A 56,344-nucleotide genomic window follows, 5' to 3' on the forward strand; every position below is an offset into this window, starting at 1 on the left:
CGTTTGCCTCGCTGGTGACGTGGACGATCTGCATCGCGAAAATGGTGGAGCTGTCGCTTGCGCGGCGCAATCTCGGCACGGCGCTGAGGGAGATCAGCGAATCGCGGTCGCTGGCGGAGGCGCAAATGGCGCTCGGCGCAAGGGACGGCGTGCTGGCGTCATTGCTGGCTTCGGCGATGCACGAGGCGCGGCTCTCGGCCGGCATTTCCAGCGACGCCGGCATCAAGGAGAGAGCGGCGTCGAGCTTCGCCGAAATCGTCCGCGCTGAATCCCGGCGGGTTCGGCTCGGCATGGGGCTGCTTGCGACCATCGGCGCGACATCGCCTTTCGTCGGCCTGTTCGGCACCGTGTGGGGCATCATGAACAGCTTCATCGGGATTTCGAAGGCGCAGACCACCAACCTCGCGGTGGTGGCGCCTGGCATCGCCGAAGCCCTGCTCGCGACTGCGCTGGGTCTCGTCGCGGCGATTCCGGCCGTCATCATTTACAATCACTTCGCACGGGTGACGAAAGGCTATATCGAACTCGTCAGCCGGGCGTCGGGATCGGCCGGCCGGTTGCTGTCGCGCGATCTGGACCGCACCCATGGCGGGGCCATCAGTTCGCGCGCGGCGGAGTAGATCAATGGGCGCATCGATTGCAGAAGGCGGCTTCGACGACGACGAGGATTACGCTGAAGCGCACGATATCAATGTCACGCCGTTCATCGACGTCATTCTGGTTCTTCTGATCATCTTCATGGTGGCCGCGCCGCTGTCGACCGTCGATCTTCCGGTCAACCTGCCGACGTCGAGCGCGACACCGCAGAAGAAGCCCGACAAGCCGACCTATGTCAGCATCAAGGCCGACCTTGCCGTCGCCATCGGCGAGACGATGGTCAAGCGGGTCGATCTGGTGCGGACGTTGGACAGCACGCCGAACATGACCAAGGACAGTTTCATCTTCCTGCGCGCGGATCGTGCGGTGCCTTACGGCGACCTGATGGACGTGCTGGAGATCCTGCGCGCGGGCGGCTTCACCAAAATCAAGCTGGTCGCGCTCGAGGGGGTTCCGGACGCCCAATCGGTTCCTGCCGCGGCTAACGCAAAGCCCTGAACCATGTCTGAGATCGTCGTAGAGCCAGCGCCGTCCCGCGTCTTTGGGTTTTGTCAGCGGCCGCCGCGCTTGCCATCCACCTCGGCTGCGTGGCGCTGGCGGTAGCCCAGATGCAAACGGATGAGTCGGCCGAGGATCTTGGCGCGCCGGCGATCGAGATCGGACTCGATCTATCCTCGCCGCGCCGCGAGGCGACCGACCTTCCGCCCGGGCCAGACACCGACGCGTCGACGGCCTCGCCCGCGCTTGCCGAACAGAAGGCGGTCGAGAAGGAAACCGATCTGCCCAAGGACACGCCGACGGAGACCGATGATCCGGACCGGATCGTCACCGAGAACGAGTCAAAAAAGCCGGTCGAAGAGGACCCTGAGAAGGCGGAGAAGCAGACCTCGGCCTCGCAGGAATCGGCGGCTTCTGAAGCAACCGCGATGCCGAGCGTTGAAAACGCACAGGAATCGGAGCGTTCGGTGGCGCCGCAGCAAGGCACCGGCGCCAGCGCGCGCCGAATCCGGGCCACCTGGCAGAAAGAACTGGTCGCCCACCTCGACAAGCACAAGCGTTATCCGCCGGAGCACACCCAGAAGAACGCCAAGATTCTCATTAACTTCGTGCTCGATCGCCTCGGCCATGTCGTGTCGGTGAATATTGTGAAGGGATCGGGCGATCCCGTCTTCGACCAGGCCGCACTCGCCATGGTGCACCGCTCAGACCCTGTGCCCCCGCCGCCGCCGCTGATCGCGGACGAAGGATTGAGCTTTACGCTGCCGGTCGTCTTCAGGGTCAAGGGCAAGGGATGACGATCGCGAGCCTCATCCCAAGTTCGGCGTAGGCGAGGATTCAGAGACAGTACCAGCGCTCATGTCTCGTTTAGAGGCGCACATAAATCCTTTGCCAGCTATATTGTCTACGCACCACCTTGTTCAAATCCCCTACGTAACTGCCCGAGCTCAACCGACAGCTTCGTCGTGTGAACTCCTTACAAGATCCACACCCTGCTCACCGACAACGGTATCCAGTTCCGCTATCCGCCGCGCTACGCCAACGGGCCGGCCGCGCGATATATGCGCTGCCGCGAGAACGCTTGAACCGAACGATCAAGGAAGCAACCGTCAAGCGTTTTCACGACGACAGTCACGACCAGTCGCGCCGGCGCCTTCGGGATTTCATCGACGCCGACAACTTCGGCCGAAGGCTCAAGACGCTGAAGGGCCTTACCCCTTACGAGTTCATCTGCAAACAAGGGACTTCAGAACCGGACCGATTCATCATCAATCCAATCCATCAAATGCCGGGATTGAACATCTAGCGCTGACCGGCGCAGCGGGAACGCCCCATCAAGGGCATCCCAAGTTCAGACAGCGTGAGCCGGCGGGCCCGCTGAGCTTGGATGGTCAACGCCTCGCGCCAACCCGTGGCTAAACTTCCATACCCGCCGACTCTCTAAGCTCTACATCACCAAGCATAGGGCTGGTAGCAGCCGTTCCACTGGTACCCGCCCCACCCCCAACAACCGTTATAGCCCCCATAAGGATAGCCCCATCCCCAACCACCATACGGATAGCCCCATCCCCAGCCAATTAACCCGGCCGCAACAGGAAAGCCCCATCCCCAGCCGCGCCGCCATCCCCAGCGTCCTCCTCCGGCCCGCCATCCCCAGCGTCCACCTCCCCAGCGTCCACCTCTCCAGTGTCCACCTCCCCAGCCCGCGCGCCTGAACCCGCCGCCGGCGAACCCGCCTCTAAAACCTCCGGGCATTCCAGCTCTGAATCCACCACCGCCGAATCCGCCTCTAAAACCTCCAGGCATTCCAGCCCTGAATCCACCACCGCCGAATCCGCCGCCCCGGAAACCACCGCCGCCAAATCCGCCGCCACCCCTAAAGCCTCCTCCTCTCTGTGCCACCGCCTCATTCGGGGCTAGCGCGAGAGTCGATGCGACGATTGCCACGCCACTCAGGATGGCCAACACTTTTTTTCGCATTGCAAACTCCTACAGATTTGGCGTCTCGCATTGACATCGGGCCGGACTTCGACTGCGGCAGATCAATCCAATGGCCCAGCGCGACGCCCAGGACAAACACTCGACGCGTGCAGTCACATATCTTCCGGCCGCCCCAATAACGTTGGCATTGCGTTCTCGTTCCGGGAGGGTGCGGGATACGCCCTGGTCTGGGCGACTTCCGCTCGGCCCAAGACCTCGCGCAAGGACCTTCCGGTGCGCCAGTCAAGGGCGCGGATCGCCCAAAAGCACGCAACCTCCGGCCCCCCCAGCCTGCCAGATCATCATCACCATCATGGCCCCGGGGAGCGTCGACAGCCGACGCAGGCGCGGGCGCGGGCGCGGGCGCGGGGTTCGCGAAGTTGGCCGACGTACCCTACAACCGACCGCCCGCCTTGGGGGCGGGCATCCGTTGACCTAAGTTTCCGGTCGCCGAACGAGCAGCGAAAGAAGGCTCGAAGGGCGGAGCATTGAAACGATCAAGACAGCAAGCACGTTCGGAAATAGATGCAATTGAGCGACGCTACGGCGGCGAATCCTACCACCAGCCCCCTTGCATCGGGAAGAACTGACCGCCGCCCCTGCGCGTATTGCTCGGTCGGGGAATAGGACTGCGCTGAAAAAAGAAGCCGAAGCCGTCGTCTGCCTGCGGGCTACCGTTGCTCCAGCCGCCGTCGTCCGCCACGAGGACCTGGCTCGGCTTGCGCGTGATGAAGCCGCCCTGCGGCTGGTCGCTCAGCACTGCAACAAACTCCGTGCGATAGTTGGTCTCTTTGCTCAGCGGCTCGTCGGAGACGACGATCGAGGATCGCGGCAATGCGGCCGGCGCGATGCGATCGAGGACTTCCTTCGGGATGGTGATGCGGTCGAGCGCGTTTTTGGCGTCATCCCCGTTCTCGATCGTGACAGCGGTCCAGCGCAAACTCCCATCGTTCCGCGCCACCGCCGTGAACACATGCGTGCCGAGTGGTTTGCCGGGATCGCGGATCGTGACCGGGACCTCGATCGTCGCGTCGAACACCTCGCCACCTCCGTCCGGTGCCGGCTTATGTGTATTGCGCCGAACGTAAAGCATTTGCGTCGCGCGGCTGATGTAGATCGAGAACGGCTCGATCGCGAGCTTCGCATCGAGCGCCGCCTTGGCGATGTCGCCTTTTTTTGTCTGCGCCGTCCTGGCCGCTTCCTTTGCGATGCTGGCTGCGTCGAGCTTTGATTTCGCGTCGGCCTTGGCTGTTTCTAACAGGGTGTCCAGCTCCGCCGCTTTGGCAACGGCCTTTTGCTTACGGTCCTCGGCCTTTGCCCTGGCTTGATCGGTCTTGGCCGCGGCCAGCGCCCTGTCGGCGGATAGGAGCGCGGCGCCGGCCCGGGCTTTGGATCGCTCCAGCTTGCGTAGAGACGCTGCGAGCGGTGCAGACTCGCGGGCTGCCGCGGCCGCGGTCTTTTTGGCCTCATCGGCCGCCTTGGCAGCCTCCGCGGCTTCGCGGGCGAGCCTCTCGGCATTCGCCGGAGCATTTGCGACGATGTCCGCGTTCGGCACGATGAGCGATAGCGTCGGATGAGAAAAATTGACCGGAGCCGCATCGACAGGCGAGATGATCACGCGCATTCCGATCCGCGTCTTGTCGAACAGCTTCTCCGCAAAGCCATAGGGCATTCGCACGCAGCCGTGTGAGGCCGCATGGCCGGGCAGTGGCCCGCCATGCAATGCGAGGCCGTTCCATGTGATGCGCAGCATGTTCGGCATCCAGGCATCGTCATACATGGTCGAGTGGTGGTCCTTGTCCTTCTCGACGATGGCGAAAACGCCGGCCGGCGTCTCGCGTCCCTTGATGCCGGTCGATACCGGCGCGCGCAGGATCCAGCCCTCGGCGTCATAGAACGTGACCTGCTGGCTCTTGATCGATACGATTGCCATGATCGGCTCGCCTGCCTCGCGCGGCGCCGTCGTTTCAGCGGGTTGCGCGCGGCGCGCCTGTTTCGCTGCGGCTTCGGCAATCGGTGAGATCAACGTGGCGATCGCCGCGAACATCACAACGGCCGAACGCCCCCAATGGCTCATTGCGACGGCAGATCGCGCCAACTTTAATCGATTCACAATTCCATCCCCCGTCGCAGCATGTGTTTGCGGCCTTGACCAACCTCACGCACATATCCGACTCGTAAGGAACAAGCATGGTCGCAGGTGAAATTGGCACAAAACGGACAGCAAGCGTTCGCCTTCAGTTGCGCACAGGCAACACGTCGGAGAAAAAGGACGCGGTCCGCCCGGTTACGCCATTGCGCGGCTATTTTTTTGCCGGAACAATCATCGCGTCCACATCCTCGGCTATGTAATTCCGTTCCGATGAGGCTGGCCCGATGAACCCGCAACAACTTTCAACGCTCACGCCCGCGTTGCTATGGGTGGTTTTCGCGACGGGAATTTTCGGTCTGCTTGCGACCGGATCAGGGACACAGCAGACCACGGGCGCGGCGCCCTCCATCAGCATCAGCATGCCCCTTCCCCCCGCTCCGCCGGCGTTGGCGACGGCGTCGCAGCCGAGTTCTATGTCTCGTCGCGATCTGAGTCAAAATGATCTGCAAGCCTCTTCGGCATCTCATGCGACATCTCATGAAGCGAAGACCGAACTGTCGGTCGCGGATGTTGCTCACGCACCGATGCCGTCCACCGAACCCGCGCCTGTGCAAATCGCAAGCGCGGACCCGTCCGATATCGAACCTGTCGATGCCAACAAGGCCACGAAGCCCATCGAGATTGTCGGCGAGTGCGAAGTCGTGGACATCTGCATCGATCGATATTTGTGGGCGCTTTATCAACGGACTCCCAAGGAGGACACCATTAAAAAGCTTGAGCGGAGGCAGGTCATCGTCAAGCGGAAGGTAAAGGGTAAGAGAAAGACGGTGACCGTTTCCAAAGCTTTCACCAAGCTTGTCGATCAGGATTTCGGATGGAAGGATCCCAAGGCGGCGGAACGCGCCGGCATGTCGATGATGGACTATGTGATCGGCGGCATGGACCGAGTTTTCAGGCTGAAATTGTTTCGCATGCTTCATGCGGCGGAGGCGGCGGGCCTTTCGCCCGGCATCACCAGCGGATTTCGTGACGACTACCGTCAGTCGATCGCAAGCGGCCTCAAGGCGGCGAGCAACCGGTCGTATCATGGCGGCAGCTTGCGCGGCGGCTACGGCCATGGGCTCGCGGCCGATGTCGTGAGTGTCGAGGGCAGGACGCGCAACCAGCGACATGCGTCCTCGGAAAAGTTTTGGAAGTGGATCGACGCGCACGGAAAGGAATTCGGAATCGGACGCCCCTATCTCGACAGGGATCCACCCCATGTCGCACCGATCGACGGTGAGGAATATGCGAAGCATAATCGCGGCTCCAAGCAAGCGGCATCGGGCGCAAAGAAGACCGCCCTGAAAAGAAAAGCGAATCGCGTGGCCACGCGCGATCACCTGCTCCATGCCAAGCGCCCGAGAACCGCAGCCGTCTCAGCCCGAAAGCGAGTTGAGTAGCGGGATCCGGTATCAGACTTGCAGATAAAATCCGCATGCGTGGCGGCGGGTATCCCGCATGGGACGGAAAACCGGGGACGTTGAGCTGACGAGCCGCGGGGATCTTTGACTCAACCGGCTCCGTTCTCGTGAATTATTCCTTGGGTCTTGCGCCGCCCCGCGCAAAGCGCTTGCGGATACGTGACAGCAATCCGTCGCAGACGTCGCGATAGGCCTGCATACGCTGCTCGCGGCTGCCCTCGATGCTGGTGGCGTCCGGCGTCGGCCAGTATTCCACATCGGCTGCGATTGTCCGCGTCAGTTCCAGCGCCTTGTGATGGGCTTCCGGTGACAGCGTGATGATGAGATCGAAGTTGAGACCTTCCCAGTCCTCGACTTCTTCGAACGTCATCGGCCGGTGCTTCGAAATGTCCTGACCCAATTCCGCCATCACCGCAACGGCGAACGGATCGAGCTCGCCGGTGCGAACGCCTGCGGACCTCACATACAGCGTTCGCGGAAACATATGCTGCAACAGGCTCGCCGCCATCGGCGAGCGCACGCTGTTATGCGCGCAGGCGAACAGCACCGACTGGGGATTATCCACGCGCGCAGGCGCGGCCATGCGCTCAGGCCGCTTTCGTTTCGCGCGCGCGCTCCGCGCAGCCATCCCGCATGCACCGCGACAGCGACAGACGGTCCACCATTCGGATCATGCGCTATCCCTTCCAGTGCAGAACGGAGATCAGCGTGAACAGGCGCCGCGCGGTGTCGAAGTCGACGCGGACCTTGCCGTTCAGCCGCTCTTGCAGCGTGCGCGAACCTTCATCGTGGATGCCGCGCCGGCCCATGTCGATCGCCTCGATCTTGTCGGGCGTCGCGGTCCGGATCGCCTGATAGTAGCTGTCGCAGATCATGAAGTAATCTTTCACGATCCGCCGGAACGGAGTCAGCGACAACAGGTGTGTCACAACCGGCGCGCCGTCTTCGCGCCTGATATCGAACATCAGGCGGTTGCCGGTGATCGCGATGTGCAGCGTGAACGGACCGCCTTCCGCGCCTTCCGGTGCGAACAGATTCTTCTCGACGAGATCGTAGATCGCGATCGCCCGCTCGTGTTCGATATCCGGTCCCGAGCGCCCGATCGAATCCTCGTCGAGCGTGACCGCCACGATACGGTTGCGAGAATCATCCTTGGCCGGGACCTTTTTCATTGCGGATTGAGGCGGACTCCGACCGAGCGGGCATGGGCGTCGAGACCCTCGGCCTTGCCCAGCGTCATAGCCGCCGGCCCCAGCGCCCGTAACTGGTCCGGCCCGCATTTCAGGATCGATGTCCGCTTCATGAAGTCAAGCACGCCAAGGCCCGACGAGAATCGCGCCGAGCGCGCCGTCGGCAGGACGTGATTGGAGCCGCCGACGTAATCGCCGATCGCTTCCGGCGTATGCGGCCCGAGAAAGATCGCGCCGGCATTGCGGATCCGCGCCGCGAGGCTTTCGGGATCGGCGGTCATGATCTCCAGATGTTCCGCCGCGATCGAATCCGCCAGCGCCACCGCTTCATCGAGGCTCTTCACCAGAATGACGGCGCCGAAGTCCGCCCATGAAGCGCGCGCGATCTCGGCCCTCGGCAGGGTTGCGAGTTGCGCCTCCACCGCGCGCTCGACATCGGCGGCGAGCGCCTCGCTGTCGGTGATCAGGATCGACTGCGCGTTGGCGTCGTGTTCGGCCTGCGCCAGCAGATCGGCGGCGATCCAGTTCGCATTGCCGGTATCGTCGGCGATGACGAGCACTTCCGAAGGACCGGCGATCATGTCGATGCCGACCTTGCCGAATACCTGACGCTTGGCGGCGGCGACATAGGCATTGCCGGGCCCGACGATCTTGGCCACCGGCGCAATGGTCGCGGTGCCGTAGGCAAGAGCAGCGACCGCCTGGGCGCCGCCGACGCGATAGATTTCGGAAACGCCGCCAAGCCGCGCCGCGGCCAGCACCAGGGGATTGATCCTGCCCTCCGGCGAGGGCACCACCATGACCACGCGCGCCACGCCGGCGACATTGGCCGGCACCGCGTTCATCAGCACCGACGACGGATAGGCCGCCGAGCCGCCGGGCACGTAAAGTCCGACCGCCTCGATCGCGGTCCAGCGCGCGCCGAGTTCGACGCCGAGGGCGTCGGTGAAACGGTCGTCCTTCGGCAGTTGGCGGCGGTGAAAAATCTCGATCCGGTCGCGCGCCAGTTTCAGCGCGTCCAGCGTCGCTGCGTCGCACGCTTCCACCGCGGCGTCGATCTCGGCGGCCGTGAAGCGCAGTCCCGCGGCATCAACCGCAAGCCGGTCGAATTTGTGCGTCGCCTCGATCAGCGCCGCATCACCCCGCGCCGCCACGTCGCCGACGATGGCGCGGGTGGCAGCCTCGATATCGGCCGCGACCTCGCGCTTGGTCGCGAGAAACGCCTTGAAGCGCGAGGCGAAATCGGCGTTGCGGCTATCGATGCGGATCGGCATGGGAATGGTTCCGGCAGGTGTGGAACGAAGTCACGGGTCACAAGGAGACCGGCTCAGGGACACGGGCTCAATGGCGCGGCCTCAAATCGCCGTCAACCCTTTGAGACAACTCACGTCTGATTCAGTCGCGCGGATCACCGTTCGCTGATCCGTTCGATGAAGGCGCCGCACGACGATAGTTTTTTCTCAAGATGCTCGAAGCCGCGGTCGAGATGATAGACACGATTGACGATGGTCTCGCCTTCGGCGGCGAGTCCCGCAATCACCAGCGACACCGACGCTCGCAAATCCGTCGCCATCACCGGCGCGCCGCGCAGCGTTTCGATGCCATCGATGGTGGCGGTTTCACCGTCCAGATGAATGCGCGCACCGAACCGCGCCAGCTCCTGCACGTGCATGAAGCGGTTTTCGAAGATCGTCTCGGTGATGTGGGACGCCCCCTTGGCGCGCGTCATCAACGCCATGAATTGCGCCTGAAGGTCGGTCGGAAATCCGGGAAACGGCGCGGTGGAAACCGTGACCGGATTGATGCCGGCGCCGTTGCGCGCGACGCGAATGCCCTCGTTGTTCGGCGTGATGACAGCGCCCGCCTCGGTCAGCACGTCGAGCGCCGCCTGCAACAGCTCCGGCCGCGCGCCGCGCAGCAGCACCTCGCCGCCGGTCATCGCCACCGCCATCGCATAAGTGCCGGTCTCGATCCGGTCGGGCAGCACGGTGTGGCGTGCGCCGCCGAGCCCGCCGACGCCCTCGATGAGGATCCGCGGCGTGCCCGCCCCGGAAATGCGTGCGCCCATTTTATTGAGACAGTCGGCGACGTCGGCGATCTCCGGCTCGCAGGCCGCGTTGGTGATGATCGTGGTGCCTTTCGCCAGCGTCGCCGCCATCAATGCGACGTGGGTACCGCTGACGGTCACCTTTGGAAATTCCACTTCGGCGCCGGTCAGGCCGCCGGGCGCGCTGGCAATCACATAGCCGCCATCGATGGCAATCCTGGCGCCCAGCTTTTCCAGCGCCATGATCAGGAGATCGACCGGACGGGTGCCGATGGCGCAGCCGCCGGGCAGCGACACCCTCGCCTCACGCATCCGCGCAAGGAGCGGTGCGATCACCCAGAAGCTTGCCCGCATCCTCGAGACCAGTTCGTACGGAGCGGTGGTATCGATGATGTTGGCGGCCGAAATGTGCAGGGTCTGGCCCTGATATTCGTGATCGCCGGAACGCTTGCCCGCCGACATGATGTCGACGCCGTGGTTGCCGAGGATGCGCTGCAACTGCGCGACGTCGGCGAGCCGCGGCACATTGTCGAGAATCAGCGTCTCCTCGGTCAGCAGCGCAGCGATCATCAAAGGCAGCGCCGCGTTCTTTGCGCCGGAAATCGGAATGGTGCCGTTGAGCCTGTTGCCGCCGACAATGCGAATGCGATCCATACCAATTCCCGTTTTCTGTTGAAATACTTAAGACAAATCACCCCGCGCCCGAAAGCATCACGATCAGGGCGTGGTGAGGAGCTTACAGCCTGCCGGCGGGACGCGCGCAAGCCGCGTTCCGTCCGGGCCTGCCGCGCCGCGGAGGGCGAGTGGCTTCGTCGTCATTCATCCCGATGGTCCGGTTCAATGTCTTCCGTGGAAGCGGCTTGATCGGCTCGTCCGCGGGCTTGCGATTTACGCCGTTTGAGATTTTCGCGCAGCGCCGCCCTCAGCCGCATCCGGCGTCCTCCGTTCTCCGCGTCGCGGCCGGTGTCGCGTTTGTCGATCATGGTCATTTCCGTCCGGGGGTCCGGATACGCCCGCTCCGCGATCCGAGGGGAGCCGGCACCTCGATCTCAATAGACATGCGACGCGGCGGCCGCAACACAGCCTTCCCCGGCGCGATTCGTCCGCGTTGAAAAGCGAATCGCTGGCCGGCGCACCCGATTCCGGGTGATGCCGCCCCGGGAAGGGGCCTCAACTTGCGCGCCTTCCAGCCTTGTGGCAAGGATCGGCCGCCGTGCGAGTCCCTTGAAGGACGATTTTCCCGCGTTACGGCTTGCTGCCGTAGCTCAGTGGTAGAGCACTCCATTGGTAATGGAGAGGTCGACAGTTCAATCCTGTCCGGCAGCACCATTTTCCTGAAGAGCATTTCCCTGAAGAGCACGAACGACCCGGCACCGCGAACCGCAAAGGCGATTCGCATGGTTGCGGATCGAGATTCGCCGTGAAAAACGTCAACGCGTGATCAAAATTGGCGTGAAGGGGGGAAAATTAAGGCCCCATTTGGTTTTTATTAGGGCGGCATTAAGCATACAAAGTTCCCTGCCACTTCAACGGATTGCGAACGTTTCAACGGATTGCGAACGTTTCAGAGTGTGGCGTCTCAGTGACAGCTTTTTTCAGCAAATCGATTTAGGGTCCAAATGACGGGGCCGACCAACGGCTGCTCGGAACACGAATTTCCTGGAGAACGAAATGAAAAAGATTCTGCTCGCTTCTGTAGCCATTGTCGGCTTGGCCGCGATCGCACCGGCACAGGCCGCTGATCTCGCGGCGCGCCCCTACACCAAAGCTCCGCCCTATGCGCCGCCCGCGCCGATCTATAACTGGACCGGTTTCTATCTCGGTGGTCACATCGGTGGTGCCTTCGGCGGCGCGAATAACATCTTCGCACCCGGTGTTGCCTTCAACAACAACGACGGCGTGTTCATGGGCGGTGTGCAGGTCGGCTACGACACGCAGTTCTCGCCGAACTGGGTGTTCGGCTTGGAGGCCAACTACAGCTTCCTCGACACCGGAAGCTTCTTTGCTAACCGTGGCCTCGGCTCGGTGACCGGCCGGCTCGGATACACTTGGGGTCCGGCGCTGCTGTACGTCAAGGGCGGCTACGGCTGGGCTGATTCGCGCTTCACCAACGGCTTCGGAGGCAACGGCGGACGCGACGGCTATACCGTGGGTGGCGGCCTGGAATACCTGTTCACCCAGAATTGGTCTGGCAAGGTCGAGTACCAGTACTACGATCTCGGCACTGTGAACCTGGTCGCCCCCGTTGTTGCTAACTTCCGCAACGACCAGCACACCGTCAAGGTCGGCCTGAACTACCGCTTCAACTGGGGTGCTCCGGTTGCCCCGATGGCGCCGGGATACTGATAACTTCCGAACCTCACGGTTCTGAAATAGAGAAAGGCCGGCATCAAGTGCCGGCCTTTCTTGCTTTAGAGTATTATCGCTTCTGATTGAATCAGAAGCGAAGCTCTAGATTGTTATTTTGACGCGTTTTCTTCACGCGAACCGGTTTCCACTTCGCTCGAAAACGCTATAGCGGCTTGACATCATTCGCGATTCGCTCCCGCACATGGTATCTGTGCCCGAGCGGCAGACCGGTTCAAAGACCGATTCGGCATGATGTGACACACGGGAATCGCGCGCCATGGACTCAGTTTCGGTTTCGTTCGACAGTAGCCCCGATTCGATCGCGCGGCCCCGCCACGACTGGACGCGGCCTGAAGCCGAGACACTCTATGATCTCCCGTTCCCGGATCTGCTCTTTCAGGCGCAGACCATCCATCGCCGCCATTTCGATCCCAACCGCGTCGAGACCGCGAGTCTGCTCAGCATCAAGACCGGCGGCTGCCCGGAAGATTGCGGATACTGTGCGCAAAGCGCGCATTACGATGCAGGGGTGAAAGCCACCAAGCTGATGGACAGGGACGCGGTCCTTGAAACCGCCCGGCGGGCCAAGGAGGCCGGCGCCGGCCGGTTCTGCATGGCGGCGGCCTGGCGTCATCCGAAGGACAGGGATCTCGACCGGGTCTGCGACATGATCGGCGCCGTCAAGGCGCTCGGCATGGAGACCTGCGCGACGCTGGGAATGCTGACGCCCGAGCAGGCCCGGCGGTTGCAGCAGGCCGGCCTCGATTTCTACAACCACAATGTCGATACCTCGCCCGAATTCTACGGCAAGATCATCACCACCCGCACGATGCAGGATCGCATCGACACGCTCGCCCATGCACGCGAGGCCGGGCTGAAGGTCTGCTGCGGCGGCATCATCGGCATGGGAGAGCAGGTCGGCGACCGCCTCGGCATGCTGCTGCTGCTGGCGAATCTGCCGGCGCATCCCGAAAGCGTTCCCATCAACCTGTGGAACGAGGTCCGGGCGGTGCCGGTCAACGACACAGCCGAGCGACCGGATCCGATCGCGCTGGTCCGCATGATCGCGGTCGCGCGGATCATGATGCCGAAGAGCGTGGTGCGGCTGTCGGCGGGCCGGCAATACATGACCGATGAACTGCAAGCTTTGTGCTTCGTGGCCGGCGCCAACTCCATTTTCATTGGCGACCTTCTCCTCACCACGAAGAATCCGCAGACCGTGCGCGACGCGGCGTTGCTCGACCGCCTCGGCATGACGTCGCCGCTGGACGGTGCGAAGGCGCCCGCCACCTCGCTGATCTGATCGGGAACCGCCGGTCGTGGAGTAACACGCGGTTGTCCGCTCGCCGCCATGGCGCGAATGGACGCCCGGTTGCAGGGTTGCCCGACCGGAGCCGTCTCCCCGAAGCGGGTCATTACATCCCCGGTCAAGCCCGGGGACACGCTCCGCCTCGAAAACGCCATAGGGACCATTTGTGCCAGAGCAAAAATTAATGGCGATTTTTAACCCTCAAGCCGGCGCTTTTGCGGATTCCGGCTCGACAGCGCCGCTGGAAAAGCTCTAAAAAGGGTTTGATCGGTCCGGCGTCCCGGGCTTTCATCCGGATGTAGTCATGGATTATAGCAAGTTCTTCAGTAACGCGCTGGATCGCCTTCATGACGAGCGGCGCTACCGTGTTTTCGCGGATCTCGAGCGCATCGCCGGCCGGTTCCCTTACGCCACCCTGCATACTCCCAAAGGGCCGCGCAACGTCATCATCTGGTGTTCCAACGACTATCTCGGCATGGGTCAGCATCCGAAGGTGGTTGGCGCCATGGTCGAGACCGCGACCCGTATCGGCACCGGCGCCGGTGGCACCCGCAATATCGCGGGAAACCACCATCCTTTGGTCCAGCTCGAACAGGAACTCGCCGACCTGCACGGCAAGCCGGCGGCGCTCGTGTTCACGTCCGGTTACGTCTCGAACCAGACCGGCATTTCGACGCTCGCAAAGCTGATTCCGAACTGCCTGATCCTCTCTGACGCGCTCAACCACAATTCGATGATCGAAGGCATCCGGCAGTCCGGCTGCGAACGCGTGGTCTTCCGCCACAATGATCTGGCCCATCTCGAGGAGCTGCTTCGCGCCGCCGCCCCGGATCGTCCGAAGCTGATCGCCTGCGAAAGCCTGTATTCGATGGATGGCGATGTCGCGCCGCTTTCGAAGATCTGCGATCTCGCCGAGCGCTACGGCGCCATGACCTATGTCGACGAGGTGCACGCCGTCGGCATGTATGGGCCACGCGGTGGCGGCATCGCGGAGCGCGAAGGCGTCATGCACCGCATCGACGTTCTCGAAGGCACGCTCGCCAAGGCTTTCGGTTGCCTCGGCGGCTACATCGCCGGCAATTCCGAGGTCATTGACGCCGTGCGATCCTATGCGCCGGGCTTCATTTTCACCACCTCGTTGCCGCCGGCGATCTGCTCCGCAGCGACCGCCGCAATCCGGCATCTCAAATCATCATCCTGGGAACGTGAACGCCATCAGGAGCGGGCAGCGCGCACCAAAGCGAGCCTGATCGCAGCCGGCCTGCCGGTGATGGTAAGTTCGACGCACATCGTTCCGATTTTCGTCGGGGACCCCGAGCGCTGCAAGCAGGCCTCTGATATGCTGCTGCACGACCACAACATCTATATCCAGCCGATCAACTATCCGACCGTCGCCAAGGGAATGGAGCGGCTGCGGATCACGCCGTCGCCTTACCACGACGACGCGCTGATCGATCAGCTGGCTGAAGCGCTGCTTCAGGTGTGGGAGCGTCTCGATCTGCCGCTGCAAGCGAAGTCCATGGCAGCCGAGTAACGAGCGGTCCACTTTAGAGCGTTTTCGAGCGAAGTGGACACCGGTTCGCGTGACGGGATCGCGTCAGACCAAAGTCACATAGCGTCGCTTCCGATCCCGTCTTAGAAGCGTAGAGGTTCAGGAAGCGGAAAGCCGCCGCCATGCGCCCGCCTCTGAGAACACGATCCGGATCAGATCGGCAGTGTTCTTCGCGCCGAGCTTGTCCATGATCCGCGCGCGATGAACCTCGACCGTGCGCGGACTGATCCCAAGTTTTCTCCCCACCTCCTTGTTCGAGGCGCCCCTGGCCACCTGAGACAGAACCTCGCGCTCCCGGCAGGTCAGCAAATGGCGGCCGGGGAAATTGGCGAGGCCGTCGCTCTCGCTCCCTCGGGTCTCTCGCCACATCTTCACCGCGGCACGAACACGGTCGATGATGGCATCGGAGGAAAACGGCTTCTCCAGAAAATCGAGCGCGCCGTATTTCATGACCGCGACAGCCATCGCGATGTCGGCCGCGCCCGAGATCACGAGGATTGGCGAGACAATTTTTTCGTCGGCCAGCCTGCGCAGGACATGAAATCCCGATTCACCGGGAAGATGCAGGTCGAGAATGATACAGGCGGGAGGCGCGCTACGCACCGCCTCAAGGAATGAAGCGCCGTCGCCAAAACCTTGCGCGGCATATCCCTCGATTTTCAAAAGGAGGACCAGCGTTTCACGTACCGACACATCATCGTCGACGACAAAAACCGGAACATCCGGCACAAAGGACAGAAGCTTTCCCATTCGCGGCTTCCTTACTGAGTCCCTCACCGGCTTCGGTGAAGTCTCACTTTTTTTGACCTGACGCGTTTTCTGTACGAACCGGCATTCATCCTCGGTCCACCCCGAGGACACGCCTCACGAGAAAGCGCGATAGCGAAAGGCGAGTACCACAACTTATACGTGTATAATCTGATTCGTTCGGGTCGGCAAATCCATCGTGATCGCCACCGCTCATCGGCCGCATGGCTTCCTCGGCGAACCGCGGCGGCAGACCAAAATTCGAGTCGAATGTTTTCAGCGGATCCGGATCATATTCCCGAGGTATCGCGCTGGACCCGCCCCGCAATCTCGATTAGCCGCCGCCATGCGCGCTCGACAAATGACATCAAGCGGTCGAGATCGCGATCATTCGGCAATGGAATCTGGATGCTGTTGCGGTTGGCATCGGCGGATTTTCGTCCATCAGCCTTTGGCGCAGCCGGCCCGGGCTCACCGGACCCCGGCGCCTGTTGTTTGAGCGAATCCTTTTGAGTATTGCCGGCCGGCTCGCGCGCAGCGAGTTGCGCCTTCAATTTTTCGTTCTCCGCCAGCAACCGGCCGATTTCCTTATCCAGCGCGGCATGCTCTTCAGGCAATGCGTAGCAGGCCCAACCCGAGCCCTTGTCCTCGCAATGGGAAACAACGCCGGTACGCGTGTCCAGCCTGACAAAGCCGCCGCTCATCGGCACGAGCGTAAAGCGCCCTTTTTCCGACTCCTGCGCAAGCACCGGCACAGCCAGGCAAAAGAGCAGCGTGGTGATTGCGAAAATCCGCAACAGTCCGAGCGATGTCGCCGCGTACATGCTCTGCTCCGTCGAGACCGAATCCGCTTCATCCGAGCGGGCGCTCCGTAACTTCGACCTATAGCGTCCACCATCCGATTTCAACGCGTCGGCTCTATTCGATACGCGTCCACCTCTCAACCACCCTGTCGCCGCGACAGCAGGCGAAAAACAAGATTGTGCTATTGATCACATCAACTTACACGATCGCGGACGATGCGCTGTTCCCGTCGCTTCAAGGCGTCCGGGCCTGAAATACAAGATTGGCAGCACCGCGTCAGACGACCTTCGGAGTATCCCCTCCGAACCACCAGCTTTTTGTGTTGCGGACGGCCAGCGACGCTAAACATCCCCGCCCCTTCGTGAAGACCGCTTTCGCAGCGCGGCAACTCGGCGCAGCTGTTTTGATTTTCCAAAATAAAGCCAGCGAGTTCAATGATGTAGTCCATCACGGCACAATCTTGACTTGACCTTTGGCCGTCAGTATGGTCCGCGCGGCTTCTGAGGGTAACGGGCGTTATTTCCTTAAGATCGCGGCGTTGTGTCGGGTGTCGAGAGCATGGCTGACGGCACGGACAAAAACAGCAGCGGGCACGGAGATCGCGAGCATTCGGCTCCTGACGAAGCTGCGCTTTCCGAACGGCTCGGAAATCTCAATCAGCGGCTGTCCGAACGTCAAGGACACCGCAAGAACGAGACTGACCAATCCGGTGATGGAAGCGGGAACGGAGCTGCCAGAGCCTCGGCGATGGCGCGTGGTTTCCGCCTCTCCTCCGAATTGATCGCGGGTGTCGTTGTCGGAGCGGTGATCGGCTGGGGATTTGACCGCTTGCTGTCGACCTCACCCTGGGGGCTGATCGTGTTTTTCCTGCTTGGCTTCGCGGCTGGCGTGATCAACGTGATGCGGTCGGCGGGCGTGATTCCCGAGCAGACAGACCGATGACGCATAGCCGTCGGGACGACTGAGTTGCTTGAACGCCGGCTCGCCGGCAGACCGAGAGTTGCACGCGGATGATGGACCCGATCCACCAGTTCAACATCGAGCCAATCTTCACGATTGGCCATATCGGCGGTCAGGAAATCGCCTTCACCAATTCCTCCGCCTACATGCTGCTCGCCGTGGCCCTGACGTCGCTTTTGATGCTGGGCACCGGGCGCAAGCTCGTGCCCGGGCGCATGCAATCGATCGCCGAGATCAGCTACGAATTCGTCGCCGACACCATACGCACCACCGCCGGCAAGGACGGCATGAAGTTCTTCCCCTTCGTGTTCTCGATCTTCATGCTGGTGACCGTCTCCAATCTGGTTGGCATCATCCCCTACACTTTCACGATCTCAAGCCACATCATCGTCACCGCCGCGCTGGCATTCCTCGTCTTCTTCACGGTGCTGATCTACGGCTTTTACAAAAACGGTCTGAAATTCTTCAAACTGTTCGTGCCGTCCGGCATTCCGGTGGTGATCCTGCCGCTGGTGGTGGCGATCGAGGTGATCTCGTTCCTGTCGCGGCCGGTCTCACACAGCGTGCGTCTGTTCGCCAACATGCTGGCCGGCCACATCACGCTGAAAGTGTTCGCGAGCTTCGTCACGATGCTGGGCGCCATGGGAATCGTCGGCGTTTTCGGCGCCGCGTTGCCGCTGGCGCTGGTGGTGGCGCTCACCGCGCTTGAACTGCTGGTCGCATTCCTTCAAGCCTACGTTTTCACGATCCTCACCTGCATCTACATCAACGATGCGATTCATCCCGGTCACTAAGGACCGGTTCCACATCTTTCACAATCACTCTCACAAGCCTCAGCAAGGAGTTGTTTCATGGATCCGATTGCCGCGAAGTACATTGGCGCTGGTATTGCCTGCATCGGCATGGGTGGCGCCGGCGCCGGCGTGGGTATCATCTTCGGCAACTATCTCGCCGCGGCGGTACGCAATCCCTCGGCCGCTCAGGGTCAGTTCGGCAACCTGATCTTCGGCTTCGCGGTGACGGAAGCGCTCGGCATCTTTTCGCTGCTGATCGCCCTGCTATTGCTGTTCGCACTTTAAGATCACTGACCGGCTGACGGGACCTGGAAACAAGTCTCGATCAACCGCAGAGGAGAAGCCCGTGGCTGAAAGTCATGGCAACGCACAGGGCGCGACGGCCCACACCGAAGCCGACGGCGGCCACAAGGCCCCGTTCCCGCCGTTCCAGAAGGACACCTTCGCGTCCCAGCTGGTATCGCTGACGATCGCGTTCGTTGCGCTCTATCTGATCTCATCGCGATTGGCCTTGCCGCGCGTCCGCAAAACCATCGATGACCGCCAGGACACGATCGATGGCGACCTCGCACAGGCGCAAAAGCTGAAGGACGAATCCGACAGCGCATTGAAAGCTTACGAGGCCGAACTTGCAGCCGCGCGGACGCGGGCGCAGGCGATCGGCAACGAGACCCGCGAGAAGCTGAACGCGGCGGCAGATGCCGAACGCAAGGCGCTCGAGGAACGTTTGTCCGTCAAGCTCGCCGACGCCGAGAAGACCATCGCCTCAACGCGCGCGGCGGCGATGAGTAATGTCCGCGGCATCGCAAGCGATGCCGCAACGGCGATCGTGCAACAACTGACCGGCGCAACGCCCGACTCCAAACTCGTCGACGTCGCCGTCGAATCCTTGATGAAGGGATGACGAGACCATGTTTGCCGAACCGGAAACCTGGGTTGCCATAGCCTTCCTGATCCTGATGGGCGTCTTCGCCTATGTGGGAGTACATCGCACCGTGCTGTCGGCGCTTGATCGCCGCAGCGCGCGCATCAAGGGCGAACTCGACGACGCGCGCCGCCTGAAGGATGACGCAGCAAAACTGCTTGCCGACTACAAAGCCCGCCATGCGAGCGCCGAGCGCGAGGCGCAGGACATTATCGCCTCGGCCAAAGCCGAAGCCGAGCGCATCGCGGCCGAAGCAAAGGCCAAGATGGAGGATTTCGTCGCGCGTCGCACTAAGAGTGCGGAAGGCAAGATCGCCTCGGCAGAAGCCCAGGCCATCGCGGATGTCCGCGCGGCCGCCGCCGACGCCGCTGTCGCTGCCGCCTCCTCGATCCTGTCAAAGTCGGTGAAGGGCCAGCTTGCCGACGAGCTGCTCGCCAACGGCGTCAGCGAAGTGCGCGCCAAACTCAACTAGAGCATGATCCCGATCCGAAGGGCCGCGCCAGCGCAAAGTGGAAACCAGTTTTCGGAAAAGATCGTGCTCAAACAAAAAGATAAGCGACAAGTCTGATTCAACGCAGTTGAAACAGACTCTCTAGAGTCTTTCACCGCTTCACGGAAACGGTAAAAAGACTCTGGCTTTTTGATTTGACGCGTTTTCTCCACGCGAACCGGATTCCACTTCGCTCGAAAACGCTATAGGTCATCATGACCACGAGGCGCGCATCCGGTGGGTGGCAAGCGGCGATAAAATGCATCCGTTGTGACGAGCCAAAGGGACCGCCCCTCCACTCCTAAATTTGATCCGGAGTTTTGCCATGCGCGGTTTTCCAGTTCTGGCCCTTGTGGCGGCGGCGCTGATCGCCTCGTTCGCGGGCGCTGATGCGCAGCAGCCCGCGCAACGCGTCAAGGTCGGCGTTCTCGAATGCCGCGGCGGAGCGAGCGTCGGGTTTGTCGTCGGCTCCGTCACCCACCTTGGCTGCGTGTTTCATGTTAACGGCCTGCCGGACGACCGCTATGTGGCCACGATCCGCAAGGTTGGCGTCGATCTCGGCATCACCCAGGAATCGGCGCTGGCCTAGGGAGTTTACGCGCCGGTGGCGCGGCTGGGACCTGGCGATCTATCGGGCGACTATGCGGGCGCACAAGGCAGCGCTTCGGTCGGCGTTGGTCTTGGCGGCAACGTTCTGATCGGCGGCTCCGCCAATTCGATCGCCCTGCAACCGCTCAGCATACAGGGTCAGGTCGGCCTTAACGTGGCGGCGGGTCTCGCTGCGCTTGAGTTGCGTCCGGGCCGCTAACAGGCTTCGCCGAGTCCGTCGTTCTCCCGGCTGCCCCGGCTAGCCGGTTCACCTGACCATCGGCGCGGCCGTCCGACGCGTTTTCCTGCTTGCCAAATTCCGCCCGCGGGAGGAGCATTGCGATCGCCGACCCAATCATGGGCCGACTTCCAGACCAGGAGGCGGCAATGGGACAAGACCTCAGAAGTCCCCAACGGGTTCCTCAAGGCACTCACGCGTCGGGTCCGCGGTGCATTGCGCTGGTGGGCCCGTTCCAGAGCGGTAAAACCACACTTCTCGAAGCCATCCTTGCCCGAACGGGCGCAATTCCCAAAGCAGGCAGCGTCGATCAAGGAACAAGCGTCGGCGACGCCAGCGCCGAAGCCCGCCAGCACAAAATGGGAGTCGGACTCACTCCGGCCACCACCTGCTTCATGGGCGAAACCTATACTTTTATCGATTGTCCGGGTTCGGTCGAATTCGCCCACGACATGCGTGCGACGATGCCCGCGGTCGATGCGGCGGTGGTCGTGTGCGAGGCGGACGAGCGCAAGCTGCCGCAGTTGCAGATCATCCTGCGTGAGCTGGAAGACTTGAACATTCCCCGGTTTCTGTTCCTCAACAAGATCGACAAGGCGAACAAAGGCGTTCGCGAAACCCTGGCAGCGTTGCAGGCGGCGTCGCGAACTCCGCTGGTGCTGCGCCAGATTCCGATCTGGAACGGCGATTTGATCGCTGGATTTGTAGATCTCGCGCTGGAGCGCGCCTTTATCTACCACGAACATACGGCCTCCGAAATTGTCCAACTGGACGGCGGCGATCTCGACCGCGAGAAGGAAGCGCGGTTCTCGATGTTGGAAAAACTCGCCGATCACGACGACGTGCTGATGGAGCAACTGCTGGAGGATATCGCGCCGCCGCGGGATGCGGTGTTCGACGATCTCGCTCGTGAACTGCGCGAAGGCCAGATTTGTCCCGTATTGCTCGGCTCGGCTGCGCGCGAGAACGGCGTGTTGCGGTTGATGAAGGCGCTACGCCACGAAGCGCCCGACATCGGCGGGACCGCGAAGCGCATGGGCGTGGCCGGGAGCAAAGAGGCGTTGGCCTTCGTGTTCAAGACCGTCCACCTTCAGCACGGCGGCAAGCTGTCGCTGGCGCGGGTGCTGACCGGGCGTTTCGACGATGGCGCCACGGTGCAGGCATCCTCGGGCGAAGCAGGAAAGATCTCCGGCATTCTCGCAGCCTCCGGTGCGCAGGAGACGAAGCGCGCCTCGGCGGGCGCCGGTGAGGTGGTGGCGCTGGGCAAGCTCGAGGCCGTCAAGACGGGCGATACTTTGACGACCGCGAGAATCGCAGCGCCCTCGCTGGCCAGCATCGCGCCGGCCCCGCCCGTGCTTGCGATGGCGCTTTCCGCCGGCGACCGTAAGGACGACGTCAAGCTCGGACAGGCTCTGTCCAAACTCAACGAGGAAGACCCCTCGCTCGCCGTCGTTCACAATGCGCAGACACACGACACCGTGCTGTGGGGACAAGGCGAGATGCATCTACGCGTTGCGCTGGAGCGGCTGCACGATCGCTTCGGCGTCAATGTGGAGTCGCATCCGCCCGCGATCGGCTATCAGGAAACGATCCGCAAGCCCGTCAGCCAGCGCGGACGCCATAAGAAGCAATCCGGAGGGCATGGCCAGTTCGGCGACGTGGTGCTGGAGATTCAACCTCTCTCGCGTGGCGCGGGCTTCGTCTTTGTTGACAAGATCGTCGGCGGCGCGGTGCCGCGCAATCACATCGGCGCGGTCGAGGATGGCGTGGTGGACGGACTCGCGCGCGGTCCCCTCGGATTTCCGGTGACCGACGTGCAGGTCACGCTGATCGACGGATCCTACCACAGCGTCGACTCCTCGGATCAGGCGTTCCGCACCGCCGCCCGCATCGGGGTGACCGAGGCATTGCCGAAGTGCCAGCCCGCGCTGCTGGAGCCGATTGATGTGGTTGAAATCGTTTGCCCGAGTGACGCGACAGCGAAGGTCAACGCTATCCTGTCGGCGCGGCGCGGCCAGATTCTCGGTTTCGACAGTCGCGAGGGTTGGACAGGCTGGGACTGCGTACGGGTGACGATGCCGGAAGCCGAGATCGGCGATCTCATCATCGAGCTGCGGTCGGCGACAGCGGGAGCGGGCAGTTTCACCAGGCAGTTCGATCGCATGGCCGAAGTCACCGGCCGCGCCGCCGACCAAGTCATCGCCGCACGTCGCGTGGCGGCTTAGAGCATGATCCCGTGGAAGCCGGTTTTCGGAACTAATTTCCAAAGCATGGTCCGATCAACTTGATCGGATCATGCTTTGGAATCTTCCACCTGGAATCTTCCACCGCCTCACCGAAACGGCGAGAGCGAGCCGGATTCCTTCCTCGGGCCAAGCCGCGAGGATATGCAACAGGCGCAACAGGCTGACGTCGTTGTGTTCCAAGGGCCGCGGTCAGGATCCCACCAACCGTTCACTTCAGCGAGGCCGAGGCCGCCGGCCTGCGTTCGTTCCCCGCGAGGCTACTTCCTCGGCATGGCCGCACGGGCAAGGACATCCAGCAGTCCCTCCGTAGCATCCGCGTCGGCCTCTTTCTGCCTTTCCGCAAAGCCAAGAGCCTGCCGCCAGCGGGTGACACGTTCGCCGAGAGCCTTCAACCGATTAAGAACGGCGTCGGCGCGATCGCGATGCTGCTCGAGATAGGCGCGACCTTCGTCGGTGATGGTGAAAAGCCGCGGAGGATCAACAGATGCGGTCAGACAATGCTCCTCCACAAGATTGGCCAACATCGGATGCACGACGTTGGGACTGGGTAAAAACCAGTCAGCCGTCATTTTCTCGACCGTTTGGATGACGTCGTAGCCGTGACGGGGCGCCTCGGAAATGAGTGAGAGCGCAACGAGACGCAGATCGTCTTCGGCCACACCCTTTGATGATGGAGCCGTCATTTCTCTATTCTCCGTGAAGATATCTTTGCTCGAAAGAAACCCATATTATGCTGTAACGCAAGACATATTTCCTCGGCTGTCCGGACTGCCCGGTCGCGTTTCGTGCTGGTTCCGACACCCCCGGCTATTGAGCCGCAAGCGGATGCGGAAGGCTCCAGGAGAACGTCGGACGTGAAACCGGCGGCGGCAATACCGGCGATGACGGGCGGTTGTTCCGGCCGCAAGGCCGTCATGAGGTCAGGGTCTCGCTCTCATCCCGGCCGACAGTCTTCATCCACCTGCTTGACGTGGAGACCAGGCGGCAAAACTTGACCGCCCTGCTCGTCCGCGACGGGAATATCCGAAATGAGACCCGCCTGCAGAGCTTTCTTCCAGGCGTCCAGTTCCGTCGCCGCTGATTCGCCGATGCGTCTGTCGTGATCGAACAGTGCGTAAAGCATGGCATCCCTCCTGACGATTCAATTTGCCGACAGCCGGAAAGATAGGTCGTTTCCCTCACCGATGAAGGGGCACCCTTCCCAACGCCGGATGTCTGCTGGTGCGCAGCTTCCGGATGCGTCGCGGGAGACCAGCGAACGGATTCACGACCTGCAACGATAGCCGGATCAAAGCGGCGGCGCCTGACGCTGAACGACCGATTATCGCGCGCTCTGGAAGGCCGGAACCAGAAAGAACTGTGTTAATCATGTCACAGCCGAATCATCCAACATGAGCCATCCTTGCCGCGTATGGCTGCAAACAAGGTAACGGCAGTACACAGGGCCGGATAACCTCCATGGCTCGCCTCAAGCCATTCTTGAAAGAGAATGGCTTTTTTCTTGATCTCCCTGAGACCACCGGGACCACCCACCTCACGGCGTCATCCGGCGAAAGGCGGCCTGAAGACCGGATGTCGGCCAGGCATCAGCGCGCAAAACTCGCCGGCGCGTTGGCATGAAACAGGCGTGACAACCTCACTTCGGCGTCTGCAGCCCTGACGAATTCGCCCACCGATCGATATGGGCCGCTATGTCCGATAGGCGGCGTTTCCTCAACGCCTCATCCCCTCGCGCGTTCTGAGAAAGTTCGTCGGCCGCCTTGTGGACACCTGCGGCGAACTCGGCCAAACGATCTTTCAATGACTTTGGCTGAGTGGAACCACGTTGCACCCTCATGGCTTGCTCCCTGTTTAGGAGGAGCGCGAGCAGCGCTCTCCCGAGCCCTGTTAGAAGCCGCAACCCTCGTAATGATGAGCGAGAGTATGCGCTTCCCCATGTCGGAAAGCGAGTCAGATATGCACCATGAGCCCGGAACGATTAAAAACCCTGCGCGATCGATACTAGGAATTTAGTCAATAGCGGGATCATCGTGTTGTGCCGATTCAATCGCGGTTTTGATCGGCCGAGGAGAGTGCGCTCCCCTCACCAACACATCTTACCAGGCCAAGGTGCAATGAACGTCGTCACATCCGTCAATTATGGACGTGTCCTGACGCGGACCGCAGGTGCAAGTCCGCTTGACACCCCGGCCCTGCATTTCCTAAATCGCGGCTTCGTCGCCAAGCTGGGGCCCACACCGCTTCACGGCAGATGACGATCCCGGGCGCATAGCTCAGCGGGAGAGCGTTCCCTTCACACGGGAGAGGTCCAAGGTTCGATCCCTTGTGCGCCCACCATTTTCTGGATCCGGCGGCGGGGCGCGCGCCATCACGGTCCTCCGCGATCCCTCACAGCAATTTTGTCCGTGCGAACAATGCCCGCAACGCATCGGTCGCCTTGCGGCTCAGCATCGCGTTGCCGGCGGCGGCTTCGAGCGCGGCGCACGCATCCTCGTGCAGCGCGCGAAACTCCACCCACTCGGCGGTGCTCAGGCGGTTGATGAAGTCGTAGGCCTGTCCCACCGTGGCGATGGCGACGGACTCGCCGTTCAGCGTGATGCGGAACGTCGCCTGCAGTTTCGTGACCGAGTCCGAGACCTTGTCCATTGTCACACGAAGACCTGCGCCGCGCGCAGCCGTCAAGATAAACCGTCAGGCTATCCCACGAAAGAAGCCGGTCGTCGTCACTGGATCCCTTGAGTCGGGCCATGAACGACGATGAAATCGACCGGTCCCCCTGGCAATGCATCGTCGAACACCCCGGTCACGAGGCGGCCGGTTCGCCATGCCCTCGTATCGAGATTGGTCCGACCTCTGTACAGTTCCGGTCCCTCGGCAAACGAGTTGTGTCCATGCACGACATGACGGCCTTCAAAGCCCGCAATATCCGCCTTGGGATAGCGTTTCCAAAGCAATGTGGTTTCGGACTGGGCATTGCACGCGATGCCGCGATCGAGTCCTGCGTGAACATAAATCCGGTGAGCGTCGGTATGTATGAGAGGTAGAGTCTCAAGCCAGGCAATGTCCGCTTCGGGAATGCCAAGGAGATTACCGCCATAAGATTCCACGACTGCATCGCCGCCGCGCTCCAGCCAATGCGTTATTGTCGCTGGATCGTGCCGCGCCGAAACCATCATCGCATCGTGATTGCCCTTGAGCGGAACGAAGGTCCAGCGCGGCGGCATTCCGCGCCGCAAGCGGGCGATGATCTTGCTGCTGTCCGGTCCCTTGCCGACATAATCGCCGAGCATGATGAGCGTACCGCCGTTGCCGGCGGCATGAACATGAACCTCGTGCAAGGCTTCACTCAATAGATCGAAGCGGCCGTGGATGTCGGGAATGACATAGGTCAGGCTCATTGAGGCTCGCGCGCCCTGGACGCCACCTTGCCGTGCTCGGCGCATCGGCCATTGCTCACGCCTGCATTCCGCACCGTCGTCACATCTGTACTTCGATCAGGCGCGGCCCCTTTTCGGCCATCGCCTCAGCAAGCGCCTTGCTGAACTCATCGGCCGTGGTCACGGCGCGGCCCTGCACGCCCATGCCTCTGCCAAGCGCCATCCAGTCGAGCGCGGGACGGTCGAGACTCAACATGTCCATGGCCTTCCTGCCGGGCTCGCCGGCGCCAACGCCGTCGAATTCGCCTCGCAGAATCTGATAGATGCGATTGGAAAAAACGATGGTAACGACATCGAGGCCTTCGCGGGCCTGCGTCCATAGCGATTGAAGCGTATACATCGCACTGCCGTCGCCGACCAAGCAGACCACTTTGCGGTCGGGACAGGCGACCGCAGCGCCGATCGCCACCGGCGTCGAAAATCCGATCGAACCGCCCATGTTCTGCAGCCAATCATGCGGCGCGGCGAAGGCTGTCGGCGGAAAGAGTCCACGGCCCGTTGTGATCGCCTCGTCGACGACGATGGCATTTTCCGGAATCGCCATCGCAATCGCCTGCGCGATGGCCGTGTGATTGAGCGGCCCCTTCGGCCATCCAATTTCGATTGGCTTCTGCGGTTTCGCATCCCGCAGTCCGGCACCGACAGCACTCGCCAGTGCTTCCAGCGCAGCTATGGAATTTTCGCCCTTCGCCGTCATGCGATACACGTCGCAGCCTTCCGGCTTCAAGAAACTCGGCTTGTCCGGATAAGCGAAGAAACCGACGGGATCGTTGGCTTCCACCAGGATGATGTTCCTGAAGGGCTTCAGAACGTCCAGTGCCTGTCCGACCGGATAGGGAATGCGATCGACGTAAAGGCGGCCGCGGCCGCGCGCGATGCGCGCGCTGAAGGTCTCGCCCATCACCTTGCAGCCTGTCTTGCCGACGATGCCGGCGGCAAACGCCAATCCCCTTTCAGTCAGCCCGCTACCGGCGAGTAGAAGCAGAGTCTCGCCGCGGCCGCGCAGGATCTTCGCCGCGCTATCGATCGCTTCCGGCGAATAATCCGGACGCTGCAACGTCTGGGTGACTTCGGCAACGCCATCGGCATCGCCCCATGCGGCGTCGGCGGGCAGGATCAGCGTTGCGACCTGCGGCGGCGAGCTCTTGGCCGCGGCGACGGCCGCGGCACCATCTCGAGCGACCGATCTTGAATCCGGCGAGGTGCGGACCCAGGCCGACATCGGGCGGGCCAGCCCCTCGATATCCGAGGTCAGCGGAGCGTCACATTCGATATGGTGGAGGGCGTGCTGGCCGACGATATTGACGATGCCTGAACTGGCTTTCCTGGCGTTGTGAAGGTTGGCGAGGCCATTGGCGAGGCCTGGACCGAGATGAAGCAGCGTACAAGCCGGCGCGCCCTTCATACGGAAATAGCCGTCTGCAGCACCGGTCACCACGCCTTCGAACAGCCCGAGCACGCAGCGCATTCCCTCCACCCGGTCCAGCGCCGCGACAAAATGCATCTCTGACGTGCCAGGATTGGCGAAGCAAATGTCCACGCCGCTTTTGATCAGCGTCCGGACCAGACTTTCAGCGCCGTTCATCCTTGCGCTCCGCTTTTCAATTTTCGGTGACCCGAGATCGACATTGCGCGGCGTCCTCACCCGGGGCTTGCACCGTGACCGCCGGCGGACCCGCATAAAGCAGGAATCAGCTGATGCTTTCTCCGCAACGCCAGCGGGAAAGAAGTATCCCCCGCATGGCGAGCGACTTGCGAAATCGGGCGAATTATGGCCTGTCTCACAATGAAATCGATTGATGCGAGGAAATAATGACGCGCATTTTGGCCCTTTTGATTGCCATCGCCTTTGGTTTCAATGTGAAGTCCGCTTCCGCCCAGTATGTCGATACGGGCGACTTCATGAATTTCGGCTCCGGTTTTACATCCGCAAGTCCGATCCCGCGACAGCTTGTCTATTTCCCGAGCCGGTACGCGCCGGGCACCATTGTCATAAGGACCGGCGAACGAAGGCTCTATCTCGTCCTCCCCCAAGGCCAGGCGCTGAGATACGGTATCGGCGTCGGACGCGATGGCTTCCGCTGGAGCGGCGTCCACCGAATCAGCGCCAAGAAGGAATGGCCGAGTTGGACGCCGCCCTCGCAGATGCTGCGCCGGCGTCCAGATCTCCCGCGCTTCATGAAAGGCGGTCTCGAAAACCCGCTCGGCGCGCGCGCAATGTATCTTGGCTCGACGCTCTATCGGATTCATGGGTCCAACGAGCCGGAGACGATCGGTCGGGCGGTATCCTCGGGCTGTTTCCGCATGACTAACGAGGACGTGGTGGACCTTTATAACCGCGTATCGGTCGGCACGAAGGTCGTCGTCACGAACTAGATCATGGTCCCGAAGAGTGGAAACCGGTTTTCGGATCATGCTCAAACAACAAGACAAGCGACGAGTCTGATTCAACGCAGTTGAAACAGGCTCTAACCGTTTTCAAGCCAAACACATTCTCGGGCCTGACCGGAGGATGTAATCCGGCTTTCGTGAAGAAACGCGTGAGATCAAAATCTGAGCGTCCCGCTTCTGATTCCATCAAAGCGGCGCTTTAGACGCTCTTCTCGAACAGCTCGCGACCGATCAGCATACGGCGGATTTCGCTGGTGCCGGCGCCGATTTCATAGAGCTTGGCGTCGCGCAGCAGGCGGCCGGCCGGATAATCGTTGATATAACCATTTCCGCCCAGCAGCTGGATCGCGTCCAGCGCGCATTGCGTCGCCTTCTCCGCGGAGTAAAGAATCGCACCTGCTGCGTCCTCGCGCGTGATCTCGCCGCGATCGCACGCCTTCGCCACCGCATAGACATAGGCGCGGCACGCATTCATGGTGACATACATATCGGCGACCTTGGCCTGCACGAGCTGAAAGCTGCCGATCGGCTGCCCGAACTGCTTGCGCTCATGCACGTACGGCATCACGATATCCATGCAAGCCTGCATGATGCCGAGCGGGCCGGCAGCGAGCACGGCGCGCTCGTAATCGAGACCGGACATCAGCACGCTGACGCCATGGCCAGCGTCTCCGAGCACGTTATCCTCGGGCACCTCGCAATCCTCGAACACCAGTTCACAGGTGTCGGAGCCGCGCATGCCGAGCTTGTCGAGCTTCTGCGCGGTTGAAAATCCTTTCATGCCTTTCTCGACGATAAAGGCGGTGATGCCGCGTGCGCCCGCCGCGGTGTCGGTCTTGGCGTAGACCACGAGCGTTTCCGCGATCGTCCCGTTGGTGATCCACATCTTGCTGCCGTTGAGAACGTAGCGGTCGCCCTTCTTGTCCGCGCGAGTCGTCATCGAGACCACGTCAGAACCGGCGCCCGGCTCGGACATCGCCAGCGCGCCGACGTTCTCGCCGGAAATCAGCTTCGGCAGATACTTGCGCTTCTGCGCTTCGCTACCGTTGCGGCGCAACTGATTGATGCAGAGATTGGAGTGAGCGCCATAGGACAATCCGACCGAAGCCGAACCGCGCGAGATTTCCTCCATCGCAATGCAGTGCTCGAGGTAACCGAGGCCGGCGCCACCGTAATCCTCCTCGACCGTAATCCCATGAAGACCGAGCGCGCCGAGCCTCGGCCAGAGATCGCGTGGAAAATGGTTGGAGCTGTCGATCTCGGCGGCACGAGGCGCGATCTCGTTTGCAGAAAAATCTCGGACCATCTCGCGGATTGCATCGGCGGTTTCGCCGAGATGAAAATTGAAAGCATCAGGGCTATTGGCAATGGTCACCGCGAAATCTCCCGCAGGCGCGACCGGAGACCGATCGCGTTTTATCCCCGAAGCAATCATGCCATGGCGAGATAACGGAGAGAAGTGGTGGCGCAACGGCCTCAATACCAGCGCTTACGCCAGCGCGCGCGATGCCTCCTTGACTTTGCGGGTTGCAGCGTCGACGGACTGCGTGACGCCGGCTATCTCACTCATGTTTGCCGTGATATCGGCAACGCCCCTGGCCGCAACCTGCATATTGGATGAGATGCTTTGCGTCACGGACGCCTGCTCCTCGACCGACGCAGCGATGGCCGCAGATATTTCGTTGATCCGCGATATGGTCTGGGTGATGGCCTCGATGACCCCCACCGCACTGCCGGTGGTATCTTGAACTTCGGCAACCTGACCGCTGATTTCCTCGGTGGCCTTGGCGGTTTGTGATGCCAGGCTCTTCACTTCCGAAGCAACCACCGCAAAACCACGACCGGCCTCGCCTGCGCGGGCCGCCTCGATCGTGGCGTTGAGCGCGAGCAGATTGGTCTGTTCGGCGATGGTGTTGATAAGCTTCACGACGTCGCCGATTTTCTGCGCGGCCGTCGCAAGTCCGGCAACGATTGCGCCGGTCTCGTTCGCCTGCGTGACCGCCTGCTGGGAGATAGCGAGCGCGTCCGCTGCCTGCCGACTGATCTCGCCGACCGACGCCGCGAGTTCCTCAGCACCGGCCGCAACAGCCTGCATGTTGGCGGAAGCTTGCGTGGAAGCATCGGCGGCTGAGCTAACGCGCTCCGACGTCGCGGCAACGGATTCGGTGATCTGACCGAGGTCCGCATCGATGGATTTCTGCAGACTGATACGACGCATGCGGTCTTCGACTTGGGCCGTCACATCGGTGGCGAACTTGACCACCTTCATGAGAGACCCGTCCGCATCCCGGATCGGGTTGTAGGATGCCTGGATCCAGACCGGCCGGTTATCTTTGCCGATCCGCTTATACTCGGCGGCCTGATATTCCCCGCGCCGGAGCATTTCCCAGAATGTCTGGTAAGCCGCGCTGTCACGCTCCTCCGGCTCGACGAAGATGCGGTGATGGCGGCCCTGGATCTCGTCCAGACGGTAACCGACCGTCTTAAGGAAATTATCGTTGGCGGTAATGATACTACCGTCGGGCCTGAATTCGATCACGGCCTGCGACTTATGGATCGCCTTCAACTGACCTTCATGATCGGCATTGCGCAGCTTCTGTATCGTGACGTCGGTCGCGAACTTGACCACCTTGTAAGGCTTGCCGCGCGCGTTTATCAGAGGATTGTAGGTAGCCTGGATCCAGACTGGTCGCCCGCCCTTGGCGATTCGCTTGAACTCTTGCGCATGATATTCGCCGCGGCGCAACGAATCCCAGAATTCGCGATATTCAGCATTGTCACGACGTTCCTTCTCGACGAACAAGCTGTGATGCTTGCCGCGGATTTCATCGAGCGTGTATCCCATCGTGTTGAGAAAGTTCATATTCGCGGTGATGATGGTCCCCTCGAGAGTGAACTCGATGACGGCCTGAGACCTGTTCAGCGCGTCGAGTTTCGCGTTCGCATCGCGAGATGCCGATAGAAAGCTCATGATTATCATTCCCCAATACCCGCGAATACAATCTATGCGAGTAGTTAATCTTCTTTTACGACAAACAGGAGAGGGAAAAATTTTGGCTTGCGGAGCGGGCAAAGCCGAAATTGTGACTTCATGCAAAGCCGCCGAAATCGTCGATGCTGCGCTCGAATGCGGGCAAACGCACGCCAAACGCTCGCCTGTCCGCCATCGGGCTTTGCTGCTAGATCAACGACTTTCGAGGGAGAAGTGAGATCGTTAGCCGGCGCAAGGATTTTTTAAGGCGAACTGCGACCATCTCGAGACGTCGTCCGCATCGTTTCGTTCGCTTACCAAGAAGCTCGGGCCATTCCGAGGCCGACAGAGCTATAAGCGGGGCTTCGCCGAGCAGCTTCGATATCGTTTTCAACGTCACGCGCAGCCGTGCCCGCGGGTCAACGAAACCTCAACCTAATTGATGTACAATTCATCTGGATACAGAAACTTGATTCCGGCTCGGCAATCGCCACTTTCCGGTTGCCCGCGAACCATATGTGCGCCATTGCAAGCTTCATCACCGACATCACATCAACATGGCCGCCAGCTTTTCCGATATCGTTGAAGAAGCGCGCCTGTCGGCACGCGCGCTGCTGGACTACGGCGAAAATTTCTTCAACCCGACGATCAGGCTTGGCGTGACCGGCCTGTCACGCGCCGGCAAAACCGTGTTCATCACGGCGCTGGTGCATGGCCTATCGCGGGGCGGCCGGTTTCCGGTATTTGAATCTCTCGCCAGCGGCCGCATCGCCCGCGCCCAGCTTGCCCCGCAGCCGGACGATGACATACCGCGATTTAACTATGAACATCACGTCAATACGCTGATCGCGGAACGCCGCTGGCCGAGTTCCACGGTCGACATCAGCGAGTTGCGGCTGGTGATCGGCTATCAGCGGCAAAACGGTTCGGACCAGACGCTGACGCTGGATATTGTCGACTACCCCGGCGAATGGCTGCTCGACCTGCCGTTGCTCGACAAAAGTTATGAACAATGGTCGGCGGAGAGCCTGGCGCTGTCGCGGCAACAGCCGCGCGCGCGCCTCGCACAGGCATGGCACGAGCATCTCGCAACGCTGCGGCCTTCCGCGCGCGAGGATGAACAGGCGACGCTCGCCGCGGCGCGGCTGTTCACCAACTATCTTCGCGCGTGCCGGGACGAGCGTTTCGCCATGAGCCTGCTGCCGCCCGGCCGTTTCCTGATGCCCGGCAACCTCGCCGGCTCGCCCGCGCTCACCTTCGCGCCGCTTGATCTGCCCGCCGGCGGAATCCCGCTTGACGGATCACTCTGGACAATGATGCGGCGGCGGTACGAGGCCTACAAGGATCTCGTGGTTCGCCCGTTCTTCCGCGATCATTTCTCGCGGCTCGACCGCCAGATTGTGCTGGTCGATACGCTCGCCGCCTTCAATGCGGGGCCGGAAGCCTTATATGATCTCGAGGCGGCGCTTGCCGGAATTCTCGATTGCTATCGTGTCGGCCGCAGCACGCTACTGAGCACACTGTTCCGGCCGCGGATAGATCGAATCCTGTTCGCCGCCACCAAGGCAGATCATTTGCACCATATCAGTCATGATCGGCTTGAGGCGATCCTTCGACGCATCGTGGAGCGCGCCGCCTCGCGGGCTGAAGTCGCCGGCGCCGCCATCGATGTCGTCGCGCTGGCGGCGGTCCGCGCCACGCGCGAAGCGCAGGTGCGATGCGGCCGCGAGAAACTGCCGTCCATTCTCGGCACTCCCCTCGCCGGCGAAGCCGCCAATGGCGAAACCTTCGACGGCAACACCGAGGTGGCGACGTTTCCGGGCGACCTGCCCGAGGATGTCAAGAGCCTATTCAGTGGAAACGGTGCTTTCCGCGGGCTATCGACATCCGCTATGGATCAGGCCGATTTCCGCTTTCTGCGCTTCCGTCCTCCGCGCCTCCAAAACGAAGGAGCCGGCGAGCCGTCGCTGCCTCATATCCGCCTCGACCGGGCGCTCCAGTTCCTGATCGGAGACCGACTGCAATGAGTGAGCGTTCCGGCCAGCGCCGTCCCGTCACATTCAAGCTCGACGATCCGCACGTCGTGGTCCTGGAACGCGACGAGGCCGCTGCCCGGCCTGCTCGCGGCAGCATCAGCATCACGCCGGAAGCGGAACCCGAGCCCGAGCCCGTGCTGCTGCCGGAACCGCTGGAGATGCCTCCGGTCCCCGCACGCAAGGGATTCCGCTGGGGGGTATTGTTCTGGTCATCGCTCGCCGGGCTCATCCTGCTCGGCACCATCCTCGGCGCGATCAACCTGATCGGTGACCTGTTCGCACGCAGCGAGGGGCTTGGTTTCCTCGGGCTGACGCTGGCGGCGCTGTTTGTCATCGCGTCGATCGTGATCGCGGTACGCGAGATCGCGGGGCTTGCCCGCCTCGCCACGATCGAGAACCTGCATCGGCGCGCGCTGGCTGCGATCGCGGCCGATGATCGCAAAGGAGCCGATGCGGTCGTGCGTGACCTGGTGAAGCTCGCCCACAACGACCCGCATCTGGCGCGGGCGCGGGCAGCATTGCGGAGCCATCGCGCCGATATCATCGACGGCGCCGATCTGGTGCGGCTCGCGGAGCGCGAACTGATGGCTCCTCTCGATCAGGAGGCGCGCCGACTCGTGTCGGTGGCGGCGCAGCGTGTATCGATCGTCACCGCGATCAGTCCCCGCGCCGTCGTGGATGTGCTGTTCGTCTTCGCCGCAGCGATGCGGCTGGTGCGACAGCTCGCGCGCCTCTATGGCGGAAGGCCGGGCACGCTCGGAATGATCCGCCTGATGCGCCACGTCATCGCGCATCTCGCAATCACCGGCGGCATGGCGGCCAGTGACACGCTGATCCAGCAGATGCTCGGACAGGGCATCGCCGCGAAACTGTCGACCCGTCTGGGCGAAGGCGTCCTCAACGGATTGCTGACCGCCCGTCTCGGGCTGGCGGCGATCGACGTCACCCGGCCGATGCCGTTCACGGCGCTGCCACGGCCCGCGCTGGGCGATCTTGCAAAAGATCTGTTGCGCAAGCGAGACGGCGGCAACTGAGCTATCGCACAGTGTCTGCGAGGACTACGTGGCGGTACACCGCCCTGTCCTCCGCCAGTTGTCGCCATTTGTAGAACGGCGAGACCGGCGGCGGCGAAAGATCGGGCGTCCAGCCTGAGAGCTTTTTCAGAACATAGGTATCCATCACCCGCCCGCGCCAAACCCGCTGGACCTGACCGAGAGGTGTGAGCACCGCCGTGGTCGAGGCCAGTATCGCGGCATCATCCGGCTCTCGTGCGACATAGAGCCCGGCATGCCCGGCAATCCTGTCGAGACCCGGATCCCGAAAGCTCAGGAAACGGCTGCGCTCGTTGATCTGGATCACCGGCACGCGATCCCTGAGATGCCAGCGCAGCATCGCGTAAACACGGTAATCGGTTGTCGCGATCCAGGTTGCGCCGGAGTTTTGCATTTCGCCTTCAGCGCGGCTCGCCACCTGCGCGAATCCCGCCTCGCCTCCGATCGGATCGGTCTTGCCGATGAAATTCCACGGACTGACAGTGTAGTACAGAAAGACCGCGACGACGATGCAGAGGCCCGACGCGATCGCAATGTTGGCCCAGAATATTGACCCCTTCACCATCCATGCCGGCCAGCTTTCGCGCGGCCGCATCGCGATGTCGATCGCCGCCGCCGCAAAGCCCAGCGGCCAGATGAACATCGGCCAGGTATCGCCGACCCGAAGAGTGAGCGACTTCCAGAAGAAATACCCGAACGGGACAAGCACGGCCGTCGACAGCAGCACGGCGACGGGATCGCGATGCCGATAGCCGCGCCATGCCGTGAGCCCTGCGGCGAACAACACCACCGGCAGCAGGACCGGCCCGACCTGACCGAGCTGAAGGCCGATGTAATCGCCGAGCGTGCGAAGGTTGAAATCATGCGCCGCTGTCGCGCGAACGAACTGAAACCTGAAGGAGGCCCAGTCGTGCATCCCGTTCCAGATCAGGACCGGCGAAAACACCACAACGGCAATCAACACCGCAAGCCATGGATACAGGCTGCGCAGCCAGCGCAGGCGCCAGTCCGGCACCAGGATGAAGGCGGCAATCGCGGGGATCAGCATCAAAGCCGTCAGCTTCGACAGCAGCGAAAGCCCTCCGAAAAGGCCGGCCGCAAGCCACCAGCGCGCATCGCCGCTTTCCGTGAGCCGCACCAGCGACCACACCATCGCCAGCTCGAACGGAATCAGCGCGGTGTCGGGCGCGACCTTCGCCATCAGCAGGCCGTAATACAGCGCGGCTTCCATCATCAGAACCGCCAGCAGAGCGGCGCGCATGTCGCGCGTGACGCGACGCACGATGTCGGCCAGCAGCAACTGCGATATCGGCATCGCCAGCAGCCCGGCAAACCTGACGCCGAAATTCGTATCACCGAAAATCGAGGTGCCGAAACGAATGAACCACGCGATCATCGGGGGATGATCGAGGAAGGACAGCGTATTTTCCTTCGACCAGGTCCAGTAATAGGCCTCGTCCGTGCGCAGTTCCAGGACACTGGCAAAAACCCATCGCATCGCCGTCGTCACAGCGATCAATGCCGCAAACCAAAGCAGTGACGAACGCGCGGGACGTTCCTGGCACGGCGAGGGTTTATGAGGATCAGCGATGATCATCTGGATGCCGAGGTTGCCTCCGTCGCACACCCTCGCTCCGGTAGCTTCGGTCACGCTTTCTTGACCACTGTGCCTCCGGTGTCAATCAACGGCCCCGGAAAGCGATCTCCACATAGATATCCGCCCTTCCATCACGCGAAGGCAGCGATTGACTTGCCGGCTGGCGGTGCGAGACTTTCCGGATGAATGACCGCCTAGAAGCCCTTCCGCTTCTGATAGAATCAGAAGCGGGCTCTATGATTTTGTTTGGTCGCGTTTTCTTCACGCGAACCGGTGTCCACTTCGCTCGAAAACGCTCTAGATAAGAACCCTGGAGGACGCCATGCCGGACAGACGTGACGTGCTGAAACGCATCGGCGCGGGACTGGCGCTCAGCGTCGGGCTGACCCCTTTTTTCAAAGCCCTGGCGCTCGACAGCGTGACGATGCCCTTCGACAACGGCGAACGCCCGCTGGTCAAATATCCGCAGAAGTGTCCGATGATCGGGATCACCAGCCGGCCACCCCAACTCGAAACACCGTTCCCGGTTTTCAACGAAGGTCCCATCACGCCGAACGACGCCTTTTTTGTCCGCTATCATCTTGCCGACATCCCGCTCGACATCGATCCCGACACATTCACGCTTGAGATCAAGGGCAAGGTTGATCGTCCGCTCAAATTGTCGCTTCAGGACATCAAGAAGATGAAGCAGACGGAGATCGTCGCGGTCAATCAGTGTTCGGGCAACAGCCGCGGGTTCTTCAATCCACGCGTCGCGGGCGGCCAGCTCGGTCACGGGGCGATGGGCAACGCACGCTGGCGCGGCGTTTCGCTCAAGACAGTGCTCGATCGGGCCGGCGTACAGCCCGGCGCGAAGCAGGTGGTTTTCGGAGGCATGGACGGCCCCGTCAGCGACAGGACGCCGGATTTCGCCAAGGCGCTCGATGTCGATCACGCGCGCGACGGCGAAGTCATGCTGGCCTATCTGATGAACGGAAGGGAGCTGCCGTTCCTGAACGGCTTTCCGCTCCGGCTCGTCGTTCCCGGATATTACGGCACTTACTGGATGAAGCACCTCAATGAGATCACCGTCATCGACAGCACCTACGACAATTTCTGGATGAAGACGGCCTATCGTATTCCCGACAATGGCTGCGCCTGCGTCGAACCGGGCACCACGCCGAAAGCAACGGTCCCCATCAACAGGCTCAATGTCCGCTCCTTCATCACCAACATCCCCGAGGGCGCGCAACTCAGGCGCGGCGGAAGGATTTTGAAAGGGATCGCGTTCGATGGCGGCACCGGCATCAGGAATGTCGAGGTTTCCGTCGACGACGGCAAGACCTGGAAGAGCGCGCGGCTCGGCCGGGACTACGGCAGATACGCGTTCCGTGAATGGAAGATTCCGGTCAAGCTCACCGCCGGGCCGCATGAACTGAAGGTCCGCGCCACCAGCAACGGCGGCGACGCGCAGCCGGCTGAGGCCAGATGGAACCCGGCCGGCTACATGCGCAATGTCACCGAGACCGTTCGGGTGACGGTCTCGTGAGGAGAGCCCATGATGCGTTCAGCCGTTCTCGCCCTTGTGACCGCCGCCGGGCTGGCGGCGAGCGTCTGCGCCTTTACCCCGACGACAGCTACCGCCGAACCGCTTTCCTACAAGCTCCCGCGTGAAACGATCGAATTCAAAGCCGGACCCAATCTCGGCGTCGTGAAAAACAATTGCCTGGCCTGTCACTCCGCGGATTACATCATGACCCAGCCGCGCGGCCCGAAGTTCAAAAAGGATTTCTGGCAGGCGGAGGTCAACAAGATGATCAAGGCGTACGGCGCGCAGATCGACGAGGCCGACATCGGCAAGATCGTCGAGTATCTGGCTGCTACGTATTGATGTCGCAAGCCGGACATCGGCCTGGAGACCCGTTCTCCCGGGCGGTGGATCTTGCCGGCCGGGCGGGCAAGATATTGTGCCCTGGCGGCCGGCCTCAGAATTGTGGCAAAATTGTACCGGCCGTCAAGAAACTCCCTCAGATATTGCGATCCTTGTGTTTGATCTACCAAGCCGGGCCGAGACCGCGTATCGTGTGCGCCGTCGGACAAGCCGGTTCCCGGGACCGACGACCGTTTCAAATCTGCGGAGACTTGGGAATGGCTAAGGGTATTGTGAAGTGGTTCAACCCGACCAAGGGTTATGGTTTCATCCAGCCGGCCGGAGGTGGCAAGGATGTATTCGTCCATATTTCAGCCGTGGAAAGAGCAGGTCTTTCAACGCTCAACGAAGGTCAGACGGTTGAGTTCGAGGAAGTTGCCAACCGAGGCAAGACTTCAGCCGAAAACCTGAAGGTTTGACGCGATAACGCGATCCTTCAGGCCGGATAAAAGCGCATCCTGGCAGGCGCGATCCATTCCGGGACGAACGACATAGGCTCCGCCGACGACATCAGGTATACGCGATCCGCGCGCAGACTGAAACCGCCGGCGATAGCGATTGGTGATCCTCGTGGCAAAGTCGCGCAGGATGCGTTGCTTTAGTCTTGCTTGATCCATTGATCCACGGGCATGACATCAGGTAATTGCGCAAACCCGCGCGTCCACATGTCAACGACCCACTCCACGCGCGTGGCGCGCTCCAGCAGCACTGCGGTGTTATGCGGAGTCTGCAAGACCAGCGTATTGCCGCGATAATGCGGACTCCCTACGGTGTGAAATTTGAGAAGTCCCCAGCCTTGCAGGACCAGCAACAGACTCGTCACGTTGCGCGTTGTGTCCCAGCAATCGAAGTTGTGCTTGTCATCGCCGGCGCGGAAATCGGCCCGCGCTACGCGCTTGTCGGTGCCGATGATCGACCCCATTCGGCGATCGAACCAGACCACCGCCTTCTGGATCGCCAGGCGTTCCGCAGCGGCCGATGAGCGACCGGCCGCCAGAATCCGCCTTAACGCGGCCCTGTCCGCAGACTTGAAGTCGAGAGTTTCGCGACGCCGGCAGACGAAGCCGTAACAGACCGTCATGGACTCCGCAGTCGGGGGATAGATCGAAACCGAGGTATAAAGCTGCGAGATTCCCGGACTGAGTTCTGCGGCTTCGGAAGGATAATCCACGACCTCAGTAATAAGCAGCATCGCACTCGCCGCAAGCAAACGAGACAGGCGACGCGCGGCGGCGCGGTCATGTTGTCGTTGTGGAAAGCCAGTCATCATTCCCTCGACAACCTAAGTCCCGATCAGGGATTGAGATTAGCCCGACCCGACTCGCAAGAGGGTCGCGCAGGCGCGATAGCGATCCTATGTATCGATGACGTGGGGCCGCTCACGTACTGCTACCAGAACCGGAAGGTTAGTGTGCGGAACGTTACCGAGATGAGGAAAGTGCCCAGCGATTTTCCTACCCGCTCCCGCTCCAAAATTGGGGAATCGATCACGTTCATGATTTTGTACCGATTCCATCCAGAATCATCGTGATCCGGAATCACCGATGCCGCCCAAGCTTCCACCGCCGTTCTCGGTTCCCTACGCTCCCGATGACCGGCCCATCGCGGAGCAACTGCTGGCCGAGGCCCGGCTGACGCCTGAACGGGAAACGCGGATCGATCGGACGGCGCGACGCCTGATCGATTCGATCAGGCAAAACGACGACCCGCTAGGCGGGGTCGAAGACATGCTGCGTGAGTTCGCATTGTCGACCAAGGAGGGCCTCGCGCTGATGGTGCTGGCCGAGGCGCTGCTGCGGGTGCCCGATGCCGAGACCGCGGACAGATTCATCGAGGACAGGCTCGGGCAGGGCGACTTCATCCATCACGAGACCAGATCCAGCGCTTTTCTCGTCAACGCGTCCGCCTGGGCGCTCGGATTGTCGACGCGGGTCATCCAGCCGGGCGAGACGCCGCAAGGAACCATCGGGCGGCTCGCCAAGCGGCTCGGCGTTCCCGCGATTCGCGCGGCGACCCGGCAGGCCATGCGGCTGATGGGCAGTCACTTCGTCCTGGGCGAGACCATCGAGGCCGCGCTCGAGCGGGCGCACGCCCATTCCGCGGGATGCGCCCGCTACTCTTTCGACATGCTCGGCGAGGGCGCGCGCACCGCCTCAGATGCGGACCGCTATTTCAATTCCTACGCCGCCGCCATCAAGGCGATCGGCCGCAGCGCAGCCGACAATCCGCTGCCCAATCGTCCCGGCATTTCAGTCAAGCTGTCGGCTTTGCATCCGCGCTTCGAGGCGGTGAGCCGAGCCCGGGTAATGACGGAATTGGTGCCACGCGCCATCGATCTGGCCAGGCGCGCCAAGGCGTTCGACCTCGCCTTCACGATCGATGCGGAGGAAGCCGACCGGCTGGAGCTTTCGCTCGATGTCATTGCCGCCGTTGCCGCCGACCGCTCGCTCGGCGGCTGGAGCGGCTTCGGCCTTGCCGTCCAGGCCTATCAGAAGCGGGCCGGCGCGGTGATCGATTACATCGACGACCTCGCACGAGCCCTGAACCGGCGGATGACAGTTCGTTTGGTGAAAGGCGCATACTGGGACACCGAGATCAAGCGCGCGCAGGAGCGCGGAATCAACGGCTATCCCGTATTCACCCGCAAGGCGATGACGGACCTGAACTACCTCGCCTGCGCGAAAAAGCTGCTTGCGCTGCGCCCGCGCCTGTTTCCGCAATTCGCGACCCACAACGCCCTCACCGTCGCAACGCTGCTCGAACTGACGGGCGGAGAGACCGGCTTTGAATTCCAACGCCTGCATGGCATGGGCGAAGCCCTCTACACCACGCTTTGCAAGGAGCACCCAGCGATCGCCTGCCGCATCTATGCGCCGGTCGGCAGTCACCGCGACCTGCTCGCCTATCTGGTGCGCCGCCTGATCGAGAACGGAGCCAACTCCTCCTTCGTTGCGACAGCCTCCGATCCCAATGTCCCGCTGGAGTCGCTGCTGCGCAGACCTGCCGATATCATCGGGAACGCCGACAACGCCGGGCACGCCAGGATTCCATTACCACGCGATCTTTTCCGGCCGGAGCGTATCAACTCGCGCGGAATCGAATTCGGCGAGCGCGCCGCCGTCAACCGGCTGGTCGCTGATGTCGCGGCTCAACACGTCTCAGCCGTCCCCGTAAACCATAGCGGGCCGGACGACGTGAACCGTGCCGTTGCCGCCGCGCGCAACGGGTTTTCATCATGGAGCCGCGCACCGGCGGCGGCCACGCGGGCAGCCGCCCTGGAGCGCGCCGCCGACTTGCTGGAGCAGCAATCGGCTCGTTTTATCGCGCTCTTGCAACGGGAAGGCGGCAAGACGCTGGACGATTCGGTGTCGGAGGTCCGCGAAGCCGCCGACTTCTGCCGCTATTACGCCGCGGAAGGGCGCAAGCTGTTCGGCGACGCGCAGCCGATGCCCGGACCGACGGGCGAACGCAATGCGCTGCGACTGCGCGGCCGCGGCGTCTTTGCCGCGATCTCGCCATGGAACTTTCCGCTGGCGATCTTCGTGGGCCAGGTGACGGCGGCGCTGATGGCCGGAAATGCCGTGATCGCGAAGCCAGCCGAGCAGACGCCGCAGATCGCGGCCGAGGCCGTAAGGCTGCTGCACGAGACCGGCGTCCCGGAAACGGCGCTCCACCTGATCCAGGGCGATGGACACGTCGGGGCAGCGCTCGTCGCGCATCGCGACATCGCGGGCGTGGTCTTCACCGGCTCGACGGAGGTGGCGCGGTCCATCAATCGCGCCCTCGCCGCCAAGGACGGTCCCATCGTGCCGCTGATCGCCGAGACCGGCGGCATCAATGCCATGATCGCCGACGCCACCGCGCTGCCCGAGCAGGTCGCCGACGATGTCGTGACCTCGGCGTTTCGCTCTGCCGGACAGCGTTGCTCCGCGCTGCGGCTTCTGTTCGTGCAGGAGGACGTGGCCGACCGCATGATCGAGATGATCGTCGGCGCTGCGGGCGAGCTGAAGATCGGTGACCCGTCCGATCCCGCCACGCATGTCGGCTGGGTGATCGACCGCGAGGCGAAGAAACGGCTCGATGCGCATATCGCGCGCATGATGCGCGAGGCGCGCGTCCATTTCGCGGGGCTTGCACCGTCATCGGGCAATTTCGTCGCGCCGCATGTTTTCGAACTGGACGACGCGCGGCAACTGACCGAAGAAGTGTTCGGACCGATCCTTCATGTCGTACGCTATAGCGCCTCCGATCTCGACCAGGTTTTGGCCTCCATCGCCGATACCGGCTATGGCCTGACGCTCGGCATCCATTCGCGCATTGACGATACGGTCGAGACCGTCGTCGATCGCCTTCAGGTCGGCAACATCTACGTCAACCGCAACATGATCGGCGCTGTGGTCGGGGTGCAGCCGTTCGGTGGCCATGGCCTGTCGGGAACCGGACCCAAAGCCGGCGGCCCCCACTATCTCACCCGGTTTGCCACCGAACAGACCGTAACGGTGAATACGGCTGCCGCCGGCGGCAATGCCGCATTGATGACCGAAGAAGGTTAGAGCATGATCCCGACCCGAAGGGCCGCGCCAGCGCAAAGTGGAAACCGGCTTTCGGAACAGATCATGCTCAAACAAAAAGATAAGCGACGAGTCTGATTCAATGCAGTTGAAATAAACTCTCGCGGCGCGGACAAGCCGCGTCGTGCGAAGCCTCAAACACGCAATAGCGCTCGAGCGGAGGCGTCGCCCGAACGCAAAACAACTTGGAAGCCACGCGCCCGAACCGCTGCAAAGCAAGCTCTCGGCCGAGAGGTGTCTGGTCAGGCCGCCAGCGTTGCGAGGCCCGCCACTTTCAAAAGCGCTGCGAGTTGCTTGCGGGCATAGAACATACGGGTCTTCACGGTGCTTGGCGGAATCCCGATGATCTCACCGGCTTCTTCGACCGTTTTCTCGTGATAGTAGACGAGATGAATGATCTCGCGATGAGCTGGAGACAGCTGGGCGATGCAGGTACGCAGAATTTCGCTGACGTTGCTGCGATCGAGCGACGTCTCGGGCGTATCGGCGCCATCGGCGATTTCCCGGACGCTCTCCTGGTCGATATCCTCATGGCGGCGCTGGCGCATCGCTGTCAGCGTCTTGAACCGGGCAATCGAAAGCAGCCACGTTGATACCCGCGAACGGCCTTCGAACTGGTCGGCAGTACGCCAGACGTCCAGGAATACCTGGCTGACAATATCTTCCGCCGCTGTCGCGTCGCGCAGACTGCGCAGCACGAAACGGTAGACCCGGACGTTATGCCGCAAATACAGGGTATGCATCGCCGCGCGGTCGCCGTGGGCAATCCGCTCCAGAAGCATCTGGTCTGTGGTTGCCTGGGCGGCAATAATCCCCTGGCAGGCGGCTGCGTTGATCGCGATGACGTTTTGCATGACAGCTCCCCTTATTGTTGGGTAGATTGTTAGCCGTCTCGCGTTTCAGAAAGCCTGCGCCCAAAGCGGAAAATGGTTTCGCGGAAGAGGCAATTGTTTCGTCCCCCGCCGGCGATGAAACGATCAGCGGACGAACTTGGTGCGTATTTCACAACGACCGGCACCCGGCCTCGGGACAAAAATACGCTCAAGCCGTTGAATAAACTGATTTTTATTGGCTTCGTTCACCGGGCCGGAAAAAGGCGCTGTGCGTTTAGACGCGGTCAGGGTCTATGGCATGTCCTGGGGCAGGTTTTGACCGAGATAGACATTTGCGGACCGTAGAGGTTTAGAACGCCATCACAATCGTTGCTAGCATATCGACTGGCAAAGATCAGCTTGACCATGCGGTTAAGACAGCAGGCGCATTGGCGCGCGGCGAGGAAGGATGCCTGCGGATCGGGCTGCATATGCCGCCCTTGGCCGGTTTCCTCGCTGACATGCTCACCCGCCACCACGCACGGCATCCGTGCATCGGTATCGAAGTGACGGAGGGCCGATCCGCTGACATCTTGCAATTGGTGTAGCAAGGTCAACTCGATATCACCTTCGTCCTCGGTGCGCCGAAGGCCGAGGACTGCCATTCCCGCTTGCTATGGTCGGAAGCGTTGATGGCCGTCATCCCGGCCAACCATCCCCTTGCGGATCGTCCAACGCTAACATGGGCGGACCTCACGGCCGAAACCTTCCTTGTGCGGTATGGCGGAACCGGCCCGCAGGCGCACGACCATGTGACGCGACGGCTTGCCGAGTTGGGCCACCACCCCCGGATTCTGCGGAAGTGGGCCGCGAGACGCTGTTTCACATGGTCGCTCAAGGCTGGGGCGTGACGATCACCACGGAGGCGACGGCATCCGTTCCTGTTTCCGGCCTTGTCTTCCGCTCTATTGCCGACGAGTTGGAACAGGCCGGGTTCCATGCCGTGTGGTCGCCTTACAATCGCAGCCAGGCGATTCGAGACTTGCTCGACCTTGCGGACAAGATGAAGCGCAGATCGAGCCAATGACCCGCCGAAAGCCACGAATTTGCAACATCTACGCTTGCGGAATTTCTCTCCTCCTCTTATTGTAGGCAATATAACTACTAAATGGGTGTTGCCATGGAAGAAGCCGTTTCCGCAGCGGATGCCAACCGCAAATTCTCCCTCATCCTACGCAGCGTGCGCGAGGGGCATAGTTACGTCGTGACGAGCCATGGACGGCCCGTTGCGCGCATCGTTCCCGCCGACAAGCACGAAAGCGTGGTGTCCGGCGCGCGCGCCGCGTTGCTGTCGCGCCTTGAGCGTCAGCCCATCGTCAATGCCGGGCGTTGGACACGCGACGAGCTTTATGAGGACGAGCAGTGAAGGTCGCGCTTGATACCAACATCCTTGCCTATGCGGAGGGCGTCAACGGCGTCGAGAAGCGCGACATCGTTCTCGAACTGGTGCGTAACCTGCCGCAAGAAGCGGCCATCGTCCCCGTTCAGGTGCTTGGCGAACTGTTCAATGTTCTCACGCGCAAGGCCGGAAGATCGCGGGCCGAAGCCCGCGAGGCTCTTCTGGGCTGGCGCGATACCTTCCCGGTTGTCGAAACCGCGCCCGAGGTGATGCTGACGGCAGCCGACCTCGCCACCGATCACCATTTAAGCATATGGGATGCGATTATCCTCTCCGTTGCCGCGCAGGCCGGTTGCCGGCTGCTCCTGTCCGAAGACCTACAGGACGGCTTTACATGGGGCGGCGTAACGGTCGTGAATCCCTTCGCCTTTCCACGCCATACGTTGCTGGAATCTCTGCTGGGAGGAAACGGTGCATAGGACAAACCCGTCCTATTTTCCGCCGACGCTACGCTATAGCCGCCCGGCCTTGTTTTTCCTTTCCGGTTCTTCGCTGGAACCTGCTTCATGCCTGTTTGAGTCCAACAATTCACAGGCGGTTGCATAGAAGACGACACCGAACCGGGGCCGGAGCAGTTCAGACCGGCCAACGACAACACCGGCCCGCAGGGCGAGTCAAGCGCCGAGACGTGGCGCAGGATCGACCATGTGGCCCTGACGCTGGCCCGCATCATCGGCCGCCGCATGGCGCGCGGGGATTTCGAGCGGCTGACCGCCGCAAACGACAACAGGCCCATTGCATCCGAGGGAACGGAGGATGGGGCCGGAAGCCGCCACGCGGGCCTATGCCGAGGAAACCAACCGCCTCAACCGCGAGCGCCGCGCCACCGTCGAAACCACCCGACGCGAGCTTGCCGATACCGCCAGAGCCATTGCCGAGATGGTGCGCGTCATCGAGCAAGGCGGCTGGCACACGCCCTGTCCGACCGCCTCACCGAACTGAGGCCAGAGAGGATGCGCTCATCGCGCGACTGTCGGAAACCCCGCAGGACGTCCCGACATTCACCCCAGCATCGCCGAAACCTACCGGCGCAGGATCGAGCGCCTGACCGCCGCGCTTGACCATCCCGACGATGCTCTTGAAGCGGCTGACGCCATCCGCGAAGTCATTGACCGCATTATCATTACCCCCGGCAAAAAGCAGGGCAACGACAGCATCACCCTGCAAGGCGAGCTTGGCACCAAGCCTCGACTGGATCGAGCGCAGCGGAAAACCCGGCTACAAGCCTATCCCCGACACCGCTTCATCCTGTTTGTCCATCCCGGTCAAAACAAGGGCCTGGCCCGAGGATGAGATCCGGTTTGCGCAGAATCGCGGCCGCCCCTCACTGCGGCTGGCGACGACTCAGGCCTTATCGCCTGGAGGTGAGAACAGATAACCGCCGCCCCGGATGGTCCGGATCACCGCCGGCTTTGCGGGGTCGGGCTCGATCTTGCGCCGGATTCGCATAATTCGCAGATCGATCGCCCGATCGAAGGCTTCGCTATCGCGCGCATTAGCCAGTTCCAGCAGCCGCTCGCGCGACAGAACCCGTTTCGGATTGGCGGCGAAGACCTTCAACAGACCAAACTCCGACGCTGTGAGCGGGTGTTCATTGCCTTCGTTATCACGCAGGGCCTGAGCGTCCAGATCGAGCCATTTCGTGCCGAAACGGACGAGTTGCTGACCTGCCGGCGTGGCGGCGGCGACATCGGGCGCGCCGTCCGTTTTCGGCGCACTCCGCCGCAGCACCGAGCGGATACGGGCCATCAGCTCGCGCAGCTCGCACGGTTTCGCCACGTAGTCGTCGGCGCCAAGTTCAAGGCCGACCACGCGATCGATCGGGCTGGCCGTCGCCGTCAGCATGATCACCGGGACGTTGGTGCGGCTCTTGAGATCGCGAATGATCGAAAGGCCGTCCTCTTCCGGCATGTTCAGATCGAGCACCACGAGATCCGGCGTTGTCCTGCCGATCGCCTCGCGCAAGCTTCGGCCGCCGTCGCATAGCGTAATGGCGAAGCCATGCATCTTGAGGTAGTCACCCACCATCTCGCGGGCAGGCGCCTCGTCGTCAACCACAATGATGTGCGGATTCCGATTCATGTCAGCTCGTCGTCGGCAGGATGATGGTGAAGGTTGATCCCTGTCCGGGGCCACTGCTATCGGCTTTGATCTGACCATCATGCATTTCGACGATCCGTTTCACGATCGACAGGCCAAGACCTGTGGAGCTTTCACCGGCGGTGGGTTTTGCGGACAATCGCTGGAAGCGGACGAACAGCCGCCCGAGATCCTCCGGCGACAGACCAGCGCCCTCATCCGTGACGCGGATGATAGTGTGGTTCGCGTCATGATCGACCAGCAGCGTGATCCTGCCTCCCACCGGGCTGTACTTGATGGCGTTGCTGACAAGATTGTCGATGGCTTCGCGCATCCGGTCCTGGTCGCACATCGTGACTTGTCCGGTGGGCGCCGACACAACGATGGTTTGCTGCTTGTTGGCCGCTGATAACTGATTGGCCTCGGACACCTCGGCGACCAGCGCCGCGACGTCGACCGGCTCGTGCTTTATAGTAATATCGAAGGCGTCGGCCATGGCGTCTGAAATCAGGTGATCGACCATCGCAATCAGACGCTTGGTGGCGTCGCGAATATGGTCGATCTGCAAGGTGACGGTGTCCCCGGACGAGCCGGCGCCGATGAGCTCGGCAAGCATTTCGGTCCGCCCCAAGATGACGCCGAGAGGATTCTTCAGGTCGTGCGCAACGGTACCGAGAATTTCATTCTTGAACCCGTTAGCCCGCTGCAACCGCAACCATTGCGCGGAAAGCCTGCGGTTGGCTTGCATCAACGCGCGTGTGCGCTGCGCGACCCGGTCTTCGAGCTGCGTGTTGGCGTCCTGCAGTTGCTGATAGAGGATCACGTTGTCGAATGCGATCGACAGCCGGCTGCCGAAGATTTCAACCAACGACCGGTCGGTATCGGACAGTTCGCATTCGGCCTGCAGCAATATCACAACCTCGCGGCCGCTGCCGGTGCGGATATAGAGAACCGAGCGGTGATCGACGAATTCGTGCTTGCGCCGCCTGAAGGCGTCTTCGACCGTCTGTTTGAGATCGGAATCAAGCGATGCCTGTCCCTCGACTCCGCTGAAACGGCTATAGCAGCCGGAACCCGCGAGCACTGAAAAGTCATTATCAACGGCGCCGCCGTCGCGCAGCACCAGAATGCCGGCACAGTCGACGTTCAAAAGCGACGCAAGCTGTGTCAGGACGCCCTCGGCGAGACGCTGCATTGACTTGAAATCGTAGAGCGTGGAGGCCGCGTCGATGATGATCTCAAGACCGCGACGGGTTTGCACCATCCGCTCAAGTTGCTGATTGCTGCGTAGCGCCGCAGTCAGCGAGGTGAACAGTTTGTCGGCGGTGAGTTCCGTTTTCGCCTTGTAATCGTTGATGTCGTAGTCGACGATAACGCGGCGCTCCGGCGCCTGTCCCGGCTGTCCGGTGCGCAGAATGATGCGCACGGTTTCGTTCCGCAGGTCGTTACGGATGAATTCGACGAGATCGAGGCCGGCTTCGTCGGTCTCCATGATCACATCGAGGAGCACCGCGGCGATGTCGGGGTGCGCGCGCATCAGTTCGCGCCCCTCGGCAGCCGAATAGGCCGATAGAATCTCCAGCGTCTGTCCGTTGAGGCTGTAATCGCTCAGCGCAAAGCGCGTACCTTCATGTACGGCTCGATCGTCGTCGATCACAGCAACCTTCCATTTGCGCACGGTCGACGCTTCAGGGCGATCAGCTCCAGAATCGTCGATCAGGTCGAGGAGATCATCCTGGTAGGCCATTGTACTGTCCCGCTGTCTGTTCACCCTTGCCCGCGCCGACGCCGGATCACGGCATGATAATGCGAAAAGTCGTTCCTTGTCCCGCCCCTGCTCCCACCGTCATCCGACCGCCGAGCGGCCGTTGTAACAGAACGCCTGACGCTGGACGTCCGGTGTCATTGTCAACAAAAATGATCTCGATGTCACCATGGGGAGGCTGTCTCGCCGCGATGGACCCCAGGCCGTCGGGAATTGGCGATATTTAGAAAAGATTAAGTCAAGATCCGCCTCTACAGGCCGGGACATCCGTAGACAATCAGACCTTTCCCGGACATCGAGCGAGGCTTCTCGGGCATTACTTCAGCACCGGAGGGAGGCTGGCGACGATCCGGTCGGTGACTTCGCAGATGCTCCGGTAGATGCCGAGAGGCTCGCTCGAGAAGTCCCGCGTTGACCCAGATGTCCGCTTCGGCCATTCGACGACATAGTAGCCGCGCCAAATCCATCGCGGCTCAGGTGTTCGTCGGCCAGTGCCGCTCATGAAACCAGGTGCGATACTTCGATGACATCTTCTCGCGTTGCGCCTGCGGCGCATGCCGCTTGCACGTGGACGACTCCTCGCTGCCTTCGGGCGCGCCCCACCTCACCTCGACGCAGTCGTTCGGATTATAGGCCATCTCGAAGTGGGTTGCACGGTCGACGACCTCCTTGAGCGAAAGCGTCCACTGCGAGCCGTCGCTGCGCGTGTAGGATATTTTTCGCGAAGCGAGCTCGGACGCCAGCACCCCTTGCAGTTCACTTTTAACGTCCTCGATGCTCTTATTATTCGGTATCGCGTAGCGCGGCGCGCGCCGAATGACCCGCTCGGGAAATCCGCGCACGACATCGATCGCTATCAACAAACGAAGATCTCGCGCCGGGGTGGAGTAATCCTCCCAGGCTCCGGTTGTGGCGAAGATTGAGGAGCCGTTGGGCATAGCCACCTCTCCTGCGTGCCTCTCATGATATTGTCGTCCGTTTTCGACCGCGGTAACACGCGTCTTGACCTGTTCATTCAGGCTTTCGATGGCGTCTTTCATCGATTTTACGGGATCGAGCGGCTCCGGCGACATCACGTCATCCATGCGATCGTAAAAGTCATCGGCGCTCATCTTTGATTGATCGAGCGAAAAATCGGCGTACTGGGGGTTGTTGGCAATTTCGGCATTGGTCAGCCGCCGCAACGCGCCGCCTTTGTTGCGCACGATGGGCCGGAAGTGCTTGAAGCCCGGGCTGCCCAGCGCAGGATCGTGCACGAACAGGAAATTGCCGCGCCAGAAACGCTTTCGTGTGATCGAGCCGTCCGGCTCAGCATCGACGGCGAGGAAGACGCCCGGCCTGCCGTTCATTTCCGGCACGCGATGCACGAGCATCAACACGTGGCCGTAGGGATCGGCGTACACCGTGCCCGGGCGAAGTGCTTCTTGGGTCAGCGACACGGTATAGAAGTCGGTGTTGTCGTCGCTCGCGGCGACGCGCACGCCGCCAGTATGCACGACGTCGCCGACGGTCCGCAGATATTCGCTGAACGTCGTCGGCCGCTTTGGCCGTGCCTTTGGCGGAACCGCAGGCGTCTCGACCGGCTGCTGGACCGACTGCGATTGGGCAAACAGGTTCAGACCCGCAGGTGTTTGCCCGGGCTGCATGGTGTTGGCGACCGTGGCCGCCGCAGTTTCCTGTTTGGGAGGGAGCGGCGGGCGCGTGACCTCGGGATGCTCCATATCGAACCACTGGTAGCACTTGGGCGCCTTGCCTCGGAAACCGCGGGAGCAATTGGAGTAGCCGAACGGTAGCCCCATCTTGTAGGCAAAATAGGCGCGCAGGAAGTACACGAAATCAGCGCAGTCGGGGCGAAGGCCTGCCCGCTTATTATCTTCACCGCGTCCCAGATGGTTGAACAGGAAATTGCGCGACCGGTCGTGCAGGACGTCATGCCAAACCTTCCAAGACAGATCCTGATCCGGGGGCGCGTCGAAAAGTCTCTCGATCCACGCCGAAAACAAGGATTCCGTCGCGTGACCCCAGTTGTCGTGAACCTTCCAGAACGCGCCGGATGGAACCGGCACGGGGGGCGGCTTGCGCGCGCTCACGGTGATATCGCGTGTAATCGTGCTGCAGCCCGCCGTTGCGTGGTCGAGCGTCAGGATGGCGCGCCACGTACCCGCGGCAGGCCGGGCGACCTCGGCGAACCAGGAGTACGGCGCACCGCCGCGCCGGTCAGACGATTTGGCCGCAACGCTTCCATCGGGCGCGACCAGCGAGATCACACCCCGGAGCGGCTTTTCGGTGACGATCATGACGCGCAGCGGCGTCCCCTTCCAAGGCGCAGACGGCGACGGCAAAATCGAGAATCCGGTCGTCTGCTCGCACGAGCCTGACGCCGCTTTGGCCGGCTGTTCGATCACCGCGAGACTGAAGACTGCGGCAGCAGCCGCAGCAAACCAGTTGGCGAGGCGCATCTTGCCGACCTTTCCAGAGGAACCGGGAACCGCACTCGGTCCTGCAGATCTCAGCTGTGAAGAGCGACCTTCAGGGCTCGTCATACTTAAAGCCTCCACAGTCATCGCTGCCCCGGTGAGGTTGGCTGAACCTTTCGGCGAAGCTTTCCAAGCAGACGGTCCAAGAACCGAGATCACGATTGTCAGGCAAATGCCGTAGATGTGGCAGAATTGATATCGGTTTACGCGATCATCACCTCTTTTTCTTCTCTTTCCAAGGGGAGCGGCCCCCTTTCGGATCAAATGACAATCGAATCGGCCTCAGAAGTTGAACGTTGTCGACAACATGTAAGTCCGTGGCTGACTGAGAGCGATAAATCCATTGGATCCGATCGTCAACTGGATGCGTTTATTCAACACCGACATCGTGTCCGCGATGCCGATACTCGACAGGTTTATCCTGAAAGATCGTTCGCATAAGACTTTCTGACATTATCTGTTGAACCTGATTGGGACGGCGAGGGTGATGGAGCCGCCGCCGATGTTGGGGGGTGGAGCCGGGACGGGGCTGGCGCGGCGCGGCAGCGACACCGCCTCGGCATCGAGCATACCATCTCCGGCGGAGCGCACCAGGCGCGCCGACAGCACCCGGCCGGAGCGGTCGATGGTGAACGCGACGGTGGCGACGCCGGCGCCGGCGCCGGAGGGGAAGCGCTTGTGGCGGTTGAGATGCGCCATCAAGGCGCCCTTCCACGAGGCCGGCGACATCGACGACGCCATGCCCGCGGCCGGCGCGGCCGCACGATCGGCGCGCTGCGCCTGCGAACTCTGCGGCGCGGTGGTGCGCGGCGCCTTCTTCTGCTTTTTCTTCTTCGGCTTCGGTTTCGGCTTGGGCTCGACCTTGGCCGGCAGCACCACCTCCGCCTTCTCCACCTTCGGGGTTTCCGGCAGCTTGACCTCGGCCTCCTTCACCTCCGGCGGCGTCGGATCGGGCTTTTCCTCGACCGGCTTGTCCGGTTCGTCAGGCTGCTCCTCGGCCTCCACCATCTGCGGCCCCGGCGCGATGTCCTGCTGCGGCGCCTCGGGCGCCACCGCCAGCGGCGCCAGCTCCATCATGATCGCGGCCGGCGGATCGCCCGGCGCCTCCGCCTGCGCCGGCCAGTGCAGCGCCAGCCAGATGCCGCCGGCATGCAGCGCGACCACCGCAAGCCCGGCCGCGGTCCAGCGCAGCGCCGCGGCCCTCGTCACCGCGCCCTCGGGCCGCCCGTCCGGATCGCGCCAGTCGATCCTCATGGCTGCGACGCCGCCGCCGGCACGCTGCTACCGGCGGCCACGCCACCCGCCTGCGCCTGTCCGGTGTCCTCAAGCCCGACCAGCGCGATCTTGAGATAGCCGGCCTCGCGCAACAGGTTCATCACCTTCATCAGCTCGCTGTAGGCCACCGTCCCGTCGGCGCGCAGGAACACCCGCTGCTCGCGGTCATTGCCGGTCTGCTGGTCCAGCGTCGCCTGAAGCGCGTTGCGCGGCACCTCCTCATTGCCGAGCGCCAGCCCCAGGTCCTGCTTCACCGTCAAAAACACCGGCTTGTCGGGACGCGGCTGCGGCTGCGCGTTCGACACCGGCAGGTCGACCGCGACGTCCACCGTCGACAACGGCGCCGCCACCATGAAGATGATCAGCAGCACCAGCATCACGTCGATGAACGGCGTGACGTTGATTTCGCTCAGCTCGTCGATGCCGCCGTCCTGCGGGTTCTTCAGCGATACCCCCATGGCGCATCACTCCGCGGCGGAGCGGCCGCGCGACAGCGGCACCACGGACGGGCCAAGCCCCCGCTCCTGGCGCTCGAGGTCGCGCGAGATGTGCTGAATGATCTCGCCGGAGGCGTCCGACAGCAGCGCCCGGTAGCTGGAAAGCGCCCGCGCGAACACGTTGTAGATAATCACCGCCGGGATCGCGGCGACCAGCCCGAGCGCGGTCGCAAGCAACGCCTCGGCGATGCCCGGCGCCACCACCGCAAGATTGGTGGTCTTGGAATGGGAGATGCCGATGAAGGCGTTCATGATGCCCCACACCGTGCCGAACAGCCCGACGAACGGCGCGGTCGCCCCGATGGTCGCCAGAAGTCCGGTGCCGCGGGCGATGTCGCGCCCCGCCTTGGCCTCGATCCGCGACAGCGCGATCGCCAGCCGCTCCTTGATGCCCTCGGAGGACAGATCGTTCGAACGCCTGCATTCGTTCTCCGCCGCCTCCATCAGATCCGACACCGGGCCCTTGCCGGTCCAGCCCTCGGCGATCTCGGCGCGCGCCGCCGCCAGAGTGCCGGCGCGCTCCAGCTTGCGCAGGCAGCTCTGCGCCCGCCGCCGCGACGCCGCAAGCTCCACGCCCCGCGCCAGCCAGATCGTCCACGTCACCAAGGATGCAAACGCCAGACCGATCATCACCGCCTTCACGATGATGTCGGCCTGCATGAACATCCCCCACGGCGACAGGTCTTGCGGAAGCGTGGAAGATGAAGCATTCGGCGCAGGCGACGGCGCGGCCGCCGGAGCGGACTGATCCAGAGGCGCGGCCGCATCCGAAGACGTGGCGGCAGCCGCATCCGATGAGGGCGGCGACGACGGCGAAGCTTCCCCGGACGCAGCTTCAGCCGCAGGCGGCGATGTCGCCGAAGCCGGGCCGGACGCTGACGGAACCGCCGGCGCAACCGAGGTTGGCGGCGATGCGGACGATGGCTTTGCGGACGGCTGCGCCGGCGTCGATGCCTGCGATGACGTTGCTTGTGAAGACGCCGGCACCGACGATGATGGCTGCGCCGGTGATGCCGCAGCCGGATGGCTCCCATGCTGCTGCGCAGCCGCCGGCGCAGCAATCGCCAGAACGGCGAGCGCGACGACAGGATCAAGCCGCGCCCCCCGAAACGCAGGCATGAAACCGAACAATGCTGATCACAGCTTCATCAGATGAAGCGATGCAGCCTTCATCAGGCGCTCGCGTCGCGCGCGATCTGCAACGCCGCATCGAGCAATCAACAATATCGGCCGATTTTCATCACAAAGCTCCAGGCTGCGCTGCTTTGCATCCTATACAACGCCATCGTTATATGTATACATATATATCCATACTTACAGCCTAGGAAGAGCAGATGCCGTCCGACCGTCGTCATAAGCGTGACCGCTTTCGCAGAATGCTTTCATTATCGATCCTGATGGGTCTGTGTGGAAACGCATCGGCTCAAGACATTCAACTCCCGACGATCGATGTGCAGGGTCACCCGGATAGCGATGCAAATGCCGACGTTACCCGCGATTACAAGGTCAATCGCGTCGAACTCGGCCCCCTGGGCAAGCGGCCGCTGATCGATACTCCGTTCTCGGTCAACACCGTATCAGAAGGCTTCGCCGAGAATCGGCAGATCCAAAGCGTGCGTGAAGCGTTCCGCTTCATCCCTTCCGTTCAGGGTGAAAACATTCGCCCGCAGACGCGCGGCCTTCAGGCGAGCGTCGTCCAAAACACCCGCATCGATGGATTGAATATTGCTGCAACGACTGACTATCCGATCGAACAATTTCAACGCATTGACGTGTTGAACGGGCTCGCTGGCGCGCTGTTCGGCCCAGCTCAACCGGGCGGAACCTTCAACTACATCATGAAGCGCCCGACCGCCGAACCATTGCAGCGTTTCACAGGAGGCTATCTTTCCCAAACCCAGTGGCTTGCGCACATGGACCTTGGCGGATACGCAGACCCGGAGCATCGCCTTGGCTATCGACTGAACCTTCTTGATCAGGATGGCACAAGCTACGTCGACAATGGACGACTGCGACGCCAGCTCGCCAGCTTCGGCGGTGATATTCGCTTGGGCCCCGATACGGTTCTTGAGACAAATGCGAGCATTTATCATTATTTGACAAAGGGGCTTCCAGGAACTTTTGCGGTTGCAAACAACGTCGTCTTTCCCGCCGCCGTCGATCCCACTCGCGTTGGTTACGGCCAACCGTGGGGAGGCGACGACAATGTGACAACGTTTCTGAGTGGCCGCATCAAGCACGACATCAACGAGAACTGGAGCTTCACTGTCGGCGTCTCACGCAACACGAGCGACCGCGCCTCCACCGTTCCGACGAATACGATCAGGAGCAACGCGGGAAATTACATAACGACCGCAGCGACGACGACCTTTAGTCTCGACACTGTCGATAGCAATCAGGCCGCCTTGAACGGCCGCTTCGAAACAGGTTCGATCAAGCACGATCTATTTCTCGCCACAAATGGCTTCCTTTGGAATCGCTACACGCCATTCAATAGAGGAGCGATCACGGTCGGAAGCGCCAGCCTCGGCAATCCCGTGGTCTTCAGCGAGCCGAACTTTCCGGACTTCAAGGACCGCTACCGATCGGTATATACTTTTCAGCAATCGGTTACGGTGGGCGATACCGTGGCGCTCAACGAGCAATGGTCGGTATTGGGTGCAGTGAGCAATAGCTGGATCGATACCTCCAACTACAATAGCGTTGGCAACTTCACAGGGGGATATAATGCCAGCGGATGGAGTCCGCTCGGCAGCATTATGTTCAAACCGCGTGAGAACGTAACCACCTATGTCACCTACGCGAACAGCTTGCAGCAAGGCGACAGCGCGCCGGCCGGAACAGTCAATCAGGGCGAAGCTCTCGCCCCCTTTCGAAGCAATCAGTATGAGCTCGGCGCCAAATTCGATTTCGGGCGTATCAGCCTGAATGCGGCGCTTTACAGGATCGAACGGCCTTACGCTTATACTGGACCAGATAACGTTTTCTCGGTGAAGGGCACGCAGATCAATCGTGGCGTCGAACTGATGGCATCTGGAGCCATCAATGATGAGTGGACGGTGTTCGGCGGAATGACGTTCATTGACCCGCGGCTTTACAATACAGGCTCGTCCCAAACCGAAGGCCGACGCATTTTGGGTCTGTCGC

Annotated in this window: 55 protein-coding genes, 2 tRNA genes and 2 pseudogenes (1 of these 59 cut by a window edge); 32 read left to right on the plus strand and 27 right to left on the minus strand. The window is 61.9% G+C overall.

The features are described 5' to 3' along the window. From exbB (NB311A_RS00005) to NB311A_RS00020, 4 genes and pseudogenes are all read left to right on the plus strand, one after another. Positions 1-620 (plus strand): tonB-system energizer ExbB (gene exbB, locus NB311A_RS00005; RefSeq protein WP_009796321.1); only part of this gene is annotated, 620 nt, incomplete at its 5' end. A gap of 4 nt (positions 621-624) precedes the next feature. Then, on the plus strand, positions 625-1,095 hold the full coding sequence (exbD, locus tag NB311A_RS00010; protein WP_009796322.1) for a TonB system transport protein ExbD: 471 nt from the start codon (positions 625-627) through the stop codon (positions 1,093-1,095). 50 nt (positions 1,096-1,145) lie between these two features. Then, the gene (locus NB311A_RS00015) at positions 1,146-1,892 is read left to right on the plus strand and encodes an energy transducer TonB (RefSeq protein WP_009796323.1); all 747 of its coding nucleotides are present in this window, start codon (positions 1,146-1,148) and stop codon (positions 1,890-1,892) included. A 278-nt stretch (positions 1,893-2,170) separates the two neighbouring features. Beyond that, positions 2,171-2,401 (plus strand): annotated as a pseudogene (locus NB311A_RS00020) (IS481 family transposase); the annotation flags it as partial. 1,230 nt (positions 2,402-3,631) lie between these two features. Here NB311A_RS00020 and NB311A_RS00030 read toward each other — a convergent pair. Next, a complete protein-coding gene (locus tag NB311A_RS00030) occupies positions 3,632-5,191 on the minus strand; it encodes a L,D-transpeptidase (protein ID WP_040673649.1) in 1,560 nt (519 codons plus the stop codon). A gap of 260 nt (positions 5,192-5,451) precedes the next feature. Between NB311A_RS00030 and NB311A_RS00035 the strand changes: the two genes are divergently transcribed. Continuing rightward, a complete protein-coding gene (locus tag NB311A_RS00035; protein ID WP_009796327.1) occupies positions 5,452-6,609 on the plus strand; it encodes a D-alanyl-D-alanine carboxypeptidase family protein in 1,158 nt (385 codons plus the stop codon). Between the two features lie 133 nt (positions 6,610-6,742). Here the strand turns inward: NB311A_RS00035 and NB311A_RS00040 are convergent, their stop codons facing one another. The 5 genes from NB311A_RS00040 to NB311A_RS21650 form a co-directional block, all read right to left on the minus strand. Beyond that, the gene (locus NB311A_RS00040; RefSeq protein ID WP_040673691.1) at positions 6,743-7,213 is read right to left on the minus strand and encodes a low molecular weight phosphatase family protein; all 471 of its coding nucleotides are present in this window, start codon (positions 7,211-7,213) and stop codon (positions 6,743-6,745) included. Positions 7,214-7,307: 94 nt separating this feature from the next. Further along, positions 7,308-7,802 (minus strand): UPF0262 family protein, encoded by a 495-nt coding sequence (locus NB311A_RS00045; protein WP_009796329.1) that lies wholly within the window; start codon positions 7,800-7,802, stop codon positions 7,308-7,310. Further along, a complete protein-coding gene (gene hisD, locus NB311A_RS00050; protein WP_009796330.1) occupies positions 7,799-9,094 on the minus strand; it encodes a histidinol dehydrogenase in 1,296 nt (431 codons plus the stop codon). The genes NB311A_RS00045 and hisD overlap by 4 nt, the downstream gene beginning before the upstream one ends. Before the next feature lie 134 nt (positions 9,095-9,228). Continuing rightward, complete coding sequence (murA, locus tag NB311A_RS00055; RefSeq protein ID WP_009796331.1) at positions 9,229-10,521, minus strand: UDP-N-acetylglucosamine 1-carboxyvinyltransferase; 1,293 nt, start codon at positions 10,519-10,521, stop codon at positions 9,229-9,231. A 161-nt stretch (positions 10,522-10,682) separates the two neighbouring features. Then, positions 10,683-10,850: a hypothetical protein gene (locus tag NB311A_RS21650; RefSeq protein ID WP_165475198.1), complete on the minus strand. Its 168-nt coding sequence runs from the start codon at positions 10,848-10,850 to the stop codon at positions 10,683-10,685. A gap of 271 nt (positions 10,851-11,121) precedes the next feature. On the opposite strand from NB311A_RS21650, the gene NB311A_RS00060 reads away from it, so the two are divergent. The 4 genes from NB311A_RS00060 (at position 11,122) to hemA (ending at position 15,059) form a co-directional block, all read left to right on the plus strand. Continuing rightward, positions 11,122-11,196 (plus strand) — tRNA-Thr (locus NB311A_RS00060). Between the two features lie 342 nt (positions 11,197-11,538). Continuing rightward, on the plus strand, positions 11,539-12,213 hold the full coding sequence (locus NB311A_RS00065) for an outer membrane protein (RefSeq protein WP_009796333.1): 675 nt from the start codon (positions 11,539-11,541) through the stop codon (positions 12,211-12,213). 280 nt (positions 12,214-12,493) lie between these two features. Then, a complete protein-coding gene (gene bioB, locus NB311A_RS00070; protein ID WP_009796334.1) occupies positions 12,494-13,519 on the plus strand; it encodes a biotin synthase BioB in 1,026 nt (341 codons plus the stop codon). Between the two features lie 310 nt (positions 13,520-13,829). Beyond that, positions 13,830-15,059: a 5-aminolevulinate synthase gene (hemA, locus tag NB311A_RS00075; RefSeq protein WP_009796335.1), complete on the plus strand. Its 1,230-nt coding sequence runs from the start codon at positions 13,830-13,832 to the stop codon at positions 15,057-15,059. A gap of 117 nt (positions 15,060-15,176) precedes the next feature. Here the strand turns inward: hemA and NB311A_RS00080 are convergent, their stop codons facing one another. From NB311A_RS00080 to NB311A_RS21480, 3 genes are all read right to left on the minus strand, one after another. Next, positions 15,177-15,827: a response regulator transcription factor gene (locus NB311A_RS00080; RefSeq protein ID WP_009796336.1), complete on the minus strand. Its 651-nt coding sequence runs from the start codon at positions 15,825-15,827 to the stop codon at positions 15,177-15,179. A gap of 287 nt (positions 15,828-16,114) precedes the next feature. After that, entirely contained in the window at positions 16,115-16,648 is a 534-nt protein-coding gene (locus tag NB311A_RS00085; RefSeq protein WP_009796337.1) for a hypothetical protein, read from the minus strand. A 173-nt stretch (positions 16,649-16,821) separates the two neighbouring features. After that, complete coding sequence (locus NB311A_RS21480; RefSeq protein ID WP_131522858.1) at positions 16,822-17,076, minus strand: hypothetical protein; 255 nt, start codon at positions 17,074-17,076, stop codon at positions 16,822-16,824. Positions 17,077-17,186: 110 nt separating this feature from the next. Here NB311A_RS21480 and NB311A_RS00090 point away from each other — a divergent pair, with 110 nt between their 5' ends. The 7 genes and pseudogenes from NB311A_RS00090 (at position 17,187) to NB311A_RS00120 (ending at position 22,848) form a co-directional block, all read left to right on the plus strand. Continuing rightward, positions 17,187-17,570: an AtpZ/AtpI family protein gene (locus tag NB311A_RS00090; protein WP_009796338.1), complete on the plus strand. Its 384-nt coding sequence runs from the start codon at positions 17,187-17,189 to the stop codon at positions 17,568-17,570. Between the two features lie 68 nt (positions 17,571-17,638). Further along, complete coding sequence (locus NB311A_RS00095) at positions 17,639-18,382, plus strand: F0F1 ATP synthase subunit A (RefSeq protein WP_009796339.1); 744 nt, start codon at positions 17,639-17,641, stop codon at positions 18,380-18,382. A gap of 57 nt (positions 18,383-18,439) precedes the next feature. Next, a complete protein-coding gene (locus NB311A_RS00100) occupies positions 18,440-18,667 on the plus strand; it encodes a F0F1 ATP synthase subunit C (RefSeq protein ID WP_009796340.1) in 228 nt (75 codons plus the stop codon). Positions 18,668-18,728: 61 nt separating this feature from the next. Then, positions 18,729-19,286: a F0F1 ATP synthase subunit B' gene (locus tag NB311A_RS00105; protein ID WP_009796341.1), complete on the plus strand. Its 558-nt coding sequence runs from the start codon at positions 18,729-18,731 to the stop codon at positions 19,284-19,286. 7 nt (positions 19,287-19,293) lie between these two features. Continuing rightward, positions 19,294-19,779: a F0F1 ATP synthase subunit B gene (locus NB311A_RS00110; RefSeq protein ID WP_009796342.1), complete on the plus strand. Its 486-nt coding sequence runs from the start codon at positions 19,294-19,296 to the stop codon at positions 19,777-19,779. A gap of 343 nt (positions 19,780-20,122) precedes the next feature. Then, positions 20,123-20,605, plus strand: a pseudogene (locus NB311A_RS00115) (DUF992 domain-containing protein). 167 nt (positions 20,606-20,772) lie between these two features. Beyond that, positions 20,773-22,848: an elongation factor G gene (locus NB311A_RS00120; protein ID WP_040673692.1), complete on the plus strand. Its 2,076-nt coding sequence runs from the start codon at positions 20,773-20,775 to the stop codon at positions 22,846-22,848. 278 nt (positions 22,849-23,126) lie between these two features. Here the strand turns inward: NB311A_RS00120 and NB311A_RS00125 are convergent, their stop codons facing one another. Together NB311A_RS00125 and NB311A_RS00130 are read right to left on the minus strand one after the other, a co-directional pair. Further along, positions 23,127-23,552 (minus strand): PadR family transcriptional regulator, encoded by a 426-nt coding sequence (locus tag NB311A_RS00125; protein WP_009796346.1) that lies wholly within the window; start codon positions 23,550-23,552, stop codon positions 23,127-23,129. Positions 23,553-23,803: 251 nt separating this feature from the next. Then, positions 23,804-23,992, minus strand: a complete 189-nt coding sequence (locus NB311A_RS00130) for a hypothetical protein (protein ID WP_009796347.1) — start codon at positions 23,990-23,992, stop codon at positions 23,804-23,806. A 335-nt stretch (positions 23,993-24,327) separates the two neighbouring features. On the opposite strand from NB311A_RS00130, the gene NB311A_RS21655 reads away from it, so the two are divergent. Together NB311A_RS21655 and NB311A_RS00140 are read left to right on the plus strand one after the other, a co-directional pair. After that, positions 24,328-24,489, plus strand: a complete 162-nt coding sequence (locus NB311A_RS21655) for a hypothetical protein (protein WP_009796348.1) — start codon at positions 24,328-24,330, stop codon at positions 24,487-24,489. 642 nt (positions 24,490-25,131) lie between these two features. Next, positions 25,132-25,206 (plus strand) — tRNA-Val (locus NB311A_RS00140). Between the two features lie 51 nt (positions 25,207-25,257). Here the strand turns inward: NB311A_RS00140 and NB311A_RS00145 are convergent. From NB311A_RS00145 to NB311A_RS00155, 3 genes are all read right to left on the minus strand, one after another. Further along, entirely contained in the window at positions 25,258-25,515 is a 258-nt protein-coding gene (locus tag NB311A_RS00145; RefSeq protein ID WP_009796350.1) for a hypothetical protein, read from the minus strand. Positions 25,516-25,592: 77 nt separating this feature from the next. Further along, positions 25,593-26,267, minus strand: coding sequence for a metallophosphoesterase (locus NB311A_RS00150; RefSeq protein ID WP_009796351.1), 675 nt, complete (start codon positions 26,265-26,267; stop codon positions 25,593-25,595). Positions 26,268-26,346: 79 nt separating this feature from the next. After that, positions 26,347-27,891: an acetolactate synthase large subunit gene (locus tag NB311A_RS00155; protein WP_009796352.1), complete on the minus strand. Its 1,545-nt coding sequence runs from the start codon at positions 27,889-27,891 to the stop codon at positions 26,347-26,349. A 227-nt stretch (positions 27,892-28,118) separates the two neighbouring features. Here NB311A_RS00155 and NB311A_RS00160 point away from each other — a divergent pair, with 227 nt between their 5' ends. Continuing rightward, on the plus strand, positions 28,119-28,682 hold the full coding sequence (locus tag NB311A_RS00160; RefSeq protein WP_009796353.1) for a L,D-transpeptidase: 564 nt from the start codon (positions 28,119-28,121) through the stop codon (positions 28,680-28,682). A 214-nt stretch (positions 28,683-28,896) separates the two neighbouring features. On the opposite strand, the gene NB311A_RS00165 is transcribed toward NB311A_RS00160, so the two are convergent. Both NB311A_RS00165 and NB311A_RS00170 read right to left on the minus strand, forming a co-directional pair. Beyond that, entirely contained in the window at positions 28,897-30,072 is a 1,176-nt protein-coding gene (locus NB311A_RS00165; protein ID WP_083780348.1) for an isovaleryl-CoA dehydrogenase, read from the minus strand. Positions 30,073-30,186: 114 nt separating this feature from the next. Continuing rightward, complete coding sequence (locus NB311A_RS00170) at positions 30,187-31,668, minus strand: PAS domain-containing methyl-accepting chemotaxis protein (protein WP_040673694.1); 1,482 nt, start codon at positions 31,666-31,668, stop codon at positions 30,187-30,189. Between the two features lie 557 nt (positions 31,669-32,225). On the opposite strand from NB311A_RS00170, the gene NB311A_RS00175 reads away from it, so the two are divergent. After that, the gene (locus NB311A_RS00175) at positions 32,226-33,695 is read left to right on the plus strand and encodes a YcjX family protein (protein ID WP_009796357.1); all 1,470 of its coding nucleotides are present in this window, start codon (positions 32,226-32,228) and stop codon (positions 33,693-33,695) included. Beyond that, a complete protein-coding gene (locus NB311A_RS00180) occupies positions 33,692-34,738 on the plus strand; it encodes a YcjF family protein (RefSeq protein WP_009796358.1) in 1,047 nt (348 codons plus the stop codon). The genes NB311A_RS00175 and NB311A_RS00180 overlap by 4 nt, the downstream gene beginning before the upstream one ends. 1 nt (position 34,739) lies before the next feature. Here NB311A_RS00180 and NB311A_RS00185 read toward each other — a convergent pair whose 3' ends face one another. Continuing rightward, positions 34,740-36,254 carry a glycosyltransferase family 39 protein gene (locus NB311A_RS00185; protein ID WP_245256887.1) on the minus strand — a complete coding sequence of 505 codons (1,515 nt, stop codon included), beginning with the start codon at positions 36,252-36,254 and terminating at the stop codon, positions 34,740-34,742. A gap of 421 nt (positions 36,255-36,675) precedes the next feature. Here NB311A_RS00185 and NB311A_RS00190 point away from each other — a divergent pair, with 421 nt between their 5' ends. The 3 genes from NB311A_RS00190 to NB311A_RS00200 all read left to right on the plus strand — a co-directional run bounded on the left by NB311A_RS00190 (position 36,676) and on the right by NB311A_RS00200 (position 38,681). Continuing rightward, on the plus strand, positions 36,676-37,881 hold the full coding sequence (locus tag NB311A_RS00190; RefSeq protein ID WP_009796360.1) for a molybdopterin-dependent oxidoreductase: 1,206 nt from the start codon (positions 36,676-36,678) through the stop codon (positions 37,879-37,881). Between the two features lie 9 nt (positions 37,882-37,890). Continuing rightward, positions 37,891-38,223: a cytochrome c gene (locus NB311A_RS00195; RefSeq protein WP_009796361.1), complete on the plus strand. Its 333-nt coding sequence runs from the start codon at positions 37,891-37,893 to the stop codon at positions 38,221-38,223. A 257-nt stretch (positions 38,224-38,480) separates the two neighbouring features. Further along, entirely contained in the window at positions 38,481-38,681 is a 201-nt protein-coding gene (locus tag NB311A_RS00200) for a cold-shock protein (protein WP_009796362.1), read from the plus strand. A 179-nt stretch (positions 38,682-38,860) separates the two neighbouring features. Here the strand turns inward: NB311A_RS00200 and NB311A_RS00210 are convergent, their stop codons facing one another. Further along, positions 38,861-39,454, minus strand: a complete 594-nt coding sequence (locus NB311A_RS00210; RefSeq protein WP_009796364.1) for a hypothetical protein — start codon at positions 39,452-39,454, stop codon at positions 38,861-38,863. A gap of 352 nt (positions 39,455-39,806) precedes the next feature. On the opposite strand from NB311A_RS00210, the gene putA reads away from it, so the two are divergent. Continuing rightward, positions 39,807-42,815 carry a bifunctional proline dehydrogenase/L-glutamate gamma-semialdehyde dehydrogenase PutA gene (gene putA, locus NB311A_RS00215; RefSeq protein WP_009796365.1) on the plus strand — a complete coding sequence of 1,003 codons (3,009 nt, stop codon included), beginning with the start codon at positions 39,807-39,809 and terminating at the stop codon, positions 42,813-42,815. A gap of 260 nt (positions 42,816-43,075) precedes the next feature. Here the strand turns inward: putA and NB311A_RS00220 are convergent, their stop codons facing one another. Together NB311A_RS00220 and NB311A_RS21660 are read right to left on the minus strand one after the other, a co-directional pair. Further along, positions 43,076-43,687, minus strand: coding sequence for a sigma-70 family RNA polymerase sigma factor (locus NB311A_RS00220; protein ID WP_009796366.1), 612 nt, complete (start codon positions 43,685-43,687; stop codon positions 43,076-43,078). A 263-nt stretch (positions 43,688-43,950) separates the two neighbouring features. After that, on the minus strand, positions 43,951-44,310 hold the full coding sequence (locus NB311A_RS21660) for a hypothetical protein (RefSeq protein WP_009796367.1): 360 nt from the start codon (positions 44,308-44,310) through the stop codon (positions 43,951-43,953). Between NB311A_RS21660 and NB311A_RS22990 the strand changes: the two genes are divergently transcribed. The 5 genes from NB311A_RS22990 to NB311A_RS00240 all read left to right on the plus strand — a co-directional run bounded on the left by NB311A_RS22990 (position 44,269) and on the right by NB311A_RS00240 (position 46,046). Beyond that, complete coding sequence (locus tag NB311A_RS22990) at positions 44,269-44,556, plus strand: LysR substrate-binding domain-containing protein (RefSeq protein ID WP_207382328.1); 288 nt, start codon at positions 44,269-44,271, stop codon at positions 44,554-44,556. The genes NB311A_RS21660 and NB311A_RS22990 overlap by 42 nt on opposite strands. Continuing rightward, complete coding sequence (locus NB311A_RS22165; RefSeq protein ID WP_009796368.1) at positions 44,508-44,732, plus strand: transcriptional regulator, LysR family protein; 225 nt, start codon at positions 44,508-44,510, stop codon at positions 44,730-44,732. Before NB311A_RS22990 ends, NB311A_RS22165 begins: the two co-directional genes overlap by 49 nt. Before the next feature lie 93 nt (positions 44,733-44,825). Continuing rightward, on the plus strand, positions 44,826-45,071 hold the full coding sequence (locus NB311A_RS00230; protein ID WP_009796369.1) for a type II toxin-antitoxin system Phd/YefM family antitoxin: 246 nt from the start codon (positions 44,826-44,828) through the stop codon (positions 45,069-45,071). Beyond that, on the plus strand, positions 45,068-45,523 hold the full coding sequence (locus NB311A_RS00235; protein ID WP_009796370.1) for a PIN domain-containing protein: 456 nt from the start codon (positions 45,068-45,070) through the stop codon (positions 45,521-45,523). Before NB311A_RS00230 ends, NB311A_RS00235 begins: the two co-directional genes overlap by 4 nt. A gap of 337 nt (positions 45,524-45,860) precedes the next feature. Next, positions 45,861-46,046, plus strand: coding sequence for a hypothetical protein (locus tag NB311A_RS00240; RefSeq protein WP_009796371.1), 186 nt, complete (start codon positions 45,861-45,863; stop codon positions 46,044-46,046). On the opposite strand, the gene NB311A_RS00245 is transcribed toward NB311A_RS00240, so the two are convergent. The 7 genes from NB311A_RS00245 to exbB (NB311A_RS22995) form a co-directional block, all read right to left on the minus strand. Further along, a complete protein-coding gene (locus tag NB311A_RS00245; protein ID WP_009796372.1) occupies positions 46,035-46,271 on the minus strand; it encodes a hypothetical protein in 237 nt (78 codons plus the stop codon). The genes NB311A_RS00240 and NB311A_RS00245 overlap by 12 nt on opposite strands. A 177-nt stretch (positions 46,272-46,448) precedes the next feature. Then, complete coding sequence (locus NB311A_RS00250) at positions 46,449-47,186, minus strand: response regulator (protein ID WP_009796373.1); 738 nt, start codon at positions 47,184-47,186, stop codon at positions 46,449-46,451. 1 nt (position 47,187) lies between these two features. Then, on the minus strand, positions 47,188-48,930 hold the full coding sequence (locus NB311A_RS00255; protein WP_009796374.1) for a DUF3369 domain-containing protein: 1,743 nt from the start codon (positions 48,928-48,930) through the stop codon (positions 47,188-47,190). A gap of 491 nt (positions 48,931-49,421) precedes the next feature. After that, positions 49,422-51,407, minus strand: a complete 1,986-nt coding sequence (locus NB311A_RS00260; protein ID WP_009796375.1) for a hypothetical protein — start codon at positions 51,405-51,407, stop codon at positions 49,422-49,424. 471 nt (positions 51,408-51,878) lie between these two features. Continuing rightward, the gene (locus NB311A_RS00265) at positions 51,879-52,679 is read right to left on the minus strand and encodes an energy transducer TonB (RefSeq protein ID WP_009796377.1); all 801 of its coding nucleotides are present in this window, start codon (positions 52,677-52,679) and stop codon (positions 51,879-51,881) included. Then, positions 52,676-53,158, minus strand: coding sequence for a TonB system transport protein ExbD (exbD, locus tag NB311A_RS00270; protein WP_009796378.1), 483 nt, complete (start codon positions 53,156-53,158; stop codon positions 52,676-52,678). Before exbD (NB311A_RS00270) ends, NB311A_RS00265 begins: the two co-directional genes overlap by 4 nt. 6 nt (positions 53,159-53,164) lie before the next feature. Then, positions 53,165-53,863, minus strand: a complete 699-nt coding sequence (gene exbB / locus NB311A_RS22995) for a tonB-system energizer ExbB (protein ID WP_009796379.1) — start codon at positions 53,861-53,863, stop codon at positions 53,165-53,167. A gap of 35 nt (positions 53,864-53,898) precedes the next feature. Here exbB (NB311A_RS22995) and NB311A_RS23000 point away from each other — a divergent pair, with 35 nt between their 5' ends. Together NB311A_RS23000 and NB311A_RS00280 are read left to right on the plus strand one after the other, a co-directional pair. After that, positions 53,899-54,318 carry a hypothetical protein gene (locus NB311A_RS23000; RefSeq protein WP_009796380.1) on the plus strand — a complete coding sequence of 140 codons (420 nt, stop codon included), beginning with the start codon at positions 53,899-53,901 and terminating at the stop codon, positions 54,316-54,318. Between the two features lie 213 nt (positions 54,319-54,531). Further along, positions 54,532-56,344: the 5' portion of a TonB-dependent siderophore receptor gene (locus NB311A_RS00280; RefSeq protein WP_116394689.1), read on the plus strand. 335 nt of this gene lie beyond the right edge of the window; only the first 1,813 of its 2,148 coding nucleotides appear in the window; it begins with the start codon at positions 54,532-54,534; the stop codon falls past the right edge of the window.

This window comes from Nitrobacter sp. Nb-311A (assembly GCF_000152905.1).
Lineage (GTDB): Bacteria > Pseudomonadota > Alphaproteobacteria > Rhizobiales > Xanthobacteraceae > Nitrobacter.

Coding starts and splice junctions, on each gene's coding strand:
- exbD (WP_009796322.1), top strand. CDS start 625: ATGGGCGCATCGATTGCAGAAGGCGGCTTCGACGACGACGAGGATTAC.
- NB311A_RS00035 (WP_009796327.1), top strand. CDS start 5,452: ATGAACCCGCAACAACTTTCAACGCTCACGCCCGCGTTGCTATGGGTG.
- NB311A_RS00040 (WP_040673691.1), bottom strand. CDS start 7,213: ATGGCCGCGCCTGCGCGCGTGGATAATCCCCAGTCGGTGCTGTTCGCC.
- NB311A_RS00045 (WP_009796329.1), bottom strand. CDS start 7,802: ATGAAAAAGGTCCCGGCCAAGGATGATTCTCGCAACCGTATCGTGGCG.
- hisD (WP_009796330.1), bottom strand. CDS start 9,094: ATGCCGATCCGCATCGATAGCCGCAACGCCGATTTCGCCTCGCGCTTC.
- murA (WP_009796331.1), bottom strand. CDS start 10,521: ATGGATCGCATTCGCATTGTCGGCGGCAACAGGCTCAACGGCACCATT.
- NB311A_RS21650 (WP_165475198.1), bottom strand. CDS start 10,850: ATGATCGACAAACGCGACACCGGCCGCGACGCGGAGAACGGAGGACGC.
- NB311A_RS00065 (WP_009796333.1), top strand. CDS start 11,539: ATGAAAAAGATTCTGCTCGCTTCTGTAGCCATTGTCGGCTTGGCCGCG.
- bioB (WP_009796334.1), top strand. CDS start 12,494: ATGGACTCAGTTTCGGTTTCGTTCGACAGTAGCCCCGATTCGATCGCG.
- hemA (WP_009796335.1), top strand. CDS start 13,830: ATGGATTATAGCAAGTTCTTCAGTAACGCGCTGGATCGCCTTCATGAC.
- NB311A_RS00080 (WP_009796336.1), bottom strand. CDS start 15,827: ATGGGAAAGCTTCTGTCCTTTGTGCCGGATGTTCCGGTTTTTGTCGTC.
- NB311A_RS00085 (WP_009796337.1), bottom strand. CDS start 16,648: ATGTACGCGGCGACATCGCTCGGACTGTTGCGGATTTTCGCAATCACC.
- NB311A_RS21480 (WP_131522858.1), bottom strand. CDS start 17,076: ATGGACTACATCATTGAACTCGCTGGCTTTATTTTGGAAAATCAAAAC.
- NB311A_RS00090 (WP_009796338.1), top strand. CDS start 17,187: ATGGCTGACGGCACGGACAAAAACAGCAGCGGGCACGGAGATCGCGAG.
- NB311A_RS00095 (WP_009796339.1), top strand. CDS start 17,639: ATGATGGACCCGATCCACCAGTTCAACATCGAGCCAATCTTCACGATT.
- NB311A_RS00100 (WP_009796340.1), top strand. CDS start 18,440: ATGGATCCGATTGCCGCGAAGTACATTGGCGCTGGTATTGCCTGCATC.
- NB311A_RS00110 (WP_009796342.1), top strand. CDS start 19,294: ATGTTTGCCGAACCGGAAACCTGGGTTGCCATAGCCTTCCTGATCCTG.
- NB311A_RS00120 (WP_040673692.1), top strand. CDS start 20,773: ATGGGACAAGACCTCAGAAGTCCCCAACGGGTTCCTCAAGGCACTCAC.
- NB311A_RS00125 (WP_009796346.1), bottom strand. CDS start 23,552: ATGACGGCTCCATCATCAAAGGGTGTGGCCGAAGACGATCTGCGTCTC.
- NB311A_RS00130 (WP_009796347.1), bottom strand. CDS start 23,992: ATGCTTTACGCACTGTTCGATCACGACAGACGCATCGGCGAATCAGCG.
- NB311A_RS21655 (WP_009796348.1), top strand. CDS start 24,328: ATGGCTCGCCTCAAGCCATTCTTGAAAGAGAATGGCTTTTTTCTTGAT.
- NB311A_RS00145 (WP_009796350.1), bottom strand. CDS start 25,515: ATGGACAAGGTCTCGGACTCGGTCACGAAACTGCAGGCGACGTTCCGC.
- NB311A_RS00150 (WP_009796351.1), bottom strand. CDS start 26,267: ATGAGCCTGACCTATGTCATTCCCGACATCCACGGCCGCTTCGATCTA.
- NB311A_RS00155 (WP_009796352.1), bottom strand. CDS start 27,891: ATGAACGGCGCTGAAAGTCTGGTCCGGACGCTGATCAAAAGCGGCGTG.
- NB311A_RS00160 (WP_009796353.1), top strand. CDS start 28,119: ATGACGCGCATTTTGGCCCTTTTGATTGCCATCGCCTTTGGTTTCAAT.
- NB311A_RS00170 (WP_040673694.1), bottom strand. CDS start 31,668: ATGAGCTTTCTATCGGCATCTCGCGATGCGAACGCGAAACTCGACGCG.
- NB311A_RS00175 (WP_009796357.1), top strand. CDS start 32,226: ATGGCCGCCAGCTTTTCCGATATCGTTGAAGAAGCGCGCCTGTCGGCA.
- NB311A_RS00180 (WP_009796358.1), top strand. CDS start 33,692: ATGAGTGAGCGTTCCGGCCAGCGCCGTCCCGTCACATTCAAGCTCGAC.
- NB311A_RS00185 (WP_245256887.1), bottom strand. CDS start 36,254: ATGCGATGGGTTTTTGCCAGTGTCCTGGAACTGCGCACGGACGAGGCC.
- NB311A_RS00190 (WP_009796360.1), top strand. CDS start 36,676: ATGCCGGACAGACGTGACGTGCTGAAACGCATCGGCGCGGGACTGGCG.
- NB311A_RS00195 (WP_009796361.1), top strand. CDS start 37,891: ATGATGCGTTCAGCCGTTCTCGCCCTTGTGACCGCCGCCGGGCTGGCG.
- NB311A_RS00200 (WP_009796362.1), top strand. CDS start 38,481: ATGGCTAAGGGTATTGTGAAGTGGTTCAACCCGACCAAGGGTTATGGT.
- NB311A_RS00210 (WP_009796364.1), bottom strand. CDS start 39,454: ATGCTGCTTATTACTGAGGTCGTGGATTATCCTTCCGAAGCCGCAGAA.
- putA (WP_009796365.1), top strand. CDS start 39,807: ATGCCGCCCAAGCTTCCACCGCCGTTCTCGGTTCCCTACGCTCCCGAT.
- NB311A_RS00220 (WP_009796366.1), bottom strand. CDS start 43,687: ATGCAAAACGTCATCGCGATCAACGCAGCCGCCTGCCAGGGGATTATT.
- NB311A_RS21660 (WP_009796367.1), bottom strand. CDS start 44,310: ATGGCAGTCCTCGGCCTTCGGCGCACCGAGGACGAAGGTGATATCGAG.
- NB311A_RS00230 (WP_009796369.1), top strand. CDS start 44,826: ATGGAAGAAGCCGTTTCCGCAGCGGATGCCAACCGCAAATTCTCCCTC.
- NB311A_RS00240 (WP_009796371.1), top strand. CDS start 45,861: ATGGGGCCGGAAGCCGCCACGCGGGCCTATGCCGAGGAAACCAACCGC.
- NB311A_RS00250 (WP_009796373.1), bottom strand. CDS start 47,186: ATGAATCGGAATCCGCACATCATTGTGGTTGACGACGAGGCGCCTGCC.
- NB311A_RS00255 (WP_009796374.1), bottom strand. CDS start 48,930: ATGGCCTACCAGGATGATCTCCTCGACCTGATCGACGATTCTGGAGCT.
- NB311A_RS00260 (WP_009796375.1), bottom strand. CDS start 51,407: ATGCGCCTCGCCAACTGGTTTGCTGCGGCTGCTGCCGCAGTCTTCAGT.
- NB311A_RS00265 (WP_009796377.1), bottom strand. CDS start 52,679: ATGAGGATCGACTGGCGCGATCCGGACGGGCGGCCCGAGGGCGCGGTG.
- exbD (WP_009796378.1), bottom strand. CDS start 53,158: ATGGGGGTATCGCTGAAGAACCCGCAGGACGGCGGCATCGACGAGCTG.
- exbB (WP_009796379.1), bottom strand. CDS start 53,863: ATGTTCATGCAGGCCGACATCATCGTGAAGGCGGTGATGATCGGTCTG.
- NB311A_RS23000 (WP_009796380.1), top strand. CDS start 53,899: ATGAAGCATTCGGCGCAGGCGACGGCGCGGCCGCCGGAGCGGACTGAT.